This is a genomic window from Dokdonella sp., assembly GCF_035703485.1.
In the GTDB taxonomy this organism is placed as follows: Bacteria; Pseudomonadota; Gammaproteobacteria; order Xanthomonadales; family Rhodanobacteraceae; genus Dokdonella.
In genome coordinates this window covers 1-57,671 of the sequence record NZ_DASSYD010000047.1, presented here as the reverse complement: position 1 = coordinate 57,671, position 57,671 = coordinate 1, and the positions used below count along the sequence as shown (strand labels likewise).

The window sequence follows — 57,671 nt, the reverse complement described above, 5'->3', positions numbered from 1 at the left end:
TCTTCGTTTGCAATCCATGCGGCTCCTTCGCAGGTTGCCGTTCCGGCCTCACAAGGTGCAACCGTGATGCCGCTTTCGCTGGTTGAGGGCGTTCAGTATCCTGCGCTCGATCTTCAAACGGTGGCTGCCGAGGATGCGCTTCGTGCCATCGACGGTGGTCCGGCACGCTTCGCGATTGCGCACGACACCGCGATCGACATCCAGCGCGCAGGCACGTGGGAAACAGTCGGTACGCAAAGCATCTGGCGTTACCGGGTGAAAGCCACGGATGCCACTTCGCTCAATTTCGGCTTCACTCATTATCGGCTGCCACCAACCGCTCGCCTGTTTGTCTATGACGTCGCAGGCCAGCAGCTTGCTGGGCCCTGGGATGAGCGCAAGAACCAGCCCCACGGCGAGCTCTGGACGCCGGTCATCTCCGCCGCTGACGTGGTTATCGAAGTGGACGTGGATACCGCCGAACGCGAGCGCGTTGAATTGATTCTGGGCCGCATCAGCCAGGGCTACCGCGCGTTTGGTCGACGCAGCGCCGGCTACGCGCAACCGGATATCGGTCAGCCGAAATTCGGCACCGGACCGTGCACGATCGACGAGATCAACTCCGGAACCTGCAACACCGACGTGGCTTGTCTGGGCGAGAACGATGCCTGGAACGATCCGCGCCGCGCGGTCGGGGCGATTACCGTGGGTTGAACGGATACCTGCTCGGGCTCGCTGGTCGGCAATACCGCCGATGACCGTCGGCGGCTGTTCGCCACTGCGACCCATTGCGGGCTGACCACATCCAGTTCGCCGAGCGTCGTGGTGTACTGGAACTATGAATGGCCGACCTGCCGCACGCCCGGCTCCTCGGCCAGCGGCCAGGTGGGCACGCCCAACCCGGCGATGGCAAGTTCCGGTGCGACCTTCGTCGCCGCTACCCCGAATCCGTTCTCGGCCTCCAGTTGCACCAGCGGTATCGGCGCGACGTGTTCGGACTGGACGCTGATCGAGTTTGATGATCCGTTTGATCCTGCCTGGAATCTGTATTGGGAAGGTTGGGACCGCCGCAGCACTGGAGCCATGTGCAGCGAGCCAAGTGACCCGACCAGCACGGTCGGCATGTGCGCCTCGATCCACCATCCGGGCGTGGACGAGAAGCGCATCACCTTCGTGCCGACGCCGTTGTCGGTGAGCGGAATCTCGCGCGGCATCAACACCCATTGGCACGCAGCGTGGGACACGACGCCGCCGATTCTTCCGAATATCGTCAACCCGCCGTCCAGTCTCCCGCCGAGCGTGACCGAAGGTGGATCCTCGGGCTCACCGCTATACAGCCCGCAGCAGCGTATTGTCGGCGTGCTGAGCGGCGGCAGTTCCTTTTGTGGCGCGACGGGCAGTGATCTTTCCGATGAGTACGGACAGCTCGCCGTTGCCTGGGAAGGTCGCGGCACTCCGGCAACGCGCATGAAGGATCACCTCGATCCACTGAACACCGGTGCCGAGTTCATCGACGGCATGGGCATGACGCCTTTCACGCTTGGATTGGACCCGCTACAACTGGCCGTCTGCACAAGCAATTCGTCAACCGCCAACGTCACCGTGAGCGTGGATGCCGATACCGGTTTCACGTCGCCGGTAACGCTTTCGGCCAGCGATGTTCCGCCCGGCGCCAGCGCGACGTTCGCGCCTGGCCTCGTCACGCCACCGGGAACCTCCAATCTCACGCTGGGCGCACTCGCTTCGGTTCCAGCGGGCGGCTACAACGTCAAGGTGAACGGCGTCAGTGGTGCGGAATCGACGTTTCGCCTGCTTTCACTGAACTTGAGTGACACGCTGCCGGGTACAACCAGTCTCCTCGCGCCTGCTGATGGTGCAATCGATGTTCCGACCAGTTTGGTTCTCAGCTGGTCTGCAGCATCCACCGGCCCGATCGATTACCAGGTCGAGGTTGCCACCGATCCGGCCTTCGCCTCCGTTGTGCTGAGCCGGACAGTCAGCAATGAAACGACGCTGTCGGTAACGCCGCCGTTGACCCCACAGACAACCTTCTATTGGCGCGTGCGTGCCACCAATGGTTGCGGCGATGCGAGCTGGTCACAGGTTCGCAGCTTTACCACCGGAGTGACGTTTCCGGAGCCCTACTGTGCGGTTACCTTCCCGAGCGGGGTGGAACCGATCTCGCGGGTGAAGTTCAGCGGCATCGACAACCGCAGTCCTGCCTCTCCCGCCGGCAGTCAGGCACATGAAGATTTCCTCGCCGTGGCCGGTGGCACAATCGAACCCGGTCAGGCCTACGAGATGCTGGTGGAGGGCAACACTGCCGGAAACTACACCACACGGATCACCGCCTTCTTCGACTGGGACCGGAACGGCAGTTTCGATTCCGGTGAGACATACAGCATCGGCAGCATTGCCAACTCGACGGGCGAAGATGGCAAGAACGCCACCGCCACGATCACGGTGCCGGCGGTACTGACGTCCGGACCGGTTCGGATGCGCGTGATCAAGAAATACAGCAGCGAGGCGGCGGCCTGCAATTCCAGCGGATACGGCCAGGCGGAGGACTATCTGCTTGGCGCGCCTTCCGACCTGATATTTGCCAACGGCTTCGAGAGCATTCCCGACTGACGAGAAACAGCGCGCCGCTCGCCCCTCTGCGGGCAGGCGGTACGCTGCAGATCTTGCAGACGAATCAGTTTGAACGGGCCAGCACTGTCTTGATGAGTTGCCTTGCCGTTGCGTGAGCCGGCAGAAGTCCGCTTGTCTTGTTCCGCGTGTCGCACGACATCTTGCTGGCCTGAAGAAATGTGGTGGAGCAACAAAGTCAATCCTGTTTTTTCTAGTAAGGGCAGGGGTCGTTCAGAGGTTCAAACGCAGCTCGAAAAATGCGCGGCGGCGGATCGTAAACCTGACCATAAATCTGAAAGTCGCCAGCAACACCGTTGCCTTGCCAGGTCACCATGATCTGGCCGCCGGGTGCCACCGCAACGCCGGGGTAGGATTGAGTCCCGGTTACCGTGGTATTCACGCGAATCAAATTCGCATGACCGATACCAAATTCATTGAAGCGACGCATGAAGACACCGCGATCGTCACCCGGGCCGTCGCCGTTGGTCGCGACCACGAAGCCTCCGTCCGGCATCATCGCCACTACAGCATTGACCTGCGGATAGCCGATCCCCGAATTGACTTCGAATTCGTCACCGACCGGCAAGTGATTGCTGTCAAAACGCTGACCATAGACCTTCGCATCACCGTTGTCGGCCCAGCCATGCCAGATCACTACGAAACGCCCATCGCGTGTCATGGCGATTTGCGGAGCGTCCTGGGTTCCCGCTGTGGTCGTATTGACCAGGATCTCGCCGCTCTGGGCGCCTCCAAACGAATTGAACGCACGCATGAAAATTCCGCGGTTGTCACCCGGTCCATTGCCGCCCCACACGACCACGTATCCGATACCCGGGCGTGATGCCACGCCGGGTCGCCCCTGGCCGGCCGTCGTCGTCAGATTGACCCGGGTCTCGTCTCCTTGTGGATCACCGTTGGCCTGGAAATGGCGCTGGAAAACACCGAAATCGTCACCCGTGCCATTGCCCGACCACAACGCGACGAAATTGCCGGAACCGACATCGGCAATGGCTGCATAGCTCTGATTGCCGGCATAGTTGACCGCAGCCGGCTGATAGCCGCCAATCGTGGTGCCGTCCGTGTGGTACCGGCGCGTAACCATGCCGTCATGGGAGTACCAGGTACCATTATCTCCTTGTGTCCAGAAGTACCCCGGCCATAGTGCCTGGAATTCTTCATTGCTTCCCATCAGCAACGCCGGCCGTCCATACATTTTGTAGAAGCGCGAGCCGGACGTTGGCATCAAGTTCAACTCCGCGCTTGTTGCAGCGCCCTGTAGCGAAAAATTGCGACCGTACAATAGCGAATCACCGCGATCATCAGCTCCCCATCCGACGAGGAATCCGCCGGACGGCTTCGCCACGACCGTACTGTTCATGTGGCTGTCGAGCGTCGTGCCGCTGACCTGGAACTCGCTGCCGACGGGCGTTGGTTCCGAGGGCACGCACGCATCCTGTGCGAGTGCCTGGCCGCACAAGCCAGCGCTCAATGTGGCTAGCCAGAGGCAGTTGAAGAAAAGGCCAGAATTAAAATTACGCATGGCGTGGTCTCCGGATGGGGCGGTATGTGTAGGCAGGGAAGCTCATTGGATGGGTCGCAAGACGATCATTGATCGCCATCGCCGTGACGACGAATCGCTATCGCTGATATCCCGAACAATGGTGGTCCGCTCCGTTGCTGAATGGATGGGTGCTGCTCAAGTCTTGCGTAAAGCAGTCGGGAATCGGCTCACGTTCCAAGGGCTCGCAGCGAATGGAGGTCACACCATCGATCCCTCGTCGCCAGGCCGCGACGTAGTCAATCGCTGAATACGCGAAATCGAAGATAGTGGCGGCTTTGGCCGCAAGCGGAGTTTCGCCGAAGAGGATCTTTGGTTGCCCGTATCGGATTCGCCGCTTCGCTTGCCGCCCGATGGTTGGTACGCGGAACAGTGAGCCTGGTGGACTTCGTACCCAAGACAGTTACGGGATCCGGCTGGCCTCAGGGCACCGACATTTCCTCGAAGTCTCCGCGGAAGACAGTGTTCCGGACATAGACATAGGTGCCTTGCTGGCTCGCGTAGGCAGGCTCAAAGCTGACGATCCTGATAACGGCATAGGCACCGTTGTCGGACAGTCCCACTGGCATGGCGGAAAATCCGTCGCTCGAGGCGGTCGGGGTTGGATAGTCGGTGAGCGGCACCAGGCCGCCCTCGCGAGTCCATGCAAGAGCATCACTGCGCGAGGTAGTGACTCCTTGACTAAAACTGTACAACTGACTGGAACGAAACAGGACCACATTCGCGTTGCGCGCAATCAAGGGCAATTCATTGCCGCAGCAACTGTCACTGCTCTTGATCCATTCGCTCGGGTTCATGTTGATGCGGCTTACCGCACCGGTGGCGAGATGATGGAGATAGATGTCGGCAGCCGTCGGATTGGGGTCGCCACCGATCGGGTCTTCAAAGGAATTGAAAGCCACCCAGCGTCCGGTGCCATCCATGTCGAATTGTGCGAATGCACTGGGGCTGGCGATCTGGGCGCCCATCGGGCCGACATTGGCCCGCACGGTGCTCGTGGCACCGGCTTCATCAAACACGCCGTTGGCATTGCTATCGCGATCGTGCACGAAAATATCGGTTTTGAAGTTGCTGTCATTGGCCACAAGGTTTGTGGCTTCAGAAGAGAACGCGACAAAACGACCGTCGCCACTGATGCGGATGGGCGGCGTGAAAAAATTCGGGCTGCGCTTGTCTCCGATGACACCTGCCGAATTGACGCTCATGACCGGTGTGCTGGCTTGCGCGTTGTCACGCAGGTAGACATCGGACTTTCCGTTGTTGTCGACCGGATCAATCGGCGCAGTACTGGCAAACGCAACGTGATTGCCATTGTCGCTGACGCCACCGACAACACTCTCAACCCCGGAAAACAACTCGGTGCCGGCATTGTCCACGCTGATGCGCGTCAGGCTTGTGCCGCCAGCCTCATCGAACACGCCATTGGCGTCGGCATCGCGGTCAAGCAGAAACACATCTGCCCGGAAATTATTGTCGTCCGCCACCAGCTCCCGGTCACCCGACACAAAACTCACGAACCTTCCATCGCGGCTGGCGTGGGGCATATAGCTGCTGCCGGTCGCCTGGCTGCCATCCGGGCGCAGGCTGAGACGACGCGTAGCATTCGTCTTGCGGTCGCGTACGAACACATCCGTGGTGCTGTTGCTGTCATCGGGCACCAGGTCGGATTGATCGGAAGAAAAAATGACCCAGCGGCCATCATCGCTTATCGACATGGTCGTGTTGGAACCTTCGTCTGCGGACGGCTGACCATCCGGGCGGACATCGATGCGCTCAAGCTGCTGCCATTCCTGGGCCGCGAGAGGGGCCGCGGCAAGGAGCAAAGCCATGGCACTGCCCGCCATCTGCCCTGAGAGTGACCGCTTGCCTGCCACCTCTGCAACACATTGCGCGACAACGTCAGAGCTCGGTGCTGCATGCAACGCAGTTTCGTTCGGTGCACGGGCATGTTGATTCTGAATCCAGTGGTTCATGTTTCACATCCTCTCGCTGATTGGCGCCGAATGCGCATCATTCCCCTCAAGCTATGCGTAAAGCGGCGCGAAACTGGCTCAAGTGATTGGGACAAGACTATCCACTCACCTTCGAGGCTGCCGTGCGTCGAGTGAAAAACGACAACGAATCGAGCGCTCTTGAATCCTCGTATTTCCGGAGTTGAATGGGTGGAGGACCCGACAATTGACATCGCATCAGGCGCTCGCTGGTGAGTTTGTTTTCAGTTGAATTGTCGCCGCCGCTCGCGATCGTATTCACCGCGACTGGGTTGGTGCAGAATTCGCTGATCTCCCCGCCTTGGCCATGCCTGTGCTCCGGAACTCTTTCACGCCGATTGGAGTGCTTTTGTCGGTCGCACTATTGCCGGCAATCGTTGGCTCGCCGCGCGTGGCATCAGCAGCCGAAGCAAGCGGTTGCCCGGATGTTTCCGGTCGCTACAGCGCCAAAGGTACGGGTAGCGCCAACTGGAGAGCGCTGGCCGATGCTCTTGGCGCATTGCAGGCAACAGAGGCCGGCTATCTGGAGAGCGGCATTGAATTGTCCGGTGCGGCTGATGGCACGCTGTCAATCTTGATCAAAAGAGGCCGCCTCGGCGATTGGCCAACCCGGCCCGTGGCCGTGCTTCACGCCGGAACCGATTTTGAATGCCAAGGCGGACGGCTGGTGCTGAGCACTCCGGTGAAGAACGCCGCCCGCAAGACCGACGAGGGAAAGTGGTACGAAGGTGAAGCCACCGCATCGCTGGCGCGGGGCGCCAACGGAGAACTCTCGGTCGGCGTGCGCTTCACCGGTAGCGAGCGCATCTCGCTGTACAGTTATGAATCCGCCAATGTCAGCATCCCGAAACCCGGGACTCGCACTACGCTGTCTGACAGCTTCAGGTGGCCTGTCTATTCGGACACCGACTCGCTGGCGCCCGTTGAGCCCGTCATATCCAAAATTGAACGTGAAACGCGCCAACGGCTGACGCCACAGCTGTACGGCAGTGTGGTCATCAACGGACTGAAACCCAGTGGCGACGGAGCGCTTGTAGTATTGACCGCGTTCAGCAGTGACGATGTCGTGGCGTTCGAGGATCGTCTGCGCGCAGCAGATATCCGCTATGAAACGAAGACGGAACCGTCCTGGTGGAACAATGCGTACCACATGGAGCTTCTGGTCCTGCCCGCCGGTGCCAGAGCGACCTCGCCAGCACGGCCCAGTATGTTCCGGATCGAGAAGGAACTGGAGCGCATCATTCCGAGCATGGCTGTCATCGATAAAATCGTTGCGTCGAAGAATGGCTATGTCGTGACCCTCAACATCCACGATTCAACTCCGATCGCCAATATTGTCCGCCTGGTGCAGTTGAACTCGACCCTGATCACGGAAATGGACCTGATCGAGGAGGCCAGGCCCGCTGGAACGCAGTTACGCGTCGCGCGATTGCAGGTGCGCGTCGACTAGCGGTGAGCTCGCAAAACCCTGGGGCAGGCTGGCACTGAAACTTGGTGGCGGTCAGATTCTCATCCCAAGGTTGATCATGGGCACGGCTGCCTCCATGTCATGGAATTCATTCTGGATCAGGAGATTGCCGTGTCTACCATCCTTGTTACCGGCGCAAACCGTGGTATTGGCCTGGCCCTTGCGAAACAATATTCCGCGCGCGGCGACGATGTAATTGGCGTTTGCCGTGAAGGCAGCGAGGCGCTTAAGGCGACCGGCGCGCGCATCGAGTCCGGTGTCGACGTGACCGACGGTGATGCACTCGCCGCACTGGCGCAGCGCCTCGGCGACACCCGCATTGACGTGCTGGTATGCAACGCCGGCATCCTGTCGAAAGAATCCTTGGGCGACATCGATGAGGATGGCTTTGAACGGATGCGCCGGCAGTTCGAGGTGAACGCGATCGGGCCGCTGCGCACGGTACAGGCTTTGTCCGGTCACCTGGCGGCGGGTGCGAAGGTAGGCATCGTCACCAGTCGCATGGGCTCGGTGTCGGACAACGGTTCCGGCAGCTATTACGGCTACCGCGCGTCAAAGGCGGCGGTCAACGCGATCGGCAAGTCACTGTCAGTGGATCTCAAGGACCGCGGCATCGCGGTGATGCTGTTACACCCGGGATACGTCGCGACCGAAATGGTTGGCGGCAGCGGCGACATCAGCCCGGACGCGGCGGCCGCGCAGTTGGTCGAACGACTAGATGCGTTGACCCTCGCCCAGACTGGCAGCTTCCGCCATGCCAAGGGTGATGAGCTGCCCTGGTAGGGACGACAAACAATTGCGAAGAAATGGCTAAAGTTCAGGTTGTCGAGAGAATTGTTTTCGCTGGCGCCACTCCAGATGTTGGCAATGAGCGGCATGACGAAGTGACGCCTAATCAATGCACCCCGAGCTGGCGGTCATGCCGGCGTGCCAGCAGGAGCTGGGACAGGATTGAGCCGCACAGCGCCAGGAACATGTCCCATTGGGTATCCCAGATATCACCCTGAGTGGCGAGGTAGGCTTCGGCATCGCCGCCCATGATCAAGGCGGCCCACCATTCGATGAATTCGAAGAACGCGCTGAAGCTGAGGCAGGCGGCGCAGACCAGGTAGAACAGCCAGCCGCCCGGCCTTAGCGGTGTCAGGCGCAGCAGGAGTTCACGCGCGAGGATCGCCGGGACGAAACCCTGCGCGAAATGACCCAGGCGGTCGTAATGGTTGCGCGCGAGGTCGAACGCATCGCGCGCCCAGTTGCCGAGCGGTGTTTCGGCGTAGGTGTACTGGCCGCCGTAAATGAGGATCACGGCATGGATCGCGAGCAGCCAGTAGAGCAGGCGGGTCAGGGGGAAGCGGCGGCGCGTGGCGATCAGCAGGGGGATCGCAGCGAGCACCCAGATTATTTCCATCAGCCAGGTCAGCCGGTCATTCGGTGCGATTGCCGACCACAGCAGCACTGCACCGACGAGAATCAGAAGGATTGTCGCCTCACCGCGGCCCACACCGACTGCCGGCACGCGGCCTCGTAACTCTTCCATCGTCTTCTCCCTGGTGTCATGCATGTTCAGGCTCGACATGCATTTTGCTCCATTGCGATTCAAAAAATGAGGCTTTGGCTATTGAGTCTCGTCGCAAACAGCAAAGGGTCAGAATCCGGAGCCGGTTGCACAGGTGTCTGGAAGAACACTTTCACGAGTAGTCACGATTCTCAACGTTTTGATAAAATACTGAGCTATAAATAGGGGAGAAGATTTGATGAAGCTGAGCAATGGACTGATTCTGGTGGCTGCAATGGCTATGGCTGGCTGCGCCACGAGTAGGGGAACGATGTCTCTCAACGTGCCTCCAGCCGGTACGACAACCACATCGGGTACAACGGTTTTTATCGATCAGATCGTCGACAAGCGCGTGTTCGAAGACGAACCGTCCGAGCCGTCGACGCCCTCTTTGAAGGGGCGCAAAGGGAGTTCCGAAAGCGCAGACATCAAGGCGAAGGCCATTGCTCGAAAGCGCAACACCTACGGCAGGGCGCTCGGGGATATTCTGCTTGATGGTGATCAAACCGTTGTTGGGGTAATGCGCGATTTGTTGCGCGAAGGATTTTCTGGCGCTGGCTACCATGTAGTGAATGACCGTAGCCAGCTCGGCGAAGGCGGAATGAATGTAAATGTAGAGGTGGAGAAGTTCTGGGCGTGGTTTACGCCTGGGTTCTTCTCGGTGTCAATGGAGTCTCAGATCGAAACAAGACTCGAGGTGACACAGGATGGCGCAACTCGAGATGTTGGGATCCGCGCATACGGAAAAAACTCCGGCCAGTCGGGCCGGGAAGGCAACTGGCGGGAGGCATATCGTCGAGCTTTCGAAGACTACAAAACCAAGCTTGAACAAGCGTTCCCTCAAAAATGACAGCAATAGGGTAAAGGCGGCGATTCGGTGCCGTGATTCGCTGCACCGAAAAATTCTGCACTCATTGACTGCGCGAGTTCGTGGGTGGTTTGGTGATCGCAAAGTCGACGAGGCGATTCCCTTTTTGCCGCCTGCGGAAGGAGGGCTGAATTGGTATGGTTTACCGGCCTGTCTCAGGCCATCTTCCTTTATCGCCAATGGTGACCAAGCCCGTGACCGAAACCGCAAGTTCCATCGCTGCCGGGCGGCGTTGGCGTGATTGAAAAGACAACCGTCCAAACTTCCCGCCGTTGGCGCTGGGCGTGGTGGTTGTTGGCCTACATCAGCCTGGGCCTTGGCATTATCGGCATCGTGCTGCCGGTGCTGCCGACGGTTCCGTTCATCCTGCTTGCCGCTTACGCTGCGTCGCGCGGATCGCAACGTCTTCACGACTGGCTGGTCACTCACCCGAGAATGGGGCCGATGATCCGCGACTGGCACGAAACGGGTGCGGTTAGCCGAAACGCGAAATGGCTGGCGACGACGATGATGATCGCTACGTCGGTGATCCTGTTCCTGTTCTCGCCACGCTTGTGGCTAGCCATTGGTGTCAGCGTGATGATGGCGCTGGTCGCGACCTGGTTGTGGTTGCGGCCGGAGCCGCCGCCGTAGGTATTCATCGCGCGATTGCCGGCTACGACTTCTGAGTCGACCAGACCCTGCGCACAGCCCGCGCCTGTCGACGAGAACCAGTCGGCGGGTGCATTTGAGTGAAGTTGTGCCAGCAGGGTGGCCGCCGCATACTGATTTGGCTCACTTCAATCAGGCTCAAGTCAATGACGATGCGCGTTCTGTTTTTTTCCGCCATTGCCTTTCTGTCGTCCGCTGTCGCCGCACAAAACGCCACGACAGCAGGGGAAGTGACTGTGCCGTTTCCGACAGCACACGGGATCAGCATCGAGTGGGCGATCAGCGGCGATGCGAACCTCAATGGCGAGGTTGCCGTGCGCTATCGCCAGACCGCTGGCGCGTGGCGCCAGGGCATGCCGCTGCGTCGCGTGCCGGCCGGTAGCAACGGCAGCTTCAGTTGGGCCAATCGACACAGCGGTAGCCTGTTTGATGTGTTGCCGGACACCGAGTACGAGGTCGAGCTGAGTCTGAGCGATCCCGATGGCGGCAGCGCCCAGCGACTGTTGACAGTGCGCAGTCGGGCGATTCCCGGCTTGCCCGGTAATCCGGTATTCAAGGAGGTCACTCCGGCGACCTTGAGCAGCGTGATTGCTGGCGCCAATCCCGGCGACATCCTGCGCTTTGCGGTTGGCAGTTATCCCGGTTTCACCCTGGAGCGCAGCGGATCAGTTCAGGCGCCGATCGTGCTGCGCGGCCAGCCTGGCGTGGTCATCAATGGTGAACTGGCGCTGTTCTTCCGCGCTGATGTGATCATTGAAGATATGCAGGTGAACGGCCGCATCCGCTTCAACGGCTCGAACCGGATCAGCGTGCGCCGCTGCCTGATCAACGCCAGTCCCACCCTGTTCGATGGCCATGGCATCGTCAGCTTTCTGCGCTCCGAGAACGCCTACATCGTCGACAACACGGTGATCGGCACGACAGCCTGGGTCGAATCCGCGATGGACAACAGCGGAGCCAACCGCGGCGAGGGCATTGTTGTCACCGGCCCCGGTCATGTGATCGCGCACAACCGCGTGCGTGGTTTTCACGATGATATTTCTCTGCTCGAAGATGGCGAAGCGGTCGATCAATTCAGTATCGATATTTTCGGCAACGAGCTCAGCGAGGGCGCCGACGATGCGATCGAAGCCGATTTCTGCTTTCACAACTGCCGGGTGCAGCGCAATCGGGTCAGCAACGCGTTCGTCGCCTTTTCATCGCAGCCGAGCCTGGGTGGTCCGACCTATTTCGTGCGCAACGTCGCCTACAACGTCGCGCATGTCGCCTTCAAGCTCTATCGCAGCAGCGTCGGCGATGTGCTGCTGCATAACACGGTGGTCAAAGCTGGCGATGGTTTCAGCAACTACGCCGGCGTGCCCGTCGCGCGTCTGTTTACGCGCAACAATCTGTTTCTCGGCGGACCGGGCGGAGTCGTCAACGGTGTGAGCAACGGCAGCGGCCGCGTGATCGAAGCGGCCGGCGTCGTACTGGCCGGCTCCAGCCTCAATTACAACGCCTATGGCTCCACTGTCGGCACATTCACCGGCCACCTCGGCCCAACCGCATTCAACTCGCTGGCCCAGTTGCGCGCGCTCACCAGTGAAACCCAGTCCGTGCAGATAGACCTCAACAGCTTCGCCTCCGCGCCGGCATTCCCAAGCAATCCTCTGACCCAGTTTGGCCCGCAGGACTTGCGACTTTCTGTCAGCTCCGCAGCGATCGATGCCGGCACGCCGCTGGCCGCCATCAACGATGATTTTCTAGGCGGCGCCCCCGATGCCGGTGCCTACGAAGCTTCGCGGCCACTGCCGATCTACGGACCACGCAGCGACGTACTGTTCGCCGACGGCTTTGATTCGTGACGAGTCCGCGCGTCGGTTGACGACATTGCTGAACTGCTTGCCGCTGCGCCAGGGTTGGCGGCCTCATTGGCGAATCCGCGCGAGCGGATCGCCGCCGAGAAATCCGCGCTGTCGGCGTGTTCCATCGCAAGATCGTTGATCCGGAACGCGGCGCGGAACTGCTCGCGGGGCAGGTCGGTGTCGATCAGGCCAAGATCGTAAGCAAGGTCGTCCGAATAGGCCGGCAGCACGATCTTGTAGCTGAATGGAATCGGCTCGGCGGTGATCAGGTTGACGTGGTCGACGATGTTGCTGGTACAGGTGCTAGTGAGTGTGTTGTAGAACTCGGGCTGCGCCGCCAGCGCGTTGGCGCGTTCCAGCATCGAGACGAACAACGCGCGTGCCGCGCTTCGGGTCACCCGCATCGGGTAGAGGTGCACTTCGTCGTGGCGATGGTTGGCGCGCAGGCCGATCAGGTCGCGTTCGTCGCCGACGATGTAGGTCAGCTCGTACTGGCGCAGCAGACCGTAGAGCGGCGAGAACGACTCGCCTTGTTCCTTGCGGATCTCGACCGAAATGGCAACGTATTCGCCATTGTCGAAGCCGAAGCTCAGAAAGGTGTGAGCCGGTCCGCGCCAGTTGGCAAAGGGTTCGACCACATACCACACCGATTCCAGTTGGCGCAGGTCGTAGCTGCGATCTTCCCAATGCACATCGAAATCGGTCGTCGACCGGTAGAAGGCGTTGCGTACGTTTCGCACGCGCACGCTGTCTGCGGAAAATTCGGCGGTCGAAAGGCGTTGTTGATCGACTGACCAGTCACGATCGTTCGACGGCTGCAGCAACAATACGAGTAGCAGGTAGCCCACGACGGCGGCGGCAGCGAGGGCCAGCAGGCTGCGGCGAATCAAATGGCATCTGGGTACGGAATCGGTCATGTCGTCGCCATGGTAGACGGTATCGGAACAACTGCGGATGGTCTGCGTCGCTGCGGAGGATCAAATGACGACATAGCAGGAGCTCCGGCATTTGCCCCTATTGCCGTCTCTCTTGCTCTCACTCTTTTCTGCGCCGGTCAATCGCCCCGGGAATTCCGGGAAAGTCATTCGGGGACGTAAAATTTTGGGTGTCCGGGTCGTAGTTTTTTTGAGTGACCAATCATCCCCGTTAGATCATTCGAAGCCGCCAGAAAAGGTTGAGGCTGGGGCGGATTTCGGGCTGGCAGAAACGTGATCTCGCACGCAACGCCTATTCGAATCCGTCCGCGAATATCTTGTCGTTGCCGATACGCAGTTGCCAGACGCCCCGACCCAGGGTGCCTGCGATCAGGCTTTCGGTTGCGCCCACGTAGCGCAGGTCGAACACGAGCACGTCGGGTAACCCCTGGCCAAGTAATGACCACGCATTGGTACCACTGAGCGACTCGTACACTCCCGATCGGGTGCCGAGTGCGACGCCGCCTGCGGTAACGTCGGTAGGGAAGAACTCGATGGTTCGAAAATCATCCGAACTGATTGCAGGCAGATTGCCGGTGAGATCCTGCCAGCTGACGCCACCGTCGTCACTGAAAAACACCTGATCGTTGTCAACGGCATACAGGATGTCGGTGCTTTCAGGATTCATCGCGACATCGGTAATCGTTGCTGCACCTGCCGGCAGATTGGCGGTTGCGACGAATGCATTGCCGACGCGCTTGTAGACCGCGTTGTTCTTGCCAACCACGGCCGCTTCGGGCATGCCTAGGACGCCAAAGGCCATCGCGTTGCGATTGGCTCCCGGTGCGCCGAGCGAGTTCAAGGTCGGGTTTGCCGTGTTTGCGTCAGTGGATTCGTAGATATTGCCGGAGCCGCCGACAAGCAGCCGGCTGGTGTCGACGCGGCTCAGTTCGAGTGGCGTCACGAATTGTGGGTCAGCGATTCCAGGCAGACTCCGACTCGCTTGAAAGGTGTTGTTTGCGTCATATTGAAGGCGGCGAAAGCCGCCGAGATTCTGCGAGCTGACATAGCGGTAGCTGCCGGCGAATCCCAGTGAGATATCGTCGATGGCCGCATCGCCTCCATCGCCACCGTTGATGAATAGCCAGCGTGGATCAGTCGCCGTACGTTGTATATGTGTTCCATTGTCCTGGGTGCCGATCATGATGACGCTGCTGATCTCGTCATAGGCCAGGTCATGAACCTCGGTCACATTGAGATTGCCGATCATCGAGCTCCAGATACCCGATCCACTGGCTGGCAGGGTACGCCGATAGATTCCACCGTCGTCGCTTTCCAGCAGTTCGCCATTGGCATCAAACTCCATGTCGCGGCTATCGGCGTGCGGTGACGTGCCGCCAGCGCCAGCATCCATGGCAATGACGAACTGGCTGCCGGCCGGAGCCGAGAAGTCACCTCGAACGATGTTTGCAGTAAACGGGCTGGTGCTGATGCGATCACCGCTGATGTAAACCAGGTCAGGGTCTGTCGGGTCTGCTGCGATCGCCGTATTCGAGCTGCCCTGACCGCCAGGGTGAACAGAAGGGGTGTCCATCGCGATCCAGTTCGCGCCGAGGTCACTCGATCGGTAGACGCCGGCGATATCTCCACTGTTGACCACAGCCAGATAGACAACACCCGCCGCGCCGACCGACAGGCGCATGTTGTTGGTGGTATTGGTGAGGGCGGACAGACCTGCGCTGATGTCTATCCAGTTGGCGCCGCCGTCATCGCTTCGAAGGATGGACGGACTGTTTTTGTCTACGCTGACGTAGAAACGCTGTTGATTGCCGGGATCCGCGGCGAGATCCAGGACGTTGCCACTGGGAAGGCCTGCGCTTCCGGAGACCAGCGTCCAGTTCACCCCGGTATTGATGCTGCGAAAGAGACCGCCATTGGTCGTCGCCGCCATGAGTACATTGCCGCGCGCCGAGACTTCCGAGATCCTTTGGCCAAGCAAGGTGGTTTCGCCAAGCAGCGTCCAGGAACTGCCGCCATTGACGGTTCGGTAAACGCCGATCTCGTCGTCGCCGCGGCGCGCAAAATTCGACCAGCGGCCGGTGCCTGCAACAAGCGTCTGATGGCTTGGATCCGTCGGATCGAATTCAATCGCCGCGATGGATTGCGAAGGAAGACTCTCCGACTGCGGGATCCAGGTTGGTTTGGCCGCAGTGGCGTTGGTGGTCATCCAGATACCGCCATTGACCGCGCCGATGTAGACAATATCGGCATCGACGGGATGTACCGCGATGCTTTGAACTGCGCCCGTTACTTCGTTATCAGGCGGCACTCTGACTTGAGCTGATTCTGTCGGTTTCGGGCCGAGGGATTGCCAGACCGGCGCGTTTGATCGCGAGGCCGGTCGCGGTGGCGGTAGACGTTGAATGCGGAACTCCGCCGGGTCTTCCGGCTCGCGATCCGAAAGCGACTCGGCGGAGATCTCGCCGTTTGCGTCTGACACCGATACCCATTCGGACTGGATCGCAGCCTCGGTCGCTTCCGTACACGTTGCGGTTCCGGATGCAAGCTGATCGGCCGCCGCTGGAATTGCCAGCATGGTCAAAAAGCCGAAGGTCAATGGAAGCATTCTGGATGAAAGATCACATGTTTTCATCGATCAAGTCTTTTGATTTCGAGAGCGTGATCCTAACCCCTCAGCCAATGTACGGAAAGGAAGCTGAAATCGTGGCTGCTGTCAGACGCATGCTGCGCGGCGTCCGGTCGGGATGCTGTTGCGCAAATCATTGGGCATACTTGGCGGGCAGGGGTACGTTCTTGATGGATAACATCATGCACAATCGATCCGCTTTCTCAATTGTCAGTGCACTGTGTTTGTTGCTTGTGTCGCTTTCGGCACATGCGGTCGATTTCAGTCCGAACTCCACCGTTGACCTGCCTGATTTCAATCCGGGTGATGGCAGTTGCCAGACCGCTCCGACCAATCCCGAATGTACCTTGCGTGCAGCGATCATGGAGGCCAACGCGCTGGCTGGCGCGGATCGCATTCTTCTGTCCGGCGGCACCTATACGCTGACCATCGGCGGCACGGATGAAGACGGCGCGGAAACGGGTGATCTCGATATCACCGATGATCTCAGCATCCTCTCGGCTCCGGGCGTACTGACCACGATCAACGCTGGAGCGCTGGACCGTGTGTTCGACGTACAGGGCTCGGCCGACACAACCTTCAGCGGCCTGATAATCAGCGGAGGCGATGCCACGATTTCTGCCAGCGCCGCGTACGGTGGCGGTATTCGGAGTGGCTCAACCGGCACCGTGTTGCTGCAGTTTTGCAAGCTGGAATTCAATCGCGCCGATGCCGGCGGCGGGCTGTGGAAATTCGGTGGTCCTGTTGAGATCCACTACAGCAGCCTGCACGGAAACCAGGCGATTGCCGGCAGCACCAATCCGGAAGGTGCCGCCATTCGCGTCGAAGGTGGCTTGCTGAGAATTGAAAACAGCAGCATCTACAACAACAGTACCGTCGGCAATACCGGCAATATCGGCAGCATTTCAGCCAAGAATGGTGACATCAGGATTTTCAGTACCACCATCAGTGGCGACAATACCTTTGGTATCAATGCCTATCGATCCAGCCTGCTGCTGCAGAACGTGACGGTTACCCGAAATGTCCGTCAAGGGCTGGCATGGACAACGATCAACGGCGAGAGTCGCGGTTTGTTCATCCGCAACAGCATCATTGCGGACAATGATGCCAACAACGGCTTCGAGCCGGATTGCCTGTTGAATTCGAAACCCGGCGATACGGTGGATATCGATGGCCATAATCTCAGCGGCGACAATAGCTGCGGTTTTGCTGCGAGTAGCGGCAATCTGGTCGCAACCGACCCGCTTTTGGAGCCGTTGAACACCAGCCTGCTTTTGCCTGTACATCTGCCGTCAGGCAACAGTCCCGTCATCGATGCCGGCAGTCCGCTGGATCCGACCAGCGGCAACCCGGAAGCCTGCTTTCAGTTCGACCAGTTGGGCCGCGAGCGGGAGACCGGGCGCTGCGATATCGGTGCAGTCGAGCGCTTGTTGTTGTTCCGCGACGGATTTGATCCCTAGCCCTGTCGATTCATGGCCCGGTCCACTCATGAGCAGACCGGGCTAACCCGAACCAGAACTCAGGTCGACGAATCATGAACCCTGGGGTGAGGCGCTGCTTTTGAGTCGGTATTCCGCGTCAGGGAGCGGTTTTCAGAAGAGTTTCAGAGCTCCTTGATGGTTTCGCGGTGCCAACTGGCCACGATGAGGCCAGCCTCCTGCAAGGAAGTGCGCCGATGATGGTTCTGATCGAATTCTCCCGCTACTTCACCCACCCAATCTCCCGCATCAAGAGGCGAATCAGAAGTCCGATGTCGGCGCTGTAACCTGGGCAAACGACAATGCGGGATTGAGCGGTGTGGTCTCGGTCGCCAACTCGCTGGTGGGTTCAAACGCCGAAGATCAGATCGGCAACGATGGCGTGGTCGCTTTGAGCAATGGTCATTACGTGATTGCCAGAGCTTCATGGAGCAATGGCGCACAACAGTGTCCTTGGTGGTGTGGCCGAGGAGGGCGATACACTGGCCTTCGACTACGATGAAGCGCGCCAGCAAGTGCTTGTCGGACATCCTGCCGAGAACATCGTCACTCTGTTCTCATTGCGTCCAAGCCTGATTTTTGCCAATGGTTTTGACTGGGGATGTAAATGTTCCGATTCGGCCTCTCGCTATTTCTGCTGCCAGAAATTGCAACCTCGCGAGTCAGTAGCGTTGCTACTGACCGACAAGGGCGCGTCGGCGCATCCAGCCGGTGAGTGCCAGACGTGGTCGCGTAGCCGGCAATACCTCATGCGGAAACTGTGCGCTGAGAAACGCGACCATCGTGCCGCAGCGGGGCAGCACGCGTTCGGACTCGCGATCGGAATGGTGGATCAGCAGTTCGCCGCCCTGGTGATCCTGCCAACCGGCATTGAGATAGAACACCAGTGAAACAATCCGCAGATCGTGATTGCCAAAACGGTCGAGATGAGTTTTGTAGAACGCGCCTGCCGGATAGCGCGCGTAGTGGCATTCGGTATCCATCGCGCCGATATAGAGCGCCTCGTTGAGGGCGCCTCGAAGCGAGTCGATCATTGCCATCGCGCGCACTTCGGCAGGGTCGAGCGCATCCTGATCGAGCCATGTGATCGAGTCACCGCGCAACTCCGTCGTGGATGAACGCGTCGTGGCACGTCCTACCTGCGCAGCTATGAGACTATGCCGCGCCTGCAGAAACCTGACGCGCCCGCGCAAGGCAATCACCAAGGCCGCATCGATCACTGATGCGCCCACGTAGCAGCCGGTTTTTGCAATCGACTCGACAATCCGATCGTTGAGAAAGCTCATCCGCACGCGCCCGATGTACGTTCTTTGGCAGACGAAGCGTCAAGCGACTCAATGCAAGGCTGATTGCTGACCAAGCGCTACTCCAAGGGTGTCGCACAGTAACAGTTTGCTTGCATGGCCGGCGGCTTTGTTGGATTTGATACGGCTGGCTTGCAAATCCGCCTGAGTGATCTGCAGGGCAGGCAAGCCGTCGAAGATCGGGCCTCACCAAGCTGAAAATCCACCTCAACGGGCAGCATCCGACTGTCTGTCGGAGGCACGCAGTTCGCGAGCAAGGCCTGCGCCCGATGATGACTTCAATCGTCTGCCGACATGGGCCGGTTCTGATCGCAATGACTGACGTCTTACAATGTTCGGTAGCCAACGGGAAGAGATGCGGAGCCGGAATGCGAAGCAGGTGGATTGCCAATGCAACATGAGAATTCGATTGCCGGGCCGATGACCGGTCTGGTATTGACCGGCGGCGGCGCGCGGGCCGGCTATCAAGTGGGCGTGCTCAAGGCGATCGCGCAAATCCGACGCGAAGCGGGCATCTCGGCAGGCAATCCGTTTCCGGTGATTACCGGTACCTCGGCAGGTGCTATCAACGCATCGGCTCTGGCCACGCGGGCGGATGATTTTGATGTTGCTGTCGCCGACCTGGTCGAGGTCTGGGCGAATTTTCGCGTTGGCGACATTTATCGTGCGGATTGGCCAGGGATCCTCGGCACCGGTGCGCGTTGGCTCACGATGCTGATGTTCGGCTGGCTGATTCCTCCGTTGCAGCGCGCACGTCCACAATCCTTGCTCGACAACTCGCCGTTGCGGACATCACTGAAAGATTGGGTCACGCCTGCACGCATTCAGGAGTTGATGCAGCGAGGACAATTGCGTGGCTTGGCCGTTACCACATCGAGTTATGGTTCGGGATTGCATGTCACGTTTTACGAGTCGAGCAAAGACATCCTGCCGTGGACGCGTTCGAAGCGGATTGCTGTACGTGCCCGTATTGGCACCGAGCACCTGCTTGCATCTTCCGCGATTCCGTTCGTGTTTCCCGCCGTGCCGCTGCCGATCAATGGGCACATTGAATATTTCGGTGATGGTTCAATGCGGCAAGCGGCACCGATCTCGTCGGCGATCCATCTCGGCGCGGACCGAATCCTGGTTGTCGGCGGCGGACGCATTCAGGAGCCGCCCGGTCCGCGAGCGGGTTGCGCTGACTATCCGAATCTCGCCCAGATCGCGGGTCATGCGATGTCGAGCATTTTTCTGGATTCCCTGACCGCGGATGCGGAACGTCTGGAGCGCATCAACAGTACCCTGGCATTGCTGCCGGCGGAGGCGCTCGCTCAGACCCCGTTGCGGCCGATCGATTTGTTGATGATTTCGCCGAGTGAGCGGCTCGATGATATGGCTGGAAAGCATATCGGCAGCTTGCCGTTGCCGATTCGTGCCTTGCTGCGCGCGGTCGGCGTTTCCGGTCGAGGTGAATCGGCGCGTGGCGCGGCGCTCGCGAGCTACCTGTTGTTCGAGTCGAGTTACACCCGTGAGCTGATCGATCTTGGGGTCAAGGATACGATGGCCAAACGCGATGACGTGCTGGCTTTCTTTGATTGGACCGAAAAGCCTGGCTGAAAGGAAGGCAGCGGCATCCTTCAAATGCTCTGCATGGGGAAGCGGGGCCGGGTCGACTGGCAGTGCCCTTTCAGAGGGCATGCAGTGAAGAAGGTGAGCATGCCTGCAAGATGCTGATGGAATCGGCTAGGCTTCGGGCTCCTTCCCGATTCTCAGGTTTACCGTGTCAATTACGCTTACCGAATTTGCCCGCACCCGACTTTTCCCGCGCAGCCCACGCAGGAACACCATTCAGGACTGTAGCGCCGAGGAATTCGAGAAGCGCCTGAACGCGGTTGAGCCGGTCAAGGTGCTCGACGGCTATGCACCATTCTGCAAGTTGCACGTTCACCGCAACTGGACCTCGACGCGTTGTATTGCCGTGCCGATCACCGATCAAAACCGACATCTTCTGCGTTCGGCGTACGAAGCGCGCAGTTCCGACGAGCTGGCCGTGCTGGTGCGCTGGTTCGAAGGGGTCGAGCCGGCGGTCGCCAACTATCTGATTCCTATTCTCTACAGTCGGGAGCAACTGGCGAAGGAAGGCACGACAATCGAAGCCGACTGGGGCGTCGTCGGTTGTCTGTACACGATGGAGCCCGAGGAAATCCCGATGGCACCGATCACGATGATGCGCAATGCGCTCGGTGTCGAGGAGGGAGGTTCCGGCGTACATCTGGATCCCGAATCGTATCGACGCAGCGTCGCATTCTGGGAAACACACGCGAACTGGCGCGGTAGTTGAGAATCCGATGTTCGGATGCGGATGCGAGGCCTGAGCGAAATTCGACAGGCTGCTAAAAAATCGTGCCCAGCAGGATAGCGAGCGCAAACAGAAGGCCTGCGCTGATCAGCATCGCGCCAAGCACAAGACCCATGATCAGGATCACCGAAAGGATCGGATGACTTTTGGAAAGAGTCCCCAAGGCCGTGGGGCTGCAGGGCACTTGTGGCGGTGGCAATACCTCGGCGTCGGTGACGATCGAGCGGAGCTTTTCATTGATATCGAGAACGCATTCCGGGGTGAGATCGTCCGCTTGCACGATCGGGCTCGCGTAATAGATTGCGCCCGGTCCGAAATAAACACTTCCAGCGAGTGTCGCGCTGCGCTTGCGGTTGAGCAGATCGCCGACTTCCTGCATCGCCAGTGGTTGCTGGATGAGTCGCTGCGCATACTCGATATCGTTGGTGACAACACAAAAACCGTTCAAGCTGGCCGGAACATGGCGAATCACGTCCTGCTTGCGCAGACGGTAGATCCATTGGGCCAAGCGACTTTGAGCGAAGCCTTCGCGAACGAAAAACAATCCAACGCTCAGCGGCGTAGAAAGCTCGATGCGCAGGCGATAGCCCAGCTGCTCGCGACTGCGAACCGCGCCTGAGTGTCGCGTACGTCCCTGCACCGTGATCTTCACCTCGCAGGAACGGCCATTGACTTCACCGACCCAGCGCAGGTTTGTCATGTCCTGGACTCGGCGAAATCCGCGGGACTCAAGCTGCTGCCCCAGGGGTGCCACGAATGCCGCAGACAGATCCATTTTAATACTCACAAGTTTTCGTTGGAGTGGACCATGCGCCGGGAAACCATGTGGCGCATGCGCGACTGTCTGCGTGTTGCGATTTCTTCAGTCAGCTACGGAGCCGATTCCTTGTTGTCAATTTTTTCCAGCAAGGCATTTGCAGCCTCGATCCAGCTGGGATCCACGCCATCGGCTTTCTTGTAGATGGTTTGTGCGTACAGCGCATGCTTTCGTGCCAGGCCAAGCTGGTTGGTCTTCAGGTAGAGGTCGGCAAGCGCCTGATGCGCTTTGCCGATGCGCGGATGGCCGGGTTTGTAACTGTCTTCGGCGATTTTCAGGGCCTCCAGTCCATTGCGTTCAGCGGCGACGAAATCACCAGCCCGGGTTTGCACATGGGCCAGATTGAACAACGCTGTGGCGGTTTGAGGGTGGTTCTTGCCGAGCGTCTGGCGCCGGATCTTCAAGGATTGCTTGAGGTTCTCGATGGCTTTGTCGAGTTTTCCCGTATCCGCGAATAGATGCGCCTGATTATTCAAAACGATGGCATAGGCGGGATTCATTTCGCCAGTCGCCTTGCGTTGCATTTCCAGGGTTTTTTCAAACGACGTAGCGGCGACATCGAACTTCTTGTTGCCTTCCTGTGCAGTCGCCAGGTTGCCCCAGAGTGTAGCCAGCGTCGCTGCAGGCGCGTCCGGCCAATTCTCGGCTGCGGCAATCGCCTTGCGACTGATGGTTTCGCTGCGCGTGTAGTCGCCGGCATCGATCATCATGCCGGCGAAGTTGGTCAAGGCGTCGACACGCAGCACGGTAGCCCGTGGCGAGACATCGACATCGATCAGATCCAGGGCGTCACGAAAGTGCTTTTCGCCCGCCTGGAAATCGCTCTTCCACCAGTCGATGATGCCGAGTCCCGCGGTGGCCTCTGCGATATCTAGCCTGGACCCGTGCTGCATTCGCAAGGCCAGCGCTTTTTCCATCTGTTCGCGGGCGGGCTCGACTTCGCCAAGATTCTGCAAGGCGTAGCCAATGGCGTAGCGCATGTCGGCTTCGAGCAGCGGCTGACCCTTGAAGCGTGAATCGATACCGGCAATGGATTGCTTGATGGCACCGATCAGGGTGGCCGATTCGGAGTTCTCGTAAGGATCGGCGCGACCGATCATTTCGACCAGAAAATCCTTGGCACTCTTGGCCCGACTGGCTTCCTGCATGGCGAGGTCACGTTGTCGTTGCGCTTCACGTGCCTGCAGGCTGACGGCAACCAATCCGCCAAGCAATGCAATAAAGGCAAAGACAGTCGCGGCGACGACGAATCGATGTCGCGCGACAAATTTGCTCGCCCGGTAAAGACTGGAAGCACCCCTCGCCTTGACCGGCATACCCGAGAGGTAGCGGCCGATGTCGGCGGCGAAAGAAGCGGCGCTTTTGTAGCGCTGCTCCGGTTGCTTGCGCAGAGCCGTCATCACGATTCGGTCGAGATCACCGCGCAACTTGCTGCGTAGCCTTCGGTTGTCGTCGAGTCCCGCCGGTGGCCTGGCTCGCATGGTGGCGACGCGCGAACTTGGATCAGGTGGAATCGTTTCGCAGACACTGCGTTCGATTTCGCCTGGCGACAAACTGACGGTCGTGTATGGCCTGGAGCCAGTCAGTATTTCGTAAAGAAGAATGCCGAGTGAGTAGATGTCGCTGGCAATGCCGATTTCCTGGCCGCGAATCTGTTCGGGGCTGGCGTAGTCGGGTGTCAGCGCAGTCAGGCCGGGAACGGTCGCCGGCAACGCCGCGGCAAATTCGTTCGCGCGCAATACCTTGGCGATGCCGAAATCGACCAGCACCGTGCGGCCTTCCTTGGTGGCAAGCACGTTGGCTGGCTTGATGTCGCGGTGGACGATGCCTTTTTCGTGGGCGACATCGAGAGTCTGGCAAACACTCTGGAAAAGTTTCAGGCGTGCTTGCAAGTCGAGTGACTGGTGATCGCAGAATTTCGTGATCGACTCGCCCTCGATCAGCTCCATCACCACAAATGGTGTCCCATCGGCGGTTGTCCCGCCATCGATCAGGCGAGCGATGCCGGGATCTTCGAGACTGGCAAGGATCTGGCGTTCCGCGTTGAATCGCTGCAATGCGGAATCGCTGACCAGATCCTGCAGGAACAACTTGATGGCAACTTCCTGTTCGAATGCACCATCGGCTCGACGCGCGCGGTAGACCGCACCCATGCCGCCGCGGCCCAGTTCGCTGATCAATTCATAGCGGCCGATGCGTTTGCCGCTGCGGTCAGGAATCATCGTGGCGGTTGGGCTGCTTTCGAGGAAGTCACCGCATGCCGCGGCTGCATCGGTCATATGCAACATCGCCTTCATCAGGCGGGGATTGTCGCCACAGTTTTGTTGCAACCAGGCTGCGCGTTTTTCTTCGGGTTGATCGAGATAGGCTGACAGATGGGCCAGTATCTGCGGATCGAGCGTGTTGGGTTTCTGGTCAGGACTCATGACAGCGATTCAATGGTGCCCGGTTTGCAGTGTCTCATACAGGCTTGTCTTGTCTGATCATCGGACGGCTGAATCGCGCGACGTCGACCGGCGCGCTTGCCCGCTGTTGCTCGTGCTGGTCTGCTCGGCAGGCTTGTCGATTGTCGAACTTCCGGCCAAGATAGCGGGTTCGACCGTGGTTTGCCGCAAATAAAGCGGCCCGATCTGGAGTTCTTTATGACAAGGTTTGCCCTGCTCGTTGCCAGTCTGCTGATTGCAGGCAGTGTCTCAGCCACTGAAATTCCCCTCAAGAATGCCGATTTCGAGCAGCCCATCGCAGGCAAGCGCATTCCCGGATGGGCGCGCATCCAGCACGCCGGCCTGGGTGCCTATGAGGTCACGACAGATACGAAGAATGCCGCACACGGCAAGAGCAGCATCAGCATGCGGCGCACCGCCGAGCAGGTCTACGGCTTGATCATGCAGCGCGTTGAGAGCAAGGACCTGGGTGGCAAGCAGGTTGAAATGACTGCGATGTTGAAGACTGCCAAGGTCGGAAAGGAAGGTTGGGTGATGGTCATGACCTTCAAGAACTACAGCAATATTCTTGACCAGGTTCTTGCCGCACCGATGGTCGGCAATACCGACTGGAAGGAAGTTGTTCTCAAATCGGTTGCGCCTCCGACTACCAACATGGTCGAGGTTGGTTTCATGCTCATGGATGAAGGGACCGGTTGGGCCGATCACGTTCGCTTGCGCTCGATTGATGTGGAAAGCGAAGAGACGGCCGCAAAGGACAAGCCGGAGGCTGCAGGCAAGGCAGAAACCAGCGCAAAGAAAGGCAAGACCGACAAGCCTGAAGCTGATTCGCAGAAGAGCAACGCCAAGGCTGGCGCTGGCACCCGGTAGCGCTCGCCCAGGCTTCGGCCAGCCCGGGTCAGGCTCGGCTGCGCCGGAGCATCGCCTCAACACGGAGATTGCAGGGTCGATCAGCGCTCGCGTCTGATTTCGACGGCCATGCCAATCGGCATTTTGCGCGGCGCGTTGGCGGGCGTAGTCTTGATGGCTTGTCGATTGTCCAACCGGGGAGTTTGACCATGCGCCGAGCCACGCCAACGATTTTTTCCATCCTGATTCCGATGTTGATGACAGTCGGCAGTGGCGTCAGCGCTGCGCGCGCTTCCGCGGATGCCGCTCCGATGCTTGGTTTCAGCGATGCGGCTGCGACAGCGCAACGTGCGCTGGAGCGACGCTTCGATGCTGAGCTCAAGGCCGATGACCAGCGCGAGTGGATGCGCCAGATGGCTTCGCAGCCGAACCACCTTGGCTCGGCGCATGGCAAGGCGAACGCCGAGTTCATGCTGGCCAAGTTCAAGGAGTGGGGTTGGGACGCGAAAATCGAGCGCTTCGACGTGCTCTATCCGACAGCGAAATCGCACTCACTCGAACTCATCGAGCCGACTCGATTTACTGCGGCGCTGAATGAGCCGCCCATTGAAGGTGATTCGACCTCGTTCAAGACCGAAGGCAGCTTGCCGCCGTACAACGTTTACGGCGCCGATGGTGATGTCACCGCGGAACTGGTCTACGTCAATTACGGCATGCCGGATGACTACAAGGAGCTCGCCCGCCACGGCGTCGACGTCAAGGGCAAGATCGTCATTACGCGCTACGGCCACGGTTGGCGCGGACTCAAACCGAAACTCGCCCATGAACATGGTGCGGTCGGTTGTCTGATCTATTCCGATCCGCATGAAGACGGCTATTTCGCCGGTGATGCGTATCCGAAGGGCGGCTATCGTCCGGCCGATGGCGTTCAGCGTGGCTCGGTGCTCGACATGATCCTGTATCCGGGCGATCCGTTGACCCCGGGCGTGGGTTCGACGCCGGATGCCAGGCGCCTGGCGATGGAGGATGCGGTGACGATCCTGAAAATTCCGGTGATGCCGATTTCCTGGGCCGATGCGCAACCGCTGCTGGCCGCGCTGGATGGTCAGGTCGTGCCGAGAAGCTGGCGTGGTGCCCTGCCGTTGACGTACCACATCGGCCCCGGGCCGGCGAAAGTACACATGAAGATCGAGTCGGAATGGACGCGCAAGCCAGCTTACGACGTGATCGCCAGGATTCGTGGTGCAAGCAATCCGGATGAGTGGATCGTGCGCGGTAATCATCATGATGGCTGGGTATTCGGTGCCTGGGATCCACTGGCCGGCAATGTCGCCATGCTGGCCGAAGCGAAAGCTATCGGCGCATTGCTCAAGCAGGGTTGGAAGCCTGCACGAACCCTCGTCTATGCCAGTTGGGATGGCGAGGAGCCGGGTTTGCTCGGATCCACCGAGTGGGTCGAGGCGCATGCCAAGGAGCTCAAGCAAAAGGCCGTGCTGTATCTGAATTCGGATACCAACAGCCGCGGCTTCCTCGGCGCCGAAGGCAGTCATTCGCTGCAACATCTGGTCAACCAGGTTGCCGCCGAAGTGCGTGATCCGCAAACCGGAGTCAGTGTCGACCAGCGCCTGCGTGCGGCAATACAGGTGGATGCGTTTGAAAACCCGAACCCGGAAAGCCAGCGGGTTGCCAAGCTTGCCGCCAATGGCAGCGACTTGCCGATCGGTGGCATGGGCTCGGGTTCCGACTACAGCGCATTCCTGCAACACGTCGGCATCGCCTCACTGAATATCGGTTATGGCGGAGAAGACGAGCAGGGCGGCGTCTACCATTCCGTCTACGACTCGTTTGATCACTACGAGCGCTTTGGTGATCCGGGATTCGTCTACGGTGTTGCGCTGTCGCAGACGGCCGGACGCATTGTGCTGCGAGCAGCCAATGCCGAAGTGTTGCCGATGCGATTCGGCGATTTCGCCGAGACCGTGGCACGCTATGCCGATGAGGTGCACAAGCTCGCCGACAGCGAGCGCGAACGCACAAACGCGCTCGCCAGTCTGCTCGACAGCGGCGCCTTCAAGCTGGCCGCGGATCCGAGCAAAGTCCTGCTGCCTCCTGCGCGCGAAGACAACGTTCCGTATATCGATTTTGCTCCGCTCGACAATGCGCTGGTCCGTCTTGATCGCAGTACCAAGGCCTATGACGGCGCGCTGGAAAAGGCTCAGGCGGCTGGACTGGACTTGTCTGCCAGGCAGCGTTCGGATCTTAACGGTTTGTTGCAGGGCATGGAGCAAACCTTGCTCGACGCGAAGGGTTTGCCCGGACGACCGTGGTTCAAGCATTTCATCTATGCGCCCGGCATGACCACCGGTTATGGCGTGAAGACCTTGCCCAGCGTGCGTGAGTCGATCGAGGATCGGAACTGGGATCTCGCCACTCAGGGTGTGGTGCGCACGGCCGCCGTTCTTGATGCTTACAGCAAGCGCATCGAGCAGGCGACTTTGGCGTTCAAGTCGAAATAGGCAAGGTCTGATCAGCTCAAGTAATCGATTGATTCGGGCAAGTCCCGGATCATTCATTGGGGAGTGACAAATGCAACTCAGCAAATTTGCTTGTCTGTTTATCTTTTTTTCATCGCTGATGGCGACGAACGTTGTTGCAAAGTCGGCGAAGGATGCCGTCAGCCCGCCTCCAACTGACATCAAATCAGCGACGCGCGGAACCGAACACATCGGCGGATTTTTCGATGTCTACCGCGACCGCGCGACAGGTCGTGTCCTGCTTGGCGTGGAGGAATTCGACAAGCCGTTTCTGCTGATCAGTTCGCTGCCCTGGGGCGTCGGATCCAATGACATCGGCCTCGATCGCGGCCAAAGTGGTGGATCGCAGCTGGTCGAGTTTCGCCGGGTCGGGCCGCGTGTCCTGCTGGTCGAGGACAACACGCGTTTTCGCGCGCTGTCAACGAATCCGGATGAGGCCCTGAGTGTGCGCCAGGCATTCGCCGAATCGGTGCTCTGGGCCGGCGACATCATCGGCGAAGGCAAGAGCGGCGTGGTTATCGATGTCAGCTCCTTGTTGATTTCGGATCGTCATGGCGTTGCTCGCCAACTCGGCCGCAGCGGGCAGGGCAAGTACGAAGTCGACGACAAGCGCAGCGCGGTGTCGCTGGCCGATGCGAAAAGCTTTCCGGACAACACCGAACTCGAAGCGCTGCTGACCTTCAAGGGTCCCGGCGAGGCCGAGTACATCCGCGATGTCACGCCGGATCCGGAAAGCGTGACCGTGCGCCAGCACCTCAGTCTGGTGCGCTTGCCCGAACCGGGTTTCAAGCCGCGCGCCTACCATCCGGGGTCCGGCGCCTTCAGCATCGGCTACTACGATTACGCGCAGCCGCTCGCGTCAAGCATCGATGTACGCCTGCAGCCACATTTTCGTCTGGACAAGCTTGATCCGGGCGCGGCACAGAGCGCGGTCAGCAAGCCGATCGTGTTCTACGTCGATCGCGGTGCGCCGGAGCCGGTCCGTTCGGCCCTGCTCGAAGGTGCCAACTGGTGGAAGCCCGCGTTCGAGAAGGCAGGATTCAAGGATGCATTTCGCGTCGAGTTGCTGCCCGAAGGCGTCGATCCGATGGATGTGCGCTACAGCCTGATCACCTGGGCGCATCGCTATACGCGTGGCTGGTCGTATGGCGGTGCGATTGTCGATCCGCGTACCGGTGAGATCATCAAGGGTTCGGTGACACTCGGTTCCCAGCGCGTACGTCAGGACATTCTGATTGCCGAAAGTCTGCTCGCGCCTTACGACAAATCGAATGCGACCGAGTTGAAAAATGAGGCCGAACAAATGGCCCTCGCGCGCCTGCGCCAATTGGCCGCGCATGAAGTCGGTCATTCGCTCGGCTTCGCGCACAATTTTGCCGCCAGCCGACACGGCAACGGTTCGGTCATGGACTACCCGCATCCGCTGTTGAAGCTCGATGCCGATGGGTCGCTGCATCTCGACCATGCCTATGGCGTCGGTGTCGGTCCATGGGACGATTTCATCGTCGCCCACGCCTACCAGCAGTTCGCGCCCGGGACCGAACAGGCTTCTCTGGCCAAGCTGCGTGCCGACATCGCCAAGGCCGGATTTCGCTACATCAGCGATGCCGATGCGCGTGCGCCGGGCGATGCCGAAGTCGATGGCCTGCTCTGGGATTTCGGCGCCGATTCGCTGGCCACATTCGATTCGCTGCTCGCCGTAAGGCGCAAGGCGCTGGACAGTTTTTCGATTGGCGTGTTGCCACCGCAGCGTCGGGCTGGCGAACTCGAAGCCCGGCTGGTGCCGGTCTATCTGCTGCATCGCTATCAGACCGAAGCGGTCGCGCGACTGCTCGGTGGTTCGACGTACGCCTATTCCGAGGCCGCTGACCATCAGGCCGGCCCGCAAGTTGTCGGCGCCGATCGACAGCGCGCGGCACTCGATCGACTGGTCAGGACATTGAGCGCCGAACAGCTGGCCTTGCCAATCCAGGTGCTGAATCTGCTCACGCCACCGGCAACCGAATACGCACGCAGCCGGGAATATTTCACTACGCGCATGACCCCGCTGTTCGATCCGCTCTCGGCGGCCGAAGCCGCGACCGCGCAGACGACAAGCTTTCTGTTTGCACCCGAGCGCCTCAATCGTCTCGCCTGGCAGCACGCGCGCAATGCCGATGAGCCCGGTGTCGGCGAGGTGCTCGATGCGGTATTCCGCGGCACCTGGCAGCGCAGCGATGTTGGGTCGAGCGTGCCTGCCGGCGAGGCAGTGCAAAGCGCGGCAAACTGGGTCGTCATCGATGCCTTGCTGCATGTGCTCGAAGACGGGAAATTGCATGCCCAGGTCGACGCAGGCGTGCGCGCGCGCTTGCAGGGTTGGCAGCGCTGGCTGGCGAAGAATGCAGGTCGCGGCAGCGAGGCATCGAACCGTGCCGAAGCCGCGAACCTGATTGGCAAGTATCTCGACGATCCGAAATCGGTCAAGTTGCGGGCATTGCCGGTCATTCCGCCCGGTCCGCCGATCTGAACGTCGCCGTGAAATCCTCGATCGCAGAAGAGTTTCTCGCGCGCCGGGGATTAAGCGCGATCGGTTTGATCATCGCCAATGCCGCGGTATTGGTGATCGCCATGATGCTGGATCTCTCACTGATCCAGATTCTGATCGTGTATTGCTGGGAAACGATCTGGATCGGAGTTTTTTGCGCACTTCGCCTGATTGTCGCTTCGATAATCGGCAATCCGTATCGGAATAGCTCGATCAAGATTCCGCGGATTGTTTCGTTGATCGCATCGATCATTATCATCGTCGGGACGAGCTCTGCATTCTTTGCGATCTGTGGTGCGGCCGTCGGTTTTGTCGTCCATGCGGAAAGTTTGCCAAGTCAAAGCGGTGCCGGCACTGAAGTCTTGATGAACTACCCGCTTTTGATTGCCGTTTCGCTGGTATTCGTCGCCAGTCATGGCCTTTCATTCGCGATCAACTTCCTTTTCCTTGGAGGATTTCGAAGCGTTCGCGTTGGCGAACTCGTCGCTTTTCCGTTCAAGCGATCGATTGCCTTGCTGCTGTCCATCCTGCTGGGTCTGGTAGCCATTGGACTGCTGCCGGCACTTGCCAGCACGGGCGTGTTCGTTTTGGTTGTGATTGTCCTGAAGCTGGCGATGGACTTCTATCTCTATCGAGATGAGCGCAGGCTTGAGGAACAATTGGATGCCGAGCCTTGATCGTGCTTGTGATGGCACCCAGATGGAAAGGATGAGCATGAATCAGGAAAGGACTGGCGACGGCTTGGCCGCACGCTGGAATGAGGTCCGCGAGCGCGTCGATGTGGCGTGCCGAGCTGCGGGACGTGATCCGTCGGAAGTTTCCATCCTGCCGGTCAGCAAAACCTTTTCCGTTGATGTCATCCGCGAGGCGGTGGCCCTTGGTCAACATCGCTTCGGCGAGAACAAGGTGCAGGAAATCAAGGCCAAGTTCGAGCCGCTGGCCGATTGTGCGATCAACTGGATCATGATCGGCCATCTGCAAACCAACAAGGCGAAAGAGGTCGCGCGCATGGCCAGCGAGGTGCAGTCGCTGGATCGGCTGGAACTCGCCGAAGCCTTGCACAAGCGCTTGCAGATCGAGGAACGTACGCTCGATGTACTGGTTCAGGTCAAGACCTCGACCGAGGAAACCAAGTACGGCCTGCCACCCGATCAGTTGCCAGCGTTTCTCGATACCTTGCGTGACTTCGACACGCTGCACGTGCGTGGCCTGATGACCCTGGCCGTGCATTCCGATGACGAGAGTGAGGTTCGTGCATGTTTTCGCATGCTGCGCGAACTACGTGACGCGGCGCTGACACAGGGTCACGATGTGCCACGCCTGTCGATGGGCATGAGCGGCGATTTTCCGCTCGCCATTGCCGAAGGCGCGACCGAGGTGCGTATCGGCACGGCGATTTTCGGTACGCGTGCCTATCCGGATTCCTACTACTGGCCCGAGGCGCCAAAGCCCTCCTGAGCGACGCTGCACGCGGCTGCCATCAGCGGTGCATGAGGTCGTCGAAATGCTCGTCAGCGTCGATCATTCTGTCCCGAGCGGACTGATCGGTCCCGAGCAGCTCGGCGCGATTCTTCCACGCCGACCGAATCAGAATACCGACCCTGTTCCTTTGCGGCGAAGAGGGTTTCAAAGTGGCGCTGATGAAATCCAAGCAGGTGTATCAGGTACTCGGCAGTCTCGATATCGAAACCCGACTGGTCATCTACCCCGGCCAGCACCACGGGTTGAAGAAGCCGGGTGACGAAGTCGATCGCCTGCAGTGCTACCGCGACTGATTCGCCAAACGGCTTTAGCAGCCCAGCCGAGTCAAGTCCGACTGGCTGCCAGCAGCCTGTTAGCCGTGATGTGAGCTCGACCAGCTGGCGCCAGCGCGCCTGGCATTGATGCTGCCCTGATACTCCTCTCGGGCAAGATGGCTTCTCTTTGGATGGCCCTCTTGCGCGCAGTCTGTCCCGCGTCTAAGATAGTAATCGATTACTTTCTTTCGACCTGGCAAACCCATGAGTGAGCAACCCAAATACCTCCCGGCTGATGCGCGGCGTGCGGCCACCGTGGAAGCCGTGGTCGATCTGGCCGCGGAGCAGAATCCCAGTGACATCACGACCGCGGCCATCGCGCAGCGTATGGGGTTGACTCAGGGCGCAATTTTTCGCCACTTCCCGAGCAAGGACGCGATTCTGCAGGCGGTCATGTCATGGGTCTCGGAACGCCTGCTGGCGCGGGTCAACAAGGCCGCAGAAGGCGCGGCGTCTCCACTCGCAGCCCTGCAAGCGGTGTTCATGACGCACATCGAATTCGTCTCCGAACACCCCGGTGTACCGAGGATGCTGTTCGGCGAACTGCAGCGCCCGGGAGAGACTATTCCGAAGAAGATGGTGCAGACCCTGACACAGCACTATTCAGCGTTGCTGCGGAAGTTGCTTGAGGCCGGCAAGGTACAAGGTGAGCTGGATGCCGGGCTGGATGTGGAGGCAGCGGCAGTGCTCTTCATCGGCACCATCCAGGGGCTGGTGATGCAGTCGCTGCTGAAAGGTGACGTGGCAGGTATCGGACATGACGCGCCGCGCGTGTTTGCCATCTACCGGCGCGGCATCGGAGCGATGCCATGAGCGCCTGCCACGCACGCGGTCGCGAGGTTCCAACGATCAGTCAGTCCGGTACATCGGTTGAATTCACGGAGACCAGGCAATGAAAATCAGCAGTCTTTCCAGCGCTGGCAAGCGGGTCATCGTCATCGCCGCCGTTGTCATCGTCGCGCTTGGCGCAGGATGGTGGTGGATGCAGCGTGCGGACAAGGATGCCGGCCCGCTGCTGCTATACGGCAACGTCGACATCCGTGAGGTGCAACTGGCCTTCCGCCAACCTGGGCGCGTGGCACAGATGGCGTTCGATGAGGGCGATTCAGTCGAACTGGGTGTGCGTATGGCGGCACTCGATGCCCAGCCTTATCAGGAAGCGCTCGCAGTGGCCGAAGCGTCCGTGGAAGTAGCGCAGGCGGAGTTGGCCAAGCTACGTCGTGGATTGCGCCCGCAGGAGATCACCCAGGCACAGGCGGCTTTGAACCAGGCATTGGCCGTGGCCAGCGACGCCGAGCGCAACTATCGCCGCCAGAGCAGCCTGCTCGCATCGGGCGCAAGCAGCCAGCGAACGGTCGACACGGTTCGCTCCGCACGTGATCAGGCCGCCGCCGGCGTCAAGGCCGCCAGGGCTGCGCTGTCGCAGGCCACCGAAGGCTTTCGCAGCGAAGACATCGCTGCCGGCGAAGCGCAACTGGCCGCTGCGGAGGCGGCACGTGCCCAGGCTGCCACTGCCCTGGCGGATACCGAACTGCTGGCACCGAGCGCCGGCACCGTGATCGCACGGGTGCGTGAGCCGGGCAGCATGGTCGCCAGCCAAAGCACGGTCTACAGCCTGAGCCTGGATGCGCCGGTGTATGTGCGGGCCTACATCAGCGAGCCGGATCTGGGACGCATCGCGCCCGGAACCGTGGTCCGCGTGCACAGTGATTCTTCCGACAAGATCTATCGCGGGCAAATTGGTTTCATCTCGCCGCGCGCCGAGTTCACACCGAAGACGGTGGAAACCACGGAGCTGCGCACCGACCTGGTCTATCGCCTGCGCATCGTGATTGACCAGACCAGTGCCGATGCCGCCTTGCGCCAGGGCATGCCGGTAACCATCGAAGTTGATACCCGGGCAGTCGCGGCAGTCGCCGGCGCGCGCAGACAGGGTTCCTGAAATGCCCGCCCGCAACACCGGGTCCGCCGTATCGACCGATGCAGAGCGCGAGCCTGCCGTCGTCATTGACCAGGTGGACAAGCATTTCGGCGACACGCAGGCATTGCGTGGCCTCAGCGCACGCATCCACTACGGTCAACTGACCGGTCTGGTCGGCCCCGACGGCGCCGGCAAGACCACCCTGATGCGCATCATGACCGGCCTGCTGGTACCGAATGCCGGCCACGTCACCCTGGCCGGTTTCGACGTGGTCGAGGACAACGATGCCATCCACGTGGCCAGCGGCTACATGCCGCAGCGTTTTGGTCTGTACGAAGACCTGTCGGTGATGGAAAACATGCGCCTGTATGCGCAGTTGCGCGGCACGAATGCCGATCAGCACACCGACCTGTTCGCCGAGTTGCTCGACTTCACCCGCCTCGGCCCGTTCACCAGGCGCCTGGCCGGAAAACTGTCCGGCGGCATGAAACAGAAACTGGGCCTGGCCTGCGCGCTGATGGCACGACCGGCGGTGCTTCTGCTCGACGAACCCAGTGTCGGTGTCGACCCGGTCAGCCGTCAGGATCTGTGGCGCATGGTGCAGGCGTTGACCGACGAGGGCATGGCCGTGGTCTGGTCCACCGCCTATCTTGACGAAGCCGAGCGCTGCGACAGCGTGTTGTTGCTCAATGAGGGACAGCTGGCCTACGACGGTCCGCCCGCAGAGCTGACCGGACGTCTCAAGGAGCGCAGTTTTCGGCTTGAGGAAGTGGGCGACCAGCGCCGTGCGGTACTCGCCGAAGCGCTGAATCTGGACAGTATCGGTGATGGCGTGATCCAGGGCGCAGGCGTGCGTGTGGTGTTGCGTGCCGACGCCGACAGGCAACAGATCCAGGCGCTGGCCGACCGCGTCGGTGCACGACTGGCCGCGGTGCCGCCCCGATTCGAGGATGCCTTCATCGATCTTCTGGGTGGCGGCCCTGGCGGCACTTCGGCGCTGGCCGAGCGCCTGCCCGAAGTGCAGCTCGAATCGGACATCGCCGTTTCCTGCCGCAACCTGAGCAAGCGCTTCGGTGATTTCACCGCCACCGACAACGTCAGCTTCGAGGTGCGCAAAGGCGAAATCTTCGGCTTGCTCGGCCCCAACGGCGCAGGCAAATCGACCACTTTCAAGATGCTTTGCGGACTGCTCAAGCCGACCGAGGGCGAGGCGCACGTGGTTGGCCTGGATCTGCGTCGGGCGACCGGCGCGGCCAAGGCCCAGCTTGGCTACATGGCGCAGAAGTTTTCTCTCTACGGCCTGCTCTCGGTGCGCCAGAACCTGGAGTTCTCCGCCGGCGTGTACGGGCTCGAAGGCGAGACGCGGCGCACGCGCATCGAGGAGATGATTGAAACCTTCGGCCTGCAGCCCTGGCTGTCGGCGGCGCCGGACTCGTTGCCGTTGGGCTTCAAGCAGCGCCTGGCGCTGGCTTGCGCGGTCATGCATCGGCCTCCGGTACTGTTTCTGGACGAGCCGACTTCAGGCGTCGATCCGATCACGCGGCGCGAATTCTGGACCCACATCAACGGCCTCGCGCGCAAGGGCGTGACGATCATGGTCACCACCCACTTCATGGACGAGGCCGAGTACTGCGACCGCGTGGCGATGCTGTTTCGTGCGCGGCTGATTGCCCTGGACACGCCTGACGCACTCAAGCGCGGTGCGGTCAGCGCCGAGCGACCCGATCCGACCATGGAAGACGCCTTCATTCATCTGGTCGAGTCCGCCGATCTGGCCGACGAAGCGCAAAGCGAGGCGGCGGCATGAGCGGCGCAATCCGTCCGCGCCACAGCGACCCGCTGTCGGCCGCCGCCATGCGCCGTTTCGATCCGCAACGGCTGATGGCCCTGGTGCGCAAGGAAAGTCTGCAGGCGATACGCGATCCATCGACCTTGCTGATTGCCTTCGTGTTGCCGGTGGTGCTGCTGTTTCTGTTTGCCTTCGCGGTGTCGCTGGACGTGCGCAACGTGCGCATCGGCGTTGTGCTGGAATCTGCGTCCGCTTCTGCCCAGGATCTCGCCGCGGCATTCGCCGGCACCCGCTATCTGGATGTGACCTTTGCGCAGGATCGGCGCGAAGTGGAAGGGCAGGTCGTATCGGGCAAGCTGCGTGGCTTCGTGGTGATCCCGCAGGATTTCGAGCGTCGCCTGAGCGAGCGCGGCGGTCGGCCACTGATACAAGTCATCACCGACGGCTCGCAGCCGAATACCGCCAACTACGTGGCCAACTACAGCCAGGGCGTCGTGCAGACCTGGCGTGCCGGGCTCGGTGCGGAAACACCTTCGGCCGCCGTCGTACTCGAGCCGCGCTACTGGTTCAATGCGGAGCTGGAAAGCCGTCGCTCACTCGTGCCCGGCGCCATCGCCATCATCATGACCATCATCGGCACCATGCTCACCGCGCTGGTGGTGGCGCGCGAATGGGAGCGCGGCACCATGGAAGCGGTGTTGTCGACACCGGCGTCGGTGGTGGAAATCCTGATCGGCAAGCTGCTGCCGTACTTCGTGCTCGGCATGCTCGCCACGCTGGCTGCGGCGGCGCTGGCGGTGTTCGTGTTCGACGTGCCATTGCGTGGATCGCTGGCCGCGTTGCTGCTGCTTTCGGCAGTATTCATGGTGCCCGCACTGGGCCAGGGCCTGCTGATCTCCTCAGTGACGCGCAACCAGTTCCTGGCCGCGCAGATTGCCCTGTTCTCCGGTTTCCTGCCGGCTTTCATGCTGTCGGGATTCCTCTATGAGATCGACGCCATGCCGGCGCCGATCCGGTTCATTACCTTGTTTGTTCCGGCGCGCTATTTCGTCTCTTCCTTGAAAACAATATTTCTGGCGGGCGATGTCTGGGCGGTACTCTTGCCGAATCTGTTGGCCATGGCCGCCATTGGCGTGTTCTTTTTCGTGCTGGCCAAGCGCGCCACGCGCAAGAACCTGGAGTAGGCGCATGGCACACGTATCCAGCATCTTCGACTTCACCCGGCTGCGCGCCCAGTTCATCAAGGAAGTGCTCAGCATCCTGCGTGATCCGCGCAGCCGGATGGTGGTATTCGTGCCACCGCTGGCGCAGTTGCTGATCTTCGCCTTCGCCGCCACGCTGGAAGTGCGCAATGTGGATATTGCCGTGCATGGCCAGGATGCCGGCCGCTGGGCGCACGAACTGGTTTCCCGCCTGGACCGCGCCGAGTTCATCAACCAGATCCATCATGTGACCGACAGCCGGGAACTGCGCGGCTTGATCGACCAGGGCAGGGTGATCGCCGCGCTCGATATCCCGGTGGATTTCTCCCGCACCATCGCCGCGGGCGGCAGTGCTCAGGTGCAGGTGCTGGTCGACGGGCGGCGCAGCAATTCGGGCCAGATCACGGTCAGCTATCTGTCCGCCATCGCCGCCGAGGTGGGTGCCGAGGTCGCAGCCGAGGCTGCGCCTGCGGCGCCGGTGGTGGTACGCAACTGGTTCAATCCCAACCTGACCTACCGCTGGTTCATCGTGCCCGGTCTGTCCGGCATTCTGGCGTTTTTCAGCGCCTTGCTGATTACCTCGCTCTCGATTGCCCGCGAGCGCGAATTGGGCACGTTCGACCAGCTACTGGTTTCACCGACCACGACGCCGGAAATCATCGTTTCCAAATCGCTGCCGGCACTGGCCATCGGCACGATCCTTGGATTGATGATGATCAGCGCAGCGATCGTGCTGTTCCAGATCCCTTTCAGCGGGTCGTTCTGGTTGCTGCTGCTCAGCCTGGTGCTGTTCATTCTTTCCGTGGTCGGTATCGGCCTGATGATTTCCGCGGTCAGTGCCACCCAGCAGCAAGCCATTCTTGGCGCCTTCGCCATCGGCGTGCCGGCGGTGCTGATGTCGGGTTTCGCGACGCCGGTGGAAAACATGCCGCTGTTGCTGCAATGGCTGGCGCAGGCCATTCCGCTTACCCACTTCCTGATCATCGTGCAGGGCAGCTTCCTCAAGGCGCTGCCACTCAGCGACATCCTCGCCAGCCTCTGGCCGCTGGCGATCATTGCTCTGGTATCGCTGACGATGGCCACCGTATTCGTTCGAGGACGACTGCAATGAAACAGCGCAAATATATGAAAACAAACCACTTTGTCGACTCGCTGCAGCGATCGCGCGGGTGCTCGCGAAGTGCCGCGCTGGTGCTGGCCAGCGCGCTGCTGAGCGCCTGTGCGGTCGGCCCCGAATATCGCGCGCCGCCGCCTGTCGATACCGGCGAAGGCTGGACCCGGCCGGTCGCCGCCGCGAGCGCGCCGGTGGACCTTGCGCGCTGGTGGGCAACGCTCGGCGATCCGGTGCTCGAACGCCTGATCGACACGGCCCTGACGCAAAACCTCGATCTGCGCCAAGCCGCAGCACGCATCGACGAGGCGCGCGCGCTGCGTGATCGCGTAGCCGGCAATCAGGCGCCGCTGGTGACGCTCGGAACTAGCGTCAACCGGCGTGGGCAAAGCCAGAACGGCCCGCTGCCGGTTGGCTCCATTCCCGGTCTTGAGGCCGAGCAGACCATTTATGACGCCGGCTTTGATGCAGCCTGGGAGGCCGATCTGTTTGGCGCCAGGCAGCGTGCACTGGAGAGTTCCAGCGCAAGACTGCAAGCGACCGAAGCCGAAGCACAAGGCGTGCGCATGCGCATCGTTGCCGAAGTGGCCCGCGCCCGGTTCAACGCGGTCGGTGCCGGGAACGAGCTGCGCATACAGCGGGCAACGCTGGAGACGCTGCAGCAGTCGCTCGAACTGACCCGCCAGCGTCTGGCTCAGGGAGATGTTGCCGCCGCCGATGTCGACACCGCCTACGCACAGTGGGCGACAGCCAACGCCGCGCTGCCGGGCATCGAGGCGCGCCAGCGCGCCGCCGTGCTCAGCCTCGGTGTGCTGCTGGGCGCGCCGCCGGAGCGTGAACTGGCTCTGCTGGATGCCGCACCAGTGCCACTCGCATTGCTGCCCTTGCCGGTCGGTGAGCGCGCCGATGTGCTGCGTCGCCGACCGGATGTCGTGGCGGCCGAGCGGCGTCTCGCTGCCAGCACGGCCGATATCGGTGTGGCCACGGCCGAGCTGTTTCCGAAACTGTCGATTGGCGCCGGCGGCGGATTCCAGGCCCTCGACAGCGGTGACTGGTTCGACGCATCGAGCACGCGCTTCTCGATCCTGCCGCTGATTTCCTGGCGGTTGTTCGACGGCGGTCGCGTGCGCGCGGAGATCCGTGCCCGTGAGGCCGCCGAACGCCAGGCCGCGCTGGCCTATGAGCAGGCCGTACTGACCGCGTTGGGTGACGCCGAGCGTGCGCTGGGTGACTACCGCGCCGGCCTCGACTCACTGGAACGTCGTCAGCTGGCGCTGCAAGCCTCGCGCCGCAGCCACGATCACGCCAGCGCGCGTTACGCAGCCGGTGACATCGCACGGGTCGAGCTGCTGGCCGCCGAGCGTCTGCTGTTCGAAGCAGAAACAGCGAGCGTACACGCGCACACGGCTGCCGCCATCGAGCTGGTGGCGTTGTACAAGGCGCTCGGCGGCGGCTGGGACGCGCCGGCGCCAGTAGCGACGGTCCAACCTGAGGCCGACTTGTGATGTCCTCGATTGGGAGAGATCGACTGACTGAACAATGACAAAGATACGCGGAGTCTACTTATTCCTCCGCCGTGTCCAGATAGATTGGCAGATCGGTATTGCGCTGAAAGGCGAAGATCAGATTGGTCTGGATGTGGGCGACTTCCTCGCGTTCGGTGAAGATGCTCATGGTCAGCTCGCGCAGATGATCGGCATCGCGGGCAACGAGATGGACGAGGAAATCGTCGGCACCGGCGACATGGTAGTGGGCGAGGATTTCCGGCTGCTTGCTCATGTGGGCGACGAAGCTGTCGATGAGTTCGCGCGAATGGCGGCTCATGCGCACCGCCACCATGACCTGCAGACCGATGCCGATGGCCGCCGGCAGTACCTCGGCGTGATAGCCCTCGAGGACGCCGGATTCGCGCAAACGACGGACGCGTTCGAGTGCCGTGGATTGGGCAATCCCGGTCTTTTCGGCGAGGGTCTTGTTTGGCAGTCGTGCATTCTTCCGCAACAGCCGCAGCAATTCGATGTCTGTTCGGTCGAGCATCACAAGCATCCTCAGTTTCAGAATTAAATTCGGCTCACGCCCAACATGCCGTCAATTGTTTCATCATGGGCGATCATTTGAAACATATTCGCCCTGGAGGATCCAATGCGCCGTATCGAAACCTGCAGCGTGCACGCTGGCCGCGACGACTTTGCCGAGCTCGGAGTCCATGCCTCGCCGATTGATCTGTCGACCACCTATCCGGTCCACGACCTGGCTGCAGGGACGGCCAGTTTCGATGCCCTGGTCGGTGGCGCGGCGCATGCGGAAAACCCGATCTACGCGCGTCTGCACAATCCCACCGTGGCACGCACCGAACAGGCCATTGCCGAACTTGAGGGCACCGAGAGCTGCGTGGCATTCGGATCCGGCATGGCCGCATTGACGGCCTTGTTGCTGAGCCGTCGCGCAGCGGGTTCGCATGTGCTGGTGGTGCGCCCGATCTACGGCAGCGCCGATCATCTGCTCGCCTGTGGCGCACTCGGGCTCGAAGCCGAATTTGTCACCGTCGATCAGATCGCGGCGAAGCGACGTGACGACACCTCCCTGATCATCGTCGAGACGCCGGCCAATCCGACCCTCAAGCTGGTCGACATCCGTGCCGTCGTCGCGGCCGCTGGCGATGTGCCGGTGATGGTCGATTCGACCTTTGCCACACCGATCCTGCAAAACCCGGCGGCACTCGGCGCGCGCTACGTCGTGCACAGTGCAACCAAATTTCTTGGTGGTCACGGTGATGTAATCGCCGGCGTTGTCTGCTGCGCTGACCAGGATGCTCATGCCCTGCGTCAGATGCGTGCCTTGACGGGCGCCTTGCTGCACCCGCTCGGTGCCTATCTGTTGCATCGCGGTCTGGCCACGCTGGCACTTCGCGTCGAGCGGGCGCAAGCCAATGCGGTTGAAATCGCCGAACGACTGAAAAAGCATGCGGCGGTCTCCAGAGTCTATTTTCCCGGCATCGCCGGGAGCGAGCAGGGCGAACTGATCGGCAATGGCGACGCTGCGCAGATGCGCGGGCCCGGTGCATTGATGGCAATGGAACTGCATGGCGGATTTGAGGCGGCGGCTGCAACCATGGCGGCGGTCAAGCTGATCACGCCAGCAGTCAGTCTTGGTTCGGTCGACAGCCTGATCCAGCATCCGGCCGGACTCACTCATCGCGTGGTCGACGAACAAACGCGCGAAAAGCACGGAATCACCGCAGGGCTGCTGCGTCTGTCAGTCGGCATCGAGCATGTCGATGATCTCTGGGCTGATCTCGATCAGGCGCTGACATCCGCAATGGGATCCACAGGCGACCGCTTGCGCGATGCCGCTTGAATGATGGTGTCTCGGGAAGCTGCATCTCCCAAGTTTCCGCATCGGCTCAAACCTGTCGTCCCTTGTGCGGCGCTGAACTCTGTTGCATGGATGCCGGAAGCGAGAGTCGCGTGTGGAACAGACCGTCGGAAAACATTGCATGGAGGTGTGCACAGACAGGTATCGTGACGATTGTGCACCCCGGTCAGCGTTGCCTTATCCTGTCTCGTGTTCCTGCCCTGGCATCCTGCGATGAAAAACTGCGTTGCGGTACTACTCTTTATTTGTTTCGGCCTCGGTACAGCTCGTGCTGCTGTGCCCGACGGTGTCTGGCTTACCCTCGGCGAGCCGGCTTTCCAATTGATGCAGCAGATCAATCCGCAGGTCCAGGTACAGGCCTCGCGTGCAATCGAAAGCCGGCGAATGCCGGTCGCGATTTCCGAACCCGTCCTTGTAGTCCGCGTCAGCCTCGATGAGCGTAATGCCCTGGCCGCTGCCGTACACCGGGAATTGCATCACTGCGGCGGCTTTGTCGCGCATGCTTCGCTGGCCGATGCGCTGGCCTGGCTGGAGCCATCGTCCCCCGCCATCACGCCCACTCGGCCTGGCTATGACATTGATCAGCAAGTCCGCGTGCTGCCCATGCTCGCCGATGTCTCCGACAGCCGTATTGGTGCCGATATCCAGAGCTTGTCTGCCTTCCAGAATCGCTACTACAACGGTAGCCATGGCGCCCAGGCGGCGGACTGGCTGGTAGCGCAGTGGCAGTTGATCGCGGCCGGTCGCAGCGACATTCAAGTGAACAAGGTGTATCGCGGCGCCGATGCCATGCCCAGCGTGGTATTGACTATCGAGGGCACCGATTTGCCCGGGCAGATTCTCGTCCTCGGCGCACACCTCGATTCGGTCAACTGGAGGGACGCGGGTGGGGCCTCGCAAATCAATGCGCGGGCACCGGGTGCGGATGATGATGCCTCGGGTGTGGCCGGACTCAGCGAAGTGTTGCGTGCAATCGTCGCGCATGATTTCCATCCGCAGCGCAGCATTCACCTGATGGCTTATTCCGGCGAGGAAGTCGGATTACTGGGATCGGCCTACCTGGCCACCGACTATGCCAACAACCAGCGTGATGTAGTGGGCGTGCTGCAACTGGACATGACCAACTACAACGGTTCAGATGCCGACATCACCCTCATCGACGACTACACGGATGCGCAGCAGAATGACTTTCTGGTGCAACTTGTCGCGACCTACCTGCCGAGCCTGCTGGTGGCACATAGTGAATGCAACTACGCTTGCTCGGATCATGCGTCATGGACCCAGCACGGCTATGCGGCCTCGTTTCCGTTCGAGGCGGCGTTTGGCGAGGACAACCCCTGGATCCACTCGACGTCCGATACATGGGCGAACAGCGGCAGTCAGGCGTTGCATGCGCGCAAATTCACCCGTCTGGCACTGGCCTGGCTGGGGGAGTTGGCGCAAGAGGATCCTGATCGGATCTTTGTCTCGGGCTTTGAAAATCAGCCAATGCACTCAATGGAGTGAGGGTTGACCAAGGCGATGTAAAATCGCAGCCGATCGGATTGTTCTTGTCAGTCGTCGACCGAGCGCGATGGATCGATGATTTCGAGCGAGCGCAGCAACACGCTGGCTTGCGTGCGATTGCTGACGCCGAGGCGTTCGAACACGGCGCTCATGTGCGCCTTGACCGTGCGCTCCTGGATATCGAGACGGTCGGCGATCTGCTTGTTGAGCAGGCCCTCGGCGACCAGCGACAACACGCGCAATTGCTGCGGGCTCAACGAAGCCAGTCGCGTGGCGAGTTCGCGATCTTGCGCGGCGTCGGTATCGTGACGATCGAGCAAGGGTAGCGGCGCCGGGTTCTCGCAGGCGATGACCGAACGCAGCATCTTCTGGATCTCGGTGATGCCGCTGCGCTTGGGAATGAAGCCGGCCGCTCCGTAAGTGATGGCACGGCGCATGACGACGGGATCGTCATTGGCCGAGATCATGATCACGGCAACCGATGGGAACTCGCTGCGCAGACTGAGCAGACCCATCAGGCCGTGACAGCCGGGCATGTGAAGATCGAGCAGGACGAGATCGATCGAGCGCTCTGCGTTCAGCGCATCGCGTGCCGACTCGAGCCCGTCCGCTTCGACAATTTCGATATCGTCTTCAAGGTTGCTGACCGCCTGCACGAGGGCGAGACGAAACAGTGGATGGTCATCGGCGATGAGGATGCGGGTCATGCACCAAGGTTAACCGTTTCTGCTATTCAATGACCCTGTTGATTGCGGAACCTGCGGCGACGGCAGGCTGCCGTCGCCGTATCGATCATTGCCAGTCAGCGTCATCCCATGCGCCGTCATCCCAGTTCAGATCGGGCGGGCCGGCGACACAGGTCACGTTGATGTCATCGACGGGCGTGCTGCCGATACTGCCGCTGGCGTTGCTCAACGTGCAGATCTGGCCACCGGGTTGGGTGGTGATGGTCACCGTGTAGGCGCTGCCGGTGGATGCGGTTTTGGCAAAGGTGTAAAGCTGCGGTTGGCCACCGTTGGCAGCGAGGTTCTTGTTCTCGCTGACCGCACCCGCGGCCAGATGCAGCACCAGGCCACTACTACTCAAACCACTCACTTCACCGCCCAGGGTGCAGCAAGGTTCGAAGCCGTTGGCGAAGATGCGGTCGCTTGCCGTCGCGTTGGAGCCCAGACCCGCCAGGCCCAGCATGGTGAATATCAGGATCGTGCGCATGGCAGTGCTCCAGGTGGATGGGCAGTGGTCATCACTGACTCTCGAACAAGCTGCCGGCGGCCCAGTTGTAATTAGAGTAAGTGGTGTGTTGGACACCGCCGCTGACCGATGCGAAGAGACCGCCTGCGGTGTTCGCCCGTCCGCCACTAACCGACGAAAGGGCACTCTTGGCACTGTTGTTGGCACCTCCGCTGACCGATGCGTAGACTCCATTGACGATATTGAATCGACCCGCGAGAAACCCGCCATATCTCGAATAGGCATTGACGTTACCCACAACCAGATTGTGCGAGCCGCTACGCTGGTTGGCCGCCCAGGTTCCGCCGCTTGTTGCACAGCTCGAAGCGTCTGAGTGGTTGCCATCGGAGCAGAATTCTGTGGCGCCCGGATCGGTCTCGTTATAGCCCACGATCAGATTACCCACGCCGTTGATAGTGCCCATGCCGCCTGCACCATTGACGACCTGCACGTTGACGGCAGTGAAACGTGCGGTGGGCTGGTTGGTGAAAGGGTCGAGAACAAGGCCAAGCGAGCCGTCCAGTTGCAGTACGGTATTGCTCTCTACCGTGGTCAAGCGGCCTTGCAAGTTGGTGATGGTGGTTTGCTGGTTCGTCACAGCGGTATTGAGCGAGGTGACAGTGTTGTTGAGAGTATCAATCGTGGTCTGCTGCCCAGCCACGGTGGTATTGAGCGAAGTGACGGTCGTATTGAGCGTATCGATTGTGTTCTGTTGCGTGGTCAGTTGACTCTGTTGAGCAACCAGTTGGCCTTGCTGTGTGGCGAGTTGGCTCTGCTGCGTAGTCAATTGACTCTGCAAATTGGCGACTGCGCCTTGCAGTGCCGTGATATCCGTGGCGCTGCCATTGACCGCCGTCGCCACCGCGCCGAAGTTGGCGTTGACTTGTGTAGCCACGGCAGGCGTATGCGCAGTGAAGGTATTGGGAATGCTGACGTTACCGGCTACAGCGGCACCGGTGAACAACAGCAGGAGTGCCGCCGTGCCGACGCAGGCAAAACGATGGATGTGCAACATGGCGATTCTCCCGAACAGCGGTCAACAAGCTTCAATGCGCAACATGCGTTGATTTCCAATCGCAAATGCGCCGGTTTTGATTCCCTCACCGGTGATACACACGGTTTGGCCTCAAGACATGACACGCCAATCGAAAAAGCTTTCTGATTGGCATCAAACCTCCGCCATCAGAACGCCTTCTCCCGCTGGGAGAAGGCTCACTTTCGTAGAACTTCGAAGCGAATCAAGATCGGGAAGATCCGATTTGCTACTGATGATTGATCAGGCGACGACACCCAATTGGCTCAAAATCGAACGTGCCGCTTCGCGACCATCGAGCACCGCGCGCACGACCAGATCGGCGCCACGAACGTTGTCGCCACCGGCAAACACCTTCGGGTGCGCGGTCTGCAGGGGCAGGCGTGGGCTGCCGCCGACCTTGAGACGCCCGTTCTTGCCGACTTCGATTCCGGCACTGGCACACCAGTCTGGCGGGCTGGCGAGAAAGCCGAACGAAAGGATCACGACATCGGCCGGAATGGTGTGTGCCGAGTCGGCGAGAATTTCCGCGCGTGCGCGGCCATCACCATCGGCAATCAGTTCGGTGTCGGCAATCTCGACGCCATCGACCACGCCCTTGCCGACAATCGCCAGCGGTTGGGCAAGAAAGCGGAAGATCACACCTTCGTCGCGCGCGTTTTTCACTTCCTTGCGTGAGCCGGGCATGTTCTCTTCGTCGCGACGGTAGACGCAGGTCACGCGCTCGGCGCCAAGGCGAACCGAGGTGCGCACGCAATCCATCGCCGTATCACCGCCACCAAGCACGACCACACGCTTGCCCTTGAGGTCGGGCAGCACATCGTCGCTGGTCGCGGTTCCGAGTTGATGGCGGATATTGGCGATCAGGAAGGGCAGGGCCACGATTACGCCGGACAGATCCTGACCCGGCAAGTCGGCATCGACGGCGGTGTAGGCGCCGGTTGCCATGAACACGGCATCGTAGTCTTCAACGAGCTTTTCGAAAGCGATGTCGCGACCGATCTCGATGCCGAGATGAAACCTCACGCCCTGATCTTCGAGGACACGACGACGCGTGAGCACAATATCCTTCTCCAGCTTGAAGGAGGGAATGCCGAAGGTCAGCAGGCCACCGATTTCCTCGTAGCGATCAAACACATCGGCGCTGACGCCGGCGCGGGCAAGTCGATCCGCGGCGGCGAGTCCGGCCGGGCCGGCGCCGACAATGGCCACGCGCTTGTCGGTCTTTGAAGTCGCTTCCGGTGGTCGCCAGCCACGCTTGATCGCCTCATCAGTCACCGAGCGCTCGATCGCACCGATGGTCACTGCGCCGAAACCTTCCTCAAGTGTGCAGATGCCTTCACAGAGGCGATCGTGCGGGCACACGCGGCCGCAGATCTCGGGCAGCGGATTGGTCTCGTGCATGAGTGTGGCGGCATCTTCAATGCGGCCATCCTTGACCAGCTTCAGCCATTGCGGAATGCGATTGCCGAGCGGGCAGCCCCACGAGCAATACGGATTGCCGCAATCGATACAGCGTGAGGCCTGATCAACTGATTCGCCGCCGACGAAATCCGCATGGATCTCGTTGAAGTTGAGCACCCGAATCGGGATCTTGACCTCGCTCGGCAGGGCGCGCGGAAACTTGAGGAATGGAAACGGACGATCGCTCATGCTGCTTCCCTCAGTTCGTTCGACAGCGCCGCAAGGCTGGCTGCCTTGGGCTTGACCAGCCAGACCTTGTGCAGGACATCGCGGAAGTCGCCGAACAACTGGCGCGCCCAGGCGCTGCCGGTGGCGTCGATATGCGCCTGCATCAGCGAACGCAGATGTTGCAGATGATTCTCCATGCCTTCCAGCGAAATGCGGTTGATGTCGACCAGCTCGTGGTTGTAACGGTCGAAGAAGTCACGCTCCAGATCGAGCACGTAGGCGAAGCCGCCGGTCATGCCCGCACCGAAGTTGAGTCCACTGCGACCGAGTACGACGACGGTGCCACCGGTCATGTATTCGCAGCCGTGGTCACCCAGGCCTTCGACTACCGCTATCGCACCGGAATTGCGCACCGCGAAGCGTTCACCGGCGCGGCCGGCAGCGAACAACTCGCCGCCGGTGGCGCCGTACAGGCAGGTATTGCCGATGATGCTGGCTTCGTGGGTGACAAACTTCACTCCATCGGCCGGACGCACGACGATGCGGCCACCAGTCATGCCCTTGCCGACGCCGTCGTTGGCCTCGCCGGCCAGAATCAGATTGAGACCAGCAACATTCCATGCGCCGAAGCTCTGTCCGGCGGAGCCATCGAATTCGAGGGTGATCGGCGCAGCGGCCATGCCTTGATCGCCGTGCTTGCGAGCAATCTCGCCGGACAATCGTGCACCGATGGCCCGATCGACATTGCTGATCGGATAACGGAAATGTGCGCCGGCGAGTGCATCGACGGCATCACGTGTGTCGCGCACAGTTGCCAGGGCGAGCTCGGTTGCGCCCGGTGCCAGCGGGCCGGCGGCACCGGAATCGGCGACGCTGGAATTCACGGCAGGCTTGACCAGCAATCGAGACAGGTCGAGCTTGCCTTGCTTGGCGGTGATGCCGGGCAGGATGCGCAGCAATTCGGTACGACCAACCAGCTCATGCAGCGAGCGAACGCCGAGTTGTGCCAGCAGCTCGCGCACGTCATCGGCAATGAACTGGAAGAAGTTCTGAACCATCTCCGGCGCACCGGTGAAATGATCGCGGCGCAGAATGCTGTTTTGCGTGGCAATTCCGGTCGCGCAGGAATTGAGATGGCAGATGCGCAGGTACTTGCAGCCGAGTGCAACCATCGGGCCGGTACCGAAGCCGAACGAGTCCGCGCCGAGGATTGCTGCCTTGATCACATCGAGCCCGGTTTTAAGACCACCATCGGTCTGCACGATGACGCGATTGCGCAGGCCATTCATGACCAGGGTCTGATGCGTTTCCGACAGACCCATTTCCCACGGCGTTCCAGCATAGCGAATCGAAGTGATCGGGCTCGCTCCGGTACCGCCGTCGTGGCCGGAAATCGTGATCAGGTCTGCACCGGCCTTGACCACGCCAGCGGCGATCGTGCCAACACCGGCATGAGAAACCAGCTTGACTGAAATCAGCGCGCGCGGATTGACCTCGCGCAAGTCGTGGATCAGTTCGGTCAGATCCTCGATCGAATAGATGTCGTGGTGTGGCGGTGGCGAGATCAGGCCGATACCGGGTTTCGCATAGCGCAGTCGCGCAATCAGTGCGTTGACCTTGTCGCCGGGCAACTGGCCACCTTCGCCGGGTTTTGCGCCCTGGGCAATCTTGATTTGCAGCACTTCGGCGCTGGCCAAGTAGGCAGCGGTAACGCCAAAGCGGCCTGAGGCGACCTGCTTGATTTTCGACGCGCGCTCGGTGCCGTAGCGCGCCGGGTCTTCGCCGCCCTCGCCCGAATTCGAGCGTGCACCGAGACGGTTCATGGCCGTCGCCAGCGCTTCGTGCGCTTCGGGCGACAAGGCACCCAGCGACATGCCGGCCGAGTCGAAACGCTTGAGCACGGTTTCGCGCTTCTCGACCTGATCAAGCGCAATGCCTGAAGTGTCATCGCGCAGGGCAAGCAAGTCACGCAAGGTCGACGGTGGTCGCGAATTCACCGCTTCGGCGTATTGGCGGTAATGACGCATGTCGCCGCTGCGCACGGCCCGCTGCAGGTGGCCGACCACGCCTGGGTTATACATGTGGTATTCGCCGTCCGGAATGGCCTTGAGCAGGCCGCCAGCGGGCAGGGTGTAGTTTGGATTGCGCGACTGGGCGAGCTGGGTTCGATACTCGATTTCGATGTCGGCAAAGCCTGCACCCTCGATGCGTGAAGGGGTGCCCGGGAAGCACATGTCGACGACTTCGCGATCGAGTCCGATGATCTCGAACAACTGCGCGCCGCGATAGCCGGCGATCATCGAGATACCCATCTTGGAGAGGATCTTGAGCAGACCCTTGCGAATGCCGTGACGATAGGTGCGGCCGATTTCATGCACAGTTTCATTCTCGCCGCCCTTGATCTCGCCGCGCTGGTTCATCGCGAACAGCGTCTGGTAGGAGAGGAACGGATACACCGCAGTCGCGCCGAAGCCGATCAGGCAGGCGAAATGATGCGCGTCGCGAGCGGTGCCGGTTTCGACCAGTAGATTGCAGTCGCAGCGCAGTTGCTGGCGGGTCAGATGCGCGTGGATCGCCCCGGTCGCAAGCAGGGCATGGATCTGGGTCATGCCGGGTTGCGGAAAGCGATCGGAAAGCAGGACCAGCGCCGCGCCGTTGCGCACGGCGTCTTCGGCCAGCTTGCAGATCGCTTGCAGCGCCGATTTGAGGCTGATGCTTTCGTCGTAGTAGAGGTCGATGCGAATCTGGCGCTCGGCGTACAGCGGCAAGGCGAGCAACTGGCGCAGCTTGCGCTGGGACAGCACCGGCGAACTGAGCAGCACTTGGCGCGCGCTGTCGGCCGAGAGATCGAACAGGTTGCCTTCGAGGCCGATCTGCGAAACCAGTGACATCACCAGACGTTCGCGCAGCGGATCGATGGGCGGATTGGTGACCTGGGCGAAGGCCTGGCGGAAATAGTCGTAGAGCGATCGCGACTCCTGCGAGATCACCGCGATCGGGATGTCGTCACCCATCGAGCCGGTTGATTCGGCACCGGTCTCGGCGAGGGTCTTGAGGACGATGTCGCGCTCTTCGCAGGTCAGGGCAAACTGTTTCTGGAAGCGCGTGAGCATGTCGGGCGGCATCGGTTCGGCAGCCAGTGCCGGGTCGATCAGATGCGATTCGAGATAGATCACGCCCTCGCGCAGCCATTCGCGATACGGCGCCCGATCGGCATTGATGCGATCAATCGCGGCACTGTCGAGCAGGCGATGTTCGACAAGGTCGACGGCCAGCATCTGGCCCGGCCCAAGTCGACCCTTGGCGACGATGTTCTGTTCCGGCACATCCCAGAGGCCGGCTTCGGAGGCAACAATCAGGTGCCCGTCATCACTCTGCGACCAGCGTGCCGGGCGCAGGCCGTTGCGATCGAGTGCACACACCGCATGCCGCGCATCACACATGACCAGGCCGGCCGGACCATCCCAGGGTTCGGTATGCAAGGCGTAGTACTGATAGAAGGCTTCGAGATCCTGATCGATGTTCTCGTCGGCACTCCATGCCGGTGGCACGAGGATGCGCGTCGTCGCGAGCAGATCGATGCCACCCTCGACGAGCAGCTCGAACATGTTGTCGAGGCCTTGCGAATCCGAACCGGTGCGACTGACGTGATCGCCGATGTCGGAAATATCGAGCAGCGGCGAATGCAGTTTCGGTTGGCGGGCCAGTGCCCAGTTTCGATTCGCCCGGATCGTGTTGATCTCGCCGTTGTGGGCGAGCATGCGAAACGGTTGAGCGAGTTTCCAGTTCGGCGAGGTGTTGGTCGAGAAGCGCTGATGAAAGGTGACGGCAGAACTTTCCAGCTCCGCTCGCTGCAGATCCGGAAACACGTCGCGCAAGCGCCCTGGTGCGGCCATTGCCTTGTAGCCGATGGTCGCTGCGGCGAGACTGACCACGTAGAACGCCGGGTCGTCAGCCAACGCCAGTTCGCAGCGCCGTCGGGCACGGAACAGGGCGCGATCAAACACGGCCTCCTCCATACCCTCGGTGGCGTTGACGAAAAGCTGACGGATACGCGGACGGCTGTTGCGCCCCAGGGGACCGCAGGGTTCGTCGTTGACCGGTACATCACGCCAGCCCGCTGCAGTCACGCCCTCATCGCGAAGACAGGCCTCAAGCTTGTGCATTGCAACGTCGGCCTTGCCCGCATCGGGATCCAGAAAAACCAGTCCCGCCGCAAAGCGTGAAACGAGCGCAATCGAGGCTTCACTGGCCAGTATGCGCAGCCAGTTGTCGGCGCGATGGATCAGAACACCGCAGCCATCCCCGGTGATCCCGTCCGCATTGACGCCGCCACGATGCGACATCCTCGCAAGCGCGGCGAAGGCCTGATCGACAAGCCATTTGCTGGCGTTACCGTCGATATTTGCAATCAATCCGAATCCGCAACTGTCGTGTTCGAAGGCGGGGTCGTACAGGCCGGTCGTCTGCAGCGGTGTCATTGGGGCTTCCTGCGCGAAAGTCGGGCGCACCAATCCATGGCGGTTTGCCCGCAAAGGTCAACACGGCGGTGTTCCTGTCGCTGTGCCATCAATCGTCGATCGACGTGACTCCAATCAATCACAATTGCTGCGATGCGTCAAACTAAATGGACGTCCAAATGGTTCCAATGGAAACCAACCGCTGCAGATTGGCCGCCATCGCCTCTTGATTCCAAACTACCTCAGCCGTTCGACCCCGGATTGGGGTCTTGGCCGAATCGCACTGACTCAACGCCAATCCCCGCCTCTCGTCGTCCCTGCGGAGGCAGGGACCCAGTGCCTTTGATTTCATGCTTTGGAGAGAAGGGTCAAGAGAAGTGGCGCTGGACCCTCGCGTTCGCAGGGACGACGGCAGCTTGGAGAGGTTTGGCGGCAGTCAAATTGCCGGATGACCAACCATTCACCAGTCAAGAGTCGCCGGGAACAATCAGGCTTGTGTCGGTGCCGTTCGGCTCAGCGTTGCCCTAAGGGTGAGCTCAGCTTGAGGCGAACTTCCGCCCGTACTTCGACAGGCTCAGCACGAACGGAAGTTCATCAAGCTTTCCGTAATCGAGAAAGGCTGTTAACCGAGCGTATCAAGGATTGCCGCGACCGCGCGCTTGAAACGCGTGTCGAGATCCGAATCGGCGGACCCCAAGTCGATCCAGGTGCCAAGCAGTTGTTCGAGGGCTGCAGCTGGTGCGGGAGCCTGGACGCCACGCATGCGCGCTGAAAGCTTATCGACCTGCAAATCCATACGTCGCTGGCGATCTTTTTCCGGGGGTTCGATTCCGGCCAGCTGTTCGGCCTCGAGGACCTGGTCGCGCAAGAGGTCTGAATTTTCCGGGGAGGCGGTTTGCCCACTGCCTGCCTCACGAATGCGGGCTTCGAATGCATCGGCTGAAATGGCGAGGACAGGCAGGCTAGCGCGTGCATCACGGGTCGCTTCGACATCAAGTTCACCGATTTCGAACTTTCTCAGCACTTCATAGTGCGAAAGCCAGACGTCGAACTGGGCGCGGCGTTTGTTCCTTTCCCGCTCGGCCTTGAGTTTTTCCAGTGAATCCCGCGCATTCTGGAAACGTTGGCGCAAGCCCGCATCGCGGATTCCAATCGCATGCCAGGCTGAATCGATGCGATGCAGTTCCGCACGATCCGGTTCGCTGGTGTTGGCAGCAATGGCTTCCAGTTCGCCGCACAGGGCTGTCGCGTCTTCGACGGCCTGGCGATCCTGTGCACTGCGTTGCGCACGCTCGTCGTCGGCACGACCGAATACGGCATCAATGGCGGCGCGGAATATCTTCCATTGCGCCTGATCCCGTGAACGCTTGCCGTTGCCGGTTGCCTGCCAGAGTTTCTGCAGATCACGCGCCTGCGTGATGGCGCTGCGTGTGTCGGTTTGCTCGCTCAACGCTTGCGCACGGGAGATGAGCGCGGCCTTGGTGGATTCGATTCCGGCGTGATGCGCGGCAATGCGTTCGTCGATGATGCCGAGAACCTGCTTGAGTTCAGCGGCGAGGTTCTTGCGTTCACGCGGATCGACCCGATCAAGTGAGCGCAGGCCCTCGACGGCGCGTTTGCGCATGCCGGCGAGTTCAGGCCAATCCGGATCTTCGCCTGCCACGGTGACCCTGACTTCGGCAATCAACTGGCTGGTTTCTTCGGTGCCCTGCTTGCGTAGTTCGTCGCGTTTTTCGAAGTAGGGTTTGGTCGGTTCGATGGCCTTGTGGCAAAGCGCGCGGAAGCGGCGGTCGATTCCATCATTGGCGCGTGCAGGACGAGCTTCCAGCCGATCAAGGCTTGTCCATTCGATCTGGATCTCGCGCACGCGGGTGGCGATGGCATCAGGGTGCAGACCAGTCTCGGGTAGCACTTCGAGTTCTTCACACAACTGCTGGCGGCGCTTGCCATCACCCCAGCGTTGCCATTGCTGGATTTTCGCGTAGTCACTTTCGACATCGGCAAGTGCATCACGCAATGCAGGTGGGACAGCGCCGAGTTCACGACGCAATGACTGAATGCGCGCGTGGGCCAGATGCGCTTCGGCGCTCTTGCCTTGCGCAATCACCCTGGCAGCTTCCTGGATGGCTTCATCGAGTTTGCTGATCAGCGTTCTCTGCTTGTTGTCACGTTCTGCGCGTGCAGCATCTCGTCGCGCCTGGCGTTCGGCTTCTGCGCCGCGGTCTTGCGCGTCAGGCTTGGCATTTTCCGAACTTTCCGGTTTGTGGATCTCGGCTGCAGGCGCCGACTTGAGCGTCGCCAGTTGTGCGCCGAGTCTGGCAAAACGGACAGAAAGCATCGCGGCAAACTCATCGCTGTCGTCGGCGAATTCGGCATGCAGTTCGGCGAGAGCATTGAAACGCTCCTGCAGTTCGGCGGCGGAGTGCGCAGATGCAGGGAGCAGCGCCTGTTCGATGGCCAGCAGTTCGGATTCGAGCTTGGCCCGATCAATTGCGCGTTGACGCATACGCTGGATCTTGTCGGGATCACGGCTAAGTTCAAAAAGCTCGTGCGCATTGCGGTAGCGTGTGGCCAGTTGCGTGGGTACTTTTTCTGCGATCGCTTGCCATTGGTTGGCGATGGTCTCGGCTTGTCCCGGGTTGCCACCTTCACGCAGCAAACGTTCCAGTTGCTCGCAAAGGCTGGTCGCCTGCGTGGAGATCGCGGCAGAATCGCCGCGTTCGATGCGCAATGCATGTACACGCTCTGTGGCTAGGCGGCTGATGGCCTTGTCGGACTTCCGTGCGCGCTCGCTGATGCGGACAAGCTGGGCTTCATCGTTGATGCGCTCGAGCGCGGCGAGTCGTACGGCTGCATCGGCATCGGCGGTGACGCGCTCAAGGATCAAGGCATGGCGCTCGACACGCTGCAGTGCGGCGAGGCGAAGCTCTGCTTCCGGCGCCGTAACCGCAATCTGTTCGATCAGGTGGACTTCGTCCTGAGCGCGCAACAAACGGATGCGATCGCTCAGCGGTGGTGACGAGGGGTGTGTTCCGGCCAGCAGTTCGGCGAACAGGTTGCGCGCAACGCTGCGCACGCCTTCGTCGCGATCATCCTGGGCAAGCGCCTGGGCAAGGCCTGGTTCGGCAAGGCGTTTCAGCGCAGCGATACGCACACCCGCGTCGCTGTCCTCACGGGCGAATTGCGCGAGTTGCGCAACCAGTTCCGCGGCGTTTTCACTGGCAACTGAATCACGGCGGATCGCTGCATCCTTGGATAGCCAGCGTGGTTTGGAGAAGAAGCGGGCAAGACTCATCGGGAATTTCGCAGGTTGGTGTCAGAGCAGCGATTTGATGATGCGGAAACCGGCCACCCAGGTGCCGAACATCATGCCGAGATTGGAAAAGACAAAGACCAGCAAGGTGCGCGAGATGCGATTCCTCCACCAGCCCGTCCAGTGAATGACATCGTCACGCAGGCTGTCGAAATCGGCTACGCGTGGCCGATGGATCCAGACTTCAACACCGGCGCTGGCCGCTCCGACCGGAATGCCGGGGCGGAAAGGTTTCAATGGTGCGACGATAAAGGCTGCCAGGGCGCTGAGTGGATGGCCACCTGCAGCGGCCGCGCCGATGGCCGCGCCAATGCCGGTGCACAACACCCAGGTCCAGAGGGCGTCAGCTCCGGAGTCGGCACCTCGGTAGAACAACACGGCGATGGCGACCGCGATGGCAGCGAAAACCGCGAAGCCGATGCGTTTGGGCCATGGCGAACCGGGTGGCAGGGCCGACAGTTCCTCCTGCATCGGAGCAGGTGCATCGGTCTGAGACTCGATGGCTTGCTCGATACCCGCCAGATGGCCCGCGCCGATCACCACGAGCACGCGTTTGACCGGCGTGTCGGTATTCGCGGCGTCGCTGGTTTCTTCGCGCAGACGCGCGGTCATGTAGCGATCACGCTCGGAAATCAGGGCCTCGAACAACGGCGGTGATTCCCTCGCGAATTCGTTGAACATGCTGCCAAGCATGTCGCCTTCCTTGAGCTTTTCGATTTCGCTTTCCTCGACATCCTCGCGCGAGATCAGGCTGCCGGCGAGGCCCGCCATGATGCCGATGCGATCAAGAAATCCGACGCTGCGGATCGCCCGCTTCAAGGTGATGCCGACTTCGCGATCGATCAGCCAGATTGGAAGATCCCTGGCCTCGGCACCGTCGATGGCGGCTTTCATTTCGGCACCGGGCTCGATGCCAAACTGTTCGGCGATGCGACGCTGGAACGAGGACAGGGCGAGATTCGCGGCGACCAGTCCGGCCTTGCCCTGTCGGATTACCTGGAACAGATCCAGATTTCGGAACGATTCCGGATCGCGCATCGACTTGTAGCGCGGCTCGCACAGTTCGATGGCGACTGCATCGAAGGTTTCACGATCGAGGATTTCGCGCACGGCCTCGACGCTGGCACGCGAAACATGGGCGGTGCCGAGCAGGACATATTCGACGCCGTCCCGGGTCACGTGGGCGATCGGTTGCGCAGCGAGCGATTCGCTGCCCTGAGGTGGCGAATCGGGGTTTTCGTTGAGGACTTGCATGGATTCCAGATTCAGTCGCGATAGCGCTTGAGCAGGTCGGCGTACGCGTCGATGCGACGGTCACGCAAGAACGGCCAGATCCGACGCACCGATTCACTGCGAGCGAGATCGACGTCGGCGATAAGCAATTGCCGTTGGTCAACAGATGCCTGAGCCAGGTATTCGCCCTGCGGACCGACAACGAAACTCGATCCCCAGAACTGAATGCCGCGACCGCCATCCGGTGCCGGCTCGAAACCGGTGCGATTGACCGCGAGCAAGGGCAGGCCGTTGGCCACGGCATGACCGCGCTGTACCGTGATCCAGGCATCGCGCTGGCGAACCTTTTCGTCCTGATCGTCGGCAGGATCCCAACCGATCGCGGTCGGGTAGAGCAACAATTCGGCGCCGGCCAGGGCCATCAGGCGGGCACCTTCCGGATACCACTGATCCCAGCACACGAGCAGGCCAAGCTTGCCGACCGAGGTCTGAATCGGCTCAAAGCCGAGATCGCCGGGGGTGAAGTAGAACTTCTCGTAGAACCCCGGATCGTCAGGGATATGCATCTTGCGGTAGACGCCGGCAATCTTGCGTGAGCGATCGAAGACGACGGCGGTGTTGTGGTAAAGCCCGGCGGCGCGGCGTTCGAACAGCGAGCAGACGATGACCAGCTTGAGTTCCTCTGCCAGCGCGCCCAGACGCTCGGTGGATGGCCCCGGAATCGATTCGGCGCGATCAAACTCGTCGACATCTTCGTGCTGGCAGAAATACGGCCCATTGTGCAGTTCCTGCAGCATTACCAGTTCGACACCGGCCGCCGCCGCTTCGCGAAGCCCGGTTTCGATGGCGTCGAGATTCGCTTGGGTACTGCCGTGATCGGTTTCCTGAAGCAGGGCGACTTTGAGGGTATTGCGGCTCATGGCATTCGTGAACAGGCAAAGCCGCAATGGTAACGCGGATTGGGTTGTTAGCGGTGAGCGCTCAGCCGAGAGCGGTTAGCGGGAAGAGCGGACGCAATTTTGCCGGAAATCCGTAGATGCACCCTTCGACAGGCTCATGTCTGGTCTTCAGGCGTCCCGAAAAAGGGACTTCCGTTGGTCGCGAGAAATATCGCCACATGACCATGGCGCTCGTCCATGAACGCCGGTCCTGAGCCTGCCGATGAGGACACCTGCAGAATACGGTCCGATCCGACGATCAGGAATCGTCGGAAGGCGTGTGCAGTCTCTGCGGGCTCTCCGTGCTTGCTGACTTGCTTGTCTCGGCATCACGCGCGAGCGATTTCGCGACCTCGGCAGCCACTTCTGGGGGCATGGCGAGAATCGGCGAAGGCTTGGTGACCGGCAATTCCGACTTCCTCGCCGCCGGACTGACCGGCACGGAGAACAGGTCTTGCACGGGCGGGCTTGCCTTTGCACGTTCCGTTGCCGGTTCCGTGGCGGGCGCGGGGCTCGCCGGTCTGGCTGGCGTTGGCTTTGGAGTCGAGACTGGAGCCGGAGTCGAGGTCTGAGTCGGAGTCGACGTCTGGGCCGGAGTCGACGTCTGGGCCGGAGTCGACGTCTGGGCCGGAGTCGACGTCTGGGCCGGAGTCGACGTCTGGGCCGGAGTCGACGTCTGGGCCGGAGCCGAAGTCTGCACCGGAGCCGAAGTCTGCGCCGGAGCCGACGTCTGGGCCG

Annotated in this window: 41 protein-coding genes and 2 pseudogenes (1 of these 43 running past the window's edge); 25 read left to right on the top strand and 18 right to left on the bottom strand. The window is 60.7% G+C overall.

Annotation, left to right across the window (positions count from 1 at the left end):
* Positions 1 to 693: the 3' portion of a hypothetical protein gene (locus tag VFN25_RS03715; RefSeq protein WP_325138951.1), read on the top strand. Its footprint begins 48 nt before the window's first position; 693 of the gene's 741 nt are visible here — the last part of the coding sequence; its start codon lies off the left edge, out of view; its stop codon occupies positions 691 to 693.
* Positions 694 to 804: 111 nt separating this feature from the next.
* Positions 805 to 2,610: a fibronectin type III domain-containing protein gene (locus VFN25_RS03710; RefSeq protein ID WP_325138949.1), complete on the top strand. Its 1,806-nt coding sequence runs from the start codon at positions 805 to 807 to the stop codon at positions 2,608 to 2,610.
* 211 nt (positions 2,611 to 2,821) lie between these two features.
* Here VFN25_RS03710 and VFN25_RS03705 read toward each other — a convergent pair whose 3' ends face one another.
* Both VFN25_RS03705 and VFN25_RS03700 read right to left on the bottom strand, forming a co-directional pair.
* Entirely contained in the window at positions 2,822 to 4,150 is a 1,329-nt protein-coding gene (locus tag VFN25_RS03705; protein ID WP_325138947.1) for a hypothetical protein, read from the bottom strand.
* A 440-nt stretch (positions 4,151 to 4,590) separates the two neighbouring features.
* Entirely contained in the window at positions 4,591 to 5,997 is a 1,407-nt protein-coding gene (locus VFN25_RS03700; protein WP_325138945.1) for a hypothetical protein, read from the bottom strand.
* 661 nt (positions 5,998 to 6,658) lie between these two features.
* Here VFN25_RS03700 and VFN25_RS03695 point away from each other — a divergent pair.
* The gene (locus tag VFN25_RS03695; RefSeq protein WP_325138941.1) at positions 6,659 to 7,609 is read left to right on the top strand and encodes a hypothetical protein; all 951 of its coding nucleotides are present in this window, start codon (positions 6,659 to 6,661) and stop codon (positions 7,607 to 7,609) included.
* A 99-nt stretch (positions 7,610 to 7,708) separates the two neighbouring features.
* On the top strand, positions 7,709 to 8,410 hold the full coding sequence (locus tag VFN25_RS03690) for an SDR family oxidoreductase (RefSeq protein ID WP_325138940.1): 702 nt from the start codon (positions 7,709 to 7,711) through the stop codon (positions 8,408 to 8,410).
* A gap of 112 nt (positions 8,411 to 8,522) precedes the next feature.
* On the opposite strand, the gene VFN25_RS03685 is transcribed toward VFN25_RS03690, so the two are convergent.
* Entirely contained in the window at positions 8,523 to 9,200 is a 678-nt protein-coding gene (locus VFN25_RS03685) for a DUF2238 domain-containing protein (protein ID WP_325138938.1), read from the bottom strand.
* Positions 9,201 to 9,378: 178 nt separating this feature from the next.
* Here VFN25_RS03685 and VFN25_RS03680 point away from each other — a divergent pair, with 178 nt between their 5' ends.
* The 3 genes from VFN25_RS03680 to VFN25_RS03670 all read left to right on the top strand — a co-directional run bounded on the left by VFN25_RS03680 (position 9,379) and on the right by VFN25_RS03670 (position 12,542).
* Entirely contained in the window at positions 9,379 to 10,029 is a 651-nt protein-coding gene (locus VFN25_RS03680) for a hypothetical protein (RefSeq protein ID WP_325138936.1), read from the top strand.
* Between the two features lie 255 nt (positions 10,030 to 10,284).
* Complete coding sequence (locus tag VFN25_RS03675) at positions 10,285 to 10,680, top strand: YbaN family protein (protein ID WP_325138934.1); 396 nt, start codon at positions 10,285 to 10,287, stop codon at positions 10,678 to 10,680.
* A gap of 164 nt (positions 10,681 to 10,844) precedes the next feature.
* On the top strand, positions 10,845 to 12,542 hold the full coding sequence (locus tag VFN25_RS03670) for a hypothetical protein (RefSeq protein WP_325138932.1): 1,698 nt from the start codon (positions 10,845 to 10,847) through the stop codon (positions 12,540 to 12,542).
* Here the strand turns inward: VFN25_RS03670 and VFN25_RS03665 are convergent.
* Together VFN25_RS03665 and VFN25_RS03660 are read right to left on the bottom strand one after the other, a co-directional pair.
* On the bottom strand, positions 12,494 to 13,459 hold the full coding sequence (locus VFN25_RS03665; protein WP_325138930.1) for a DUF4105 domain-containing protein: 966 nt from the start codon (positions 13,457 to 13,459) through the stop codon (positions 12,494 to 12,496). The genes VFN25_RS03670 and VFN25_RS03665 overlap by 49 nt on opposite strands.
* Before the next feature lie 310 nt (positions 13,460 to 13,769).
* Entirely contained in the window at positions 13,770 to 16,052 is a 2,283-nt protein-coding gene (locus VFN25_RS03660) for a hypothetical protein (protein ID WP_325138928.1), read from the bottom strand.
* A gap of 233 nt (positions 16,053 to 16,285) precedes the next feature.
* On the opposite strand from VFN25_RS03660, the gene VFN25_RS03655 reads away from it, so the two are divergent.
* On the top strand, positions 16,286 to 17,563 hold the full coding sequence (locus VFN25_RS03655) for a choice-of-anchor Q domain-containing protein (protein WP_325138925.1): 1,278 nt from the start codon (positions 16,286 to 16,288) through the stop codon (positions 17,561 to 17,563).
* A 232-nt stretch (positions 17,564 to 17,795) separates the two neighbouring features.
* A complete protein-coding gene (locus VFN25_RS16790) occupies positions 17,796 to 18,083 on the top strand; it encodes a hypothetical protein (RefSeq protein ID WP_414648844.1) in 288 nt (95 codons plus the stop codon).
* Positions 18,084 to 18,255: 172 nt separating this feature from the next.
* On the opposite strand, the gene VFN25_RS03650 is transcribed toward VFN25_RS16790, so the two are convergent.
* A complete protein-coding gene (locus VFN25_RS03650; RefSeq protein WP_325138923.1) occupies positions 18,256 to 18,867 on the bottom strand; it encodes a 2OG-Fe(II) oxygenase in 612 nt (203 codons plus the stop codon).
* 408 nt (positions 18,868 to 19,275) lie between these two features.
* Here VFN25_RS03650 and VFN25_RS03645 point away from each other — a divergent pair, with 408 nt between their 5' ends.
* Both VFN25_RS03645 and VFN25_RS03640 read left to right on the top strand, forming a co-directional pair.
* The gene (locus VFN25_RS03645; protein ID WP_325138921.1) at positions 19,276 to 20,484 is read left to right on the top strand and encodes a patatin-like phospholipase family protein; all 1,209 of its coding nucleotides are present in this window, start codon (positions 19,276 to 19,278) and stop codon (positions 20,482 to 20,484) included.
* A gap of 163 nt (positions 20,485 to 20,647) precedes the next feature.
* Positions 20,648 to 21,208 (top strand): DUF3228 family protein, encoded by a 561-nt coding sequence (locus VFN25_RS03640; RefSeq protein WP_325138919.1) that lies wholly within the window; start codon positions 20,648 to 20,650, stop codon positions 21,206 to 21,208.
* 52 nt (positions 21,209 to 21,260) lie between these two features.
* Here VFN25_RS03640 and VFN25_RS03635 read toward each other — a convergent pair whose 3' ends face one another.
* Together VFN25_RS03635 and VFN25_RS03630 are read right to left on the bottom strand one after the other, a co-directional pair.
* Complete coding sequence (locus tag VFN25_RS03635) at positions 21,261 to 21,926, bottom strand: hypothetical protein (RefSeq protein ID WP_325138917.1); 666 nt, start codon at positions 21,924 to 21,926, stop codon at positions 21,261 to 21,263.
* Between the two features lie 170 nt (positions 21,927 to 22,096).
* Positions 22,097 to 24,469 carry a serine/threonine-protein kinase gene (locus VFN25_RS03630; protein WP_325138915.1) on the bottom strand — a complete coding sequence of 791 codons (2,373 nt, stop codon included), beginning with the start codon at positions 24,467 to 24,469 and terminating at the stop codon, positions 22,097 to 22,099.
* Positions 24,470 to 24,685: 216 nt separating this feature from the next.
* Between VFN25_RS03630 and VFN25_RS03625 the strand changes: the two genes are divergently transcribed.
* The 12 genes and pseudogenes from VFN25_RS03625 to VFN25_RS03570 all read left to right on the top strand — a co-directional run bounded on the left by VFN25_RS03625 (position 24,686) and on the right by VFN25_RS03570 (position 39,718).
* The gene (locus VFN25_RS03625) at positions 24,686 to 25,357 is read left to right on the top strand and encodes a hypothetical protein (protein ID WP_325138913.1); all 672 of its coding nucleotides are present in this window, start codon (positions 24,686 to 24,688) and stop codon (positions 25,355 to 25,357) included.
* 188 nt (positions 25,358 to 25,545) lie between these two features.
* Positions 25,546 to 27,852 (top strand): transferrin receptor-like dimerization domain-containing protein, encoded by a 2,307-nt coding sequence (locus VFN25_RS03620; RefSeq protein ID WP_325138911.1) that lies wholly within the window; start codon positions 25,546 to 25,548, stop codon positions 27,850 to 27,852.
* A 70-nt stretch (positions 27,853 to 27,922) separates the two neighbouring features.
* Complete coding sequence (locus VFN25_RS03615; protein WP_325138909.1) at positions 27,923 to 30,376, top strand: zinc-dependent metalloprotease; 2,454 nt, start codon at positions 27,923 to 27,925, stop codon at positions 30,374 to 30,376.
* Positions 30,377 to 30,384: 8 nt separating this feature from the next.
* Positions 30,385 to 31,071 carry a DUF6498-containing protein gene (locus VFN25_RS03610; protein WP_325138907.1) on the top strand — a complete coding sequence of 229 codons (687 nt, stop codon included), beginning with the start codon at positions 30,385 to 30,387 and terminating at the stop codon, positions 31,069 to 31,071.
* Between the two features lie 37 nt (positions 31,072 to 31,108).
* Complete coding sequence (locus VFN25_RS03605) at positions 31,109 to 31,852, top strand: YggS family pyridoxal phosphate-dependent enzyme (RefSeq protein ID WP_325138905.1); 744 nt, start codon at positions 31,109 to 31,111, stop codon at positions 31,850 to 31,852.
* Positions 31,853 to 31,974: 122 nt separating this feature from the next.
* Positions 31,975 to 32,169: pseudogene (locus VFN25_RS03600) on the top strand (alpha/beta hydrolase family protein); the annotation flags it as partial.
* A gap of 225 nt (positions 32,170 to 32,394) precedes the next feature.
* On the top strand, positions 32,395 to 33,003 hold the full coding sequence (locus VFN25_RS03595) for a TetR/AcrR family transcriptional regulator (protein WP_325138903.1): 609 nt from the start codon (positions 32,395 to 32,397) through the stop codon (positions 33,001 to 33,003).
* A 79-nt stretch (positions 33,004 to 33,082) separates the two neighbouring features.
* Positions 33,083 to 34,132: a secretion protein HlyD gene (hlyD, locus tag VFN25_RS03590; RefSeq protein ID WP_325138901.1), complete on the top strand. Its 1,050-nt coding sequence runs from the start codon at positions 33,083 to 33,085 to the stop codon at positions 34,130 to 34,132.
* Position 34,133: 1 nt separating this feature from the next.
* Positions 34,134 to 35,918: an ATP-binding cassette domain-containing protein gene (locus VFN25_RS03585; RefSeq protein WP_325138899.1), complete on the top strand. Its 1,785-nt coding sequence runs from the start codon at positions 34,134 to 34,136 to the stop codon at positions 35,916 to 35,918.
* Complete coding sequence (locus tag VFN25_RS03580) at positions 35,915 to 37,084, top strand: ABC transporter permease (protein WP_325138897.1); 1,170 nt, start codon at positions 35,915 to 35,917, stop codon at positions 37,082 to 37,084. The genes VFN25_RS03585 and VFN25_RS03580 overlap by 4 nt, the downstream gene beginning before the upstream one ends.
* A 4-nt stretch (positions 37,085 to 37,088) precedes the next feature.
* Positions 37,089 to 38,213, top strand: coding sequence for an ABC transporter permease (locus tag VFN25_RS03575; protein WP_325138895.1), 1,125 nt, complete (start codon positions 37,089 to 37,091; stop codon positions 38,211 to 38,213).
* Positions 38,210 to 39,718, top strand: coding sequence for a TolC family protein (locus VFN25_RS03570; RefSeq protein WP_325138893.1), 1,509 nt, complete (start codon positions 38,210 to 38,212; stop codon positions 39,716 to 39,718). Before VFN25_RS03575 ends, VFN25_RS03570 begins: the two co-directional genes overlap by 4 nt.
* A gap of 58 nt (positions 39,719 to 39,776) precedes the next feature.
* On the opposite strand, the gene VFN25_RS03565 is transcribed toward VFN25_RS03570, so the two are convergent.
* Positions 39,777 to 40,250 carry an Lrp/AsnC family transcriptional regulator gene (locus tag VFN25_RS03565; protein WP_325138890.1) on the bottom strand — a complete coding sequence of 158 codons (474 nt, stop codon included), beginning with the start codon at positions 40,248 to 40,250 and terminating at the stop codon, positions 39,777 to 39,779.
* Positions 40,251 to 40,355: 105 nt separating this feature from the next.
* Between VFN25_RS03565 and VFN25_RS03560 the strand changes: the two genes are divergently transcribed.
* Entirely contained in the window at positions 40,356 to 41,570 is a 1,215-nt protein-coding gene (locus VFN25_RS03560) for an aminotransferase class I/II-fold pyridoxal phosphate-dependent enzyme (RefSeq protein WP_325138888.1), read from the top strand.
* A gap of 231 nt (positions 41,571 to 41,801) precedes the next feature.
* Entirely contained in the window at positions 41,802 to 43,094 is a 1,293-nt protein-coding gene (locus VFN25_RS03555; protein WP_325138885.1) for a M20/M25/M40 family metallo-hydrolase, read from the top strand.
* A gap of 47 nt (positions 43,095 to 43,141) precedes the next feature.
* Here the strand turns inward: VFN25_RS03555 and VFN25_RS03550 are convergent, their stop codons facing one another.
* The 9 genes and pseudogenes from VFN25_RS03550 to VFN25_RS03510 all read right to left on the bottom strand — a co-directional run.
* On the bottom strand, positions 43,142 to 43,801 hold the full coding sequence (locus VFN25_RS03550) for a response regulator transcription factor (RefSeq protein WP_325138884.1): 660 nt from the start codon (positions 43,799 to 43,801) through the stop codon (positions 43,142 to 43,144).
* Between the two features lie 85 nt (positions 43,802 to 43,886).
* A complete protein-coding gene (locus VFN25_RS03545; RefSeq protein WP_325138882.1) occupies positions 43,887 to 44,306 on the bottom strand; it encodes a hypothetical protein in 420 nt (139 codons plus the stop codon).
* A 31-nt stretch (positions 44,307 to 44,337) separates the two neighbouring features.
* Complete coding sequence (locus VFN25_RS03540; protein ID WP_325138880.1) at positions 44,338 to 45,339, bottom strand: hypothetical protein; 1,002 nt, start codon at positions 45,337 to 45,339, stop codon at positions 44,338 to 44,340.
* A gap of 261 nt (positions 45,340 to 45,600) precedes the next feature.
* Positions 45,601 to 47,010, bottom strand: a complete 1,410-nt coding sequence (locus VFN25_RS03535; RefSeq protein ID WP_325138878.1) for an FAD-dependent oxidoreductase — start codon at positions 47,008 to 47,010, stop codon at positions 45,601 to 45,603.
* Entirely contained in the window at positions 47,007 to 51,470 is a 4,464-nt protein-coding gene (gene gltB, locus VFN25_RS03530; RefSeq protein ID WP_325138875.1) for a glutamate synthase large subunit, read from the bottom strand. The genes VFN25_RS03535 and gltB overlap by 4 nt, the downstream gene beginning before the upstream one ends.
* Before the next feature lie 601 nt (positions 51,471 to 52,071).
* The gene (locus VFN25_RS03525; RefSeq protein ID WP_325138873.1) at positions 52,072 to 54,744 is read right to left on the bottom strand and encodes a DUF349 domain-containing protein; all 2,673 of its coding nucleotides are present in this window, start codon (positions 54,742 to 54,744) and stop codon (positions 52,072 to 52,074) included.
* 21 nt (positions 54,745 to 54,765) lie between these two features.
* A complete protein-coding gene (locus tag VFN25_RS03520; protein ID WP_325138871.1) occupies positions 54,766 to 56,016 on the bottom strand; it encodes a TraB/GumN family protein in 1,251 nt (416 codons plus the stop codon).
* An 11-nt stretch (positions 56,017 to 56,027) separates the two neighbouring features.
* Positions 56,028 to 56,915: a carbon-nitrogen hydrolase gene (locus VFN25_RS03515; RefSeq protein WP_325138869.1), complete on the bottom strand. Its 888-nt coding sequence runs from the start codon at positions 56,913 to 56,915 to the stop codon at positions 56,028 to 56,030.
* A gap of 277 nt (positions 56,916 to 57,192) precedes the next feature.
* Positions 57,193 to 57,671: pseudogene (locus tag VFN25_RS03510) on the bottom strand (hypothetical protein); the annotation flags it as partial.

Coding starts and splice junctions, on each gene's coding strand:
- VFN25_RS03520 (WP_325138871.1), bottom strand. CDS start 56,016: ATGCAAGTCCTCAACGAAAACCCCGATTCGCCACCTCAGGGCAGCGAA.
- VFN25_RS03525 (WP_325138873.1), bottom strand. CDS start 54,744: ATGAGTCTTGCCCGCTTCTTCTCCAAACCACGCTGGCTATCCAAGGAT.
- VFN25_RS03670 (WP_325138932.1), top strand. CDS start 10,845: ATGACGATGCGCGTTCTGTTTTTTTCCGCCATTGCCTTTCTGTCGTCC.
- gltB (WP_325138875.1), bottom strand. CDS start 51,470: ATGACACCGCTGCAGACGACCGGCCTGTACGACCCCGCCTTCGAACAC.
- VFN25_RS03535 (WP_325138878.1), bottom strand. CDS start 47,010: ATGAGCGATCGTCCGTTTCCATTCCTCAAGTTTCCGCGCGCCCTGCCG.
- VFN25_RS03545 (WP_325138882.1), bottom strand. CDS start 44,306: ATGCGCACGATCCTGATATTCACCATGCTGGGCCTGGCGGGTCTGGGC.
- VFN25_RS03655 (WP_325138925.1), top strand. CDS start 16,286: ATGCACAATCGATCCGCTTTCTCAATTGTCAGTGCACTGTGTTTGTTG.
- VFN25_RS03570 (WP_325138893.1), top strand. CDS start 38,210: ATGAAACAGCGCAAATATATGAAAACAAACCACTTTGTCGACTCGCTG.
- VFN25_RS03650 (WP_325138923.1), bottom strand. CDS start 18,867: ATGAGCTTTCTCAACGATCGGATTGTCGAGTCGATTGCAAAAACCGGC.
- VFN25_RS03635 (WP_325138917.1), bottom strand. CDS start 21,926: ATGACAAACCTGCGCTGGGTCGGTGAAGTCAATGGCCGTTCCTGCGAG.
- VFN25_RS03660 (WP_325138928.1), bottom strand. CDS start 16,052: ATGCTGGCAATTCCAGCGGCGGCCGATCAGCTTGCATCCGGAACCGCA.
- VFN25_RS03690 (WP_325138940.1), top strand. CDS start 7,709: ATGGAATTCATTCTGGATCAGGAGATTGCCGTGTCTACCATCCTTGTT.
- VFN25_RS03705 (WP_325138947.1), bottom strand. CDS start 4,150: ATGCGTAATTTTAATTCTGGCCTTTTCTTCAACTGCCTCTGGCTAGCC.
- VFN25_RS03620 (WP_325138911.1), top strand. CDS start 25,546: ATGCGCCGAGCCACGCCAACGATTTTTTCCATCCTGATTCCGATGTTG.
- VFN25_RS03700 (WP_325138945.1), bottom strand. CDS start 5,997: ATGGCTTTGCTCCTTGCCGCGGCCCCTCTCGCGGCCCAGGAATGGCAG.
- VFN25_RS03565 (WP_325138890.1), bottom strand. CDS start 40,250: ATGCTCGACCGAACAGACATCGAATTGCTGCGGCTGTTGCGGAAGAAT.
- VFN25_RS03625 (WP_325138913.1), top strand. CDS start 24,686: ATGACAAGGTTTGCCCTGCTCGTTGCCAGTCTGCTGATTGCAGGCAGT.
- VFN25_RS03645 (WP_325138921.1), top strand. CDS start 19,276: ATGCAACATGAGAATTCGATTGCCGGGCCGATGACCGGTCTGGTATTG.
- VFN25_RS03680 (WP_325138936.1), top strand. CDS start 9,379: ATGAAGCTGAGCAATGGACTGATTCTGGTGGCTGCAATGGCTATGGCT.
- VFN25_RS03595 (WP_325138903.1), top strand. CDS start 32,395: ATGAGTGAGCAACCCAAATACCTCCCGGCTGATGCGCGGCGTGCGGCC.
- hlyD (WP_325138901.1), top strand. CDS start 33,083: ATGAAAATCAGCAGTCTTTCCAGCGCTGGCAAGCGGGTCATCGTCATC.
- VFN25_RS03515 (WP_325138869.1), bottom strand. CDS start 56,915: ATGAGCCGCAATACCCTCAAAGTCGCCCTGCTTCAGGAAACCGATCAC.
- VFN25_RS03605 (WP_325138905.1), top strand. CDS start 31,109: ATGAATCAGGAAAGGACTGGCGACGGCTTGGCCGCACGCTGGAATGAG.
- VFN25_RS03585 (WP_325138899.1), top strand. CDS start 34,134: ATGCCCGCCCGCAACACCGGGTCCGCCGTATCGACCGATGCAGAGCGC.
- VFN25_RS03540 (WP_325138880.1), bottom strand. CDS start 45,339: ATGTTGCACATCCATCGTTTTGCCTGCGTCGGCACGGCGGCACTCCTG.
- VFN25_RS03575 (WP_325138895.1), top strand. CDS start 37,089: ATGGCACACGTATCCAGCATCTTCGACTTCACCCGGCTGCGCGCCCAG.
- VFN25_RS03580 (WP_325138897.1), top strand. CDS start 35,915: ATGAGCGGCGCAATCCGTCCGCGCCACAGCGACCCGCTGTCGGCCGCC.
- VFN25_RS03550 (WP_325138884.1), bottom strand. CDS start 43,801: ATGACCCGCATCCTCATCGCCGATGACCATCCACTGTTTCGTCTCGCC.
- VFN25_RS03665 (WP_325138930.1), bottom strand. CDS start 13,459: ATGACCGATTCCGTACCCAGATGCCATTTGATTCGCCGCAGCCTGCTG.
- VFN25_RS03685 (WP_325138938.1), bottom strand. CDS start 9,200: ATGTCGAGCCTGAACATGCATGACACCAGGGAGAAGACGATGGAAGAG.
- VFN25_RS03560 (WP_325138888.1), top strand. CDS start 40,356: ATGCGCCGTATCGAAACCTGCAGCGTGCACGCTGGCCGCGACGACTTT.
- VFN25_RS03630 (WP_325138915.1), bottom strand. CDS start 24,469: ATGAGTCCTGACCAGAAACCCAACACGCTCGATCCGCAGATACTGGCC.
- VFN25_RS03555 (WP_325138885.1), top strand. CDS start 41,802: ATGAAAAACTGCGTTGCGGTACTACTCTTTATTTGTTTCGGCCTCGGT.
- VFN25_RS03615 (WP_325138909.1), top strand. CDS start 27,923: ATGCAACTCAGCAAATTTGCTTGTCTGTTTATCTTTTTTTCATCGCTG.